Here is a 57,671-nt window from a genome sequence, read left to right on the forward strand (position 1 = left end):
CATAGCCGCGAATTCTCTACATTTATGTATTTCCAACCCGCAACATGCCCCATCCGTGGCTTGACTATTTCATTGTTGCGAAATTGGGCCACTTCGCCGAGCAATTTTGAGCCCATCTCAATGGCCCACTCAGGGTTGACTTGCCAATCGAGGAACTGCTCCCATCGCTCGACGAGAACCGGCTCCGAGCATAGCCTTTCTTGAAAGGTCGCCAGGCTCGGCGCGCGGTAAGAAATCCGAGGATGCGTCGCTATGCGCTCATCGTGCAAAGAAACAGTTTGCAGGAGTCCCGAGGCTCGAACTTCGCTCCCGTAGCTCCGCCACACTGCATTTTCGTAGTATCGGTTGAGCGAGGTGACGACACTCTCCAGCTCACAATATCGTTCCGTCAGGTGCGGTGAGCATTCCGGTAAGGTAAATCGGTCCTCTCGCATTGCGACCCTATTGAGCAAAGCCATCGAAAAAAGGGCGCCCGTAGACGCCCTTTTTCACTTAGTCGGCGTCGACGCCAACGTCATAGTCGGGACGAGGGAATGTGGGCTCCCAAGCTCCTCTGTCGCCGACTTATTTGCCTCGGACATGGATCTATTTGGGCACCAGCCGTCCATTTGGATGCGCAGCTTGCTCGACGATGTAGACCACCGGTTCATACCAAATTGCCCCGGTATCGGGGTCGACGCATTTTTCTAGGTGCCCGCCCCAAACATAGTTCTTCCCGTCGGCGTCGCTGCGTGGCGGCAAGCTCATTGTGCTCCGTCGCACCGGCATCTTCGCGCGCACTGGCACACCAAAGATGAGCGGCATGGGCTGGAAATAGATGCGGCCATTTCGAGTGGCGCTACGCGCAAGCGGTCGAATTACCTGCTCACCGGTCTTCGGATTAATGAGCCTCTCGAATATAGGTTCGAGAGGCACGGCGTCGGGCGGCGGATTGGCGTTAGCGTCCACTGTGAAATTTATACCGCCCGGCGCTTGTCTGGAAGCGCGCGGGCTCATCGCTGATAGTATTGATACTTTCGAGGATCAGCCTGATCCTGGAACGGTTTTCGCTCTTGCTCGGTCCGCGCCTTCTCCAAGGCGCGGAGGCGCTCCGCATTCTCAGGTTTCTTTAAAGCTTCCGCAATAGCCTTGAGTTTGGTCCTCTGGTGTTGATCAAGACGCCTGTAGGTATCTTGATCGAGCTTGATGCTCGCGGCGCGGGCCTCGGCCATCAGAATAAGCCTGCGTCCATCGGGTTCACTCAAAGCGCGTTCAAGTGCGTCTCGCCCTGCCGAGATCTGCGCGGCAAGACTATTCTGTCTTGCGCGGGCGGAATGCTGCCACCGCGGACCGGAGATGCCATGCTCGCTCATCGCCCGTTCCAGCGCGGCAGCTTCAAGAAGTGTGTCGTCTGCGCTAAGGCGGACCTCGAACATCTTCTTCTCGGTATATTGAATGCTTCGCAGTGAAGGCGCCACAGCCTCTAGGTCCGCCGGGGTAGGCGCAAGCGCGACCTCGCCAAATTGGGAGGGCCGTCTCAGGAGTTCGTTTTGCGCATGCCGAAGCCCCTTGTTGCGCGCCTGCTCGCGGAATGCCTGATAGGCACCATCTGCCTGGACAAAGCTGCGGCGGAACAACGCAAGGCTCTGTTCGGTGTGGTGTCCCCCGTCAGCACCTATGGCACAGATTGGCGGTTGTGATTTAAGGAGGATTTGGGCTTCGTCGTAGTGACGAAGGAACGAAGATGAAGCCCAAATCCTCAAGGTCCAAATCGCCTGCCGAGCAGGTGGTGAAGGACATCCGCCGCAAGACCCGTCGGCATTTCTCTGCAGAAGACAAGATCCGGATCGTGCTCGATGGCCTGCGCGGTGATGACTCCATCGCCGAGCTGTGTCGCCGCGAAGGGATCGCCCAGAGCTTGTATTACACCTGGTCCAAGGAGTTCATGGAAGCCGGCAAGCGTCGCCTGGCTGGCGATACTGCGCGTGCTGCGACCACGGACGAGGTGAAGGATTTGCGCCGTGAGGCACGCGATCTGAAGGAGTGTGTGGCCGATCTCACTTTGGAGAACCGGCTGCTCAAAAAAAGCATGATCGCGGATGGGGGTGACGACGAATGAGGTATCCCGCATCCGAGAAGCTCGAGATTATCAGGATCGTCGAGCAGTCGCATCTGCCTGCCAAGCGCACGCTGGATCAGCTCGGTGTGGCTAGGCGCACCTTCTACCGCTGGTACGATCGCTTCCTCGAGGGCGGGCCCGAGGCGCTTCAGGACCGCCCTTCAGCGCCGAGCCGGGTGTGGAACCGCATCGGAGACGATATCCAGCAGCAGATCGTCGAGATGGCACTGGAGCAGACCGAGCTGTCCCCGCGCGAGCTGGCCGTGCGCTTCACCGACGAGAAGCGCTACTTCGTGTCGGAAGCCACGGTCTATCGCCTCCTGAAGGCCCACGACCTCATCACCAGCCCGGCCTACACGGTGATCAAGGCGGCAGAGGCGTTCCACACCCAGACCACCCAGCCCAACGAGATGTGGCAGACGGACTTCACCTACTTCAAGATCATCGGGTGGGGCTGGGTCTACCTCTCGACTGTGCTCGACGACTACTCACGCTACATCATCGCCTGGAAGCTCTGCACGACGATGAAGGCTGAGGACGTCACCGAGACGCTCGACATGGCACTGACCGCCTCAGGCTGCGACCATGCCAATGTCCTGCACAGGCCGCGCCTGCTCAGTGACAACGGTCCCAGTTACATCGCCGGAGAACTGGCCAGCTATCTCGAAGGCAAGGCCATGGATCATATACGCGGTGCGCCCTTCCATCCGCAGACCCAGGGCAAGATCGAGCGGTGGCACCAGACGCTGAAGAACCGCGTCCTGCTGGAGAACTACTTCCTGCCTGGCGATCTCGAACAGCAGATCAAGGCCTTCGCCGAGCACTACAACCATCAGCGCTACCACGAGAGCCTGAAAAACGTGACGCCTGCCGATGCCTACTTCGGCAGGGCAACCGCCATCATCGAACGAAGAGAAAGGATCAAGCGACAGACACTCGAACATCGGCGCTTGCAACACCGCAGGCTCGCCGCCTAAACATCAAACCCAGACAAGGCCCACACTCCGTAAGCCTACGCCGCGAGTTGTGCCAAATGTTCTGACGACGGACAATCGCGGAATTCAAGCTGTTTGAGCTCGTCCGGCCTGAGCCCGGTATTGGCCGCGAAAAGTACAAAGTCGTGCAACTGCTCCGCATGCCACCGATAGTGCGGACGCTGCGGGTCCGCCGCGTTGGATCGCGTGGCCTGATACAATAGCTTATATTCGTTTGGCGTAAACCAGGGTCGATGTTCGACCTTGGTTTGGCGACGGTAAGGATCTGAAAGATCTGGGACGTGTTCGATCCATCCGTGACGGTAGGCGGTCTTCAGCACCATGCTCAGCGTTACGACTTCGTTGTGAAGTGTGTTGCGCGCAGGCGGCTTCCACTCCTTCTCGTCATCGTTCCAGCCTTCCGGCTTAGTCATCCGCTTCACACGGTATTCCTGAGCGGTGCCGGAGGTGATGCTCTTAACGGGCATCTTTTCGAAGTGAGGTAGTAAATGAAGCCTGATCCGGTCTTTGTGGCCCTGCACCCACTTGGGGCTGCGCCGGCCACGGGTGATCGCTTCGTACTCTTTTCAAATTGCTTTGCGGCCTGAGCAAAGGTTTTGCCGGACTCGAGCTCGCCAAATCTCTTTTTGGCGCAGAGCTCCAGATACCAATCTTCGGCAACGTCTTTGGCGCGACCGAGGCTGCGCAGCTTCGTGCTTTTGCGCCACTCCTTGCCGTCGAGGTATGTGGAGCAGTGCCAGTTACCGCCGTCCGCACGGCGGTAGAGGCGGACCTTGTCACCTAAGATTCGATGTATTTCCAAAGCGCCTCCCTTTGTGTGCGTTTGTGTGAGCGCTGTGCGACTCCATTTTAGTGTATCACGGGGGAGTTTTGAGCGTCAAATGCGTGCCGCAGACAAAGAAAAAACCCCTATGAAAAAAATGGTTTAATCATTTTGTCGGTTGGTTGCGGGGGCAGGATTTGAACCTGCGACCTTCAGGTTATGAGGCTTGCCCCGCGGCGAATACTTGACCGAGCTGCAAAGACCCCGTTCGCGAACGGCCGTCATGACGCGGGTGTATCGCCGTGTCCGCAGAAACTCGTCGAAGATAAACCGGACGATCTCAGCTTCTGGCTCGTCGACCTTTAACCCCTGAGGAGTGGCAACATAGCCGAATGGCGGCAAACCACCGTGCATTTTCCCGTGCCGCTTGCGCGTGCGGATGCTGTCGCGCACCCTTTCCGCGATAAGCTCGCGTTCGAACTGGGAGAAGGTAAGCAGCACATTGAGGATCATCAGGCCCATACTGTCGGAAGTATCAAAGGCCTGTGAGATGGAGACCAGAGCTATGTTAAGGCGATCGAAGATCTCGATCATCCTAACGAAATCGGCAAGGCTACCGGTCAGCCGGTCGATCTTGTACACCACGACAACGTCGATTTCTCCTGCTTCGATATGCTGCATGAGCTGCGAGAGCGCAGGGCGATCCATTCCGCTCCCCGAATGGCCGCCATCGTCGTATCGGTTGGGCAGCTCGACCCAACCCTTGTACTGCTGACTCTTGACATAGGCGCTACTGATTTCGCGCTGCGTAACCAGTGAATTGACATCATGTTCGAGGCGCTGGTTAGTGCTCTTGCGGGTGTAAATTGCGCACCGTTTCAACGGTGCGATAGCTTCGATATCCATGGGCAAACTCCGAAATTCCTTCGAAACATCGCCCCGTTGCGATCGGCGGAGAAGGTCTAAGCGCCGGATGTGGAGAATTATGCGGCTATATGAAGAGCAAGGGCATCTCGCGCCTGACCGCTCCCCTTGGAGCGATCAGCCATCGACCTTCAGCCTAAGTCGATTGCCAGCATTGCAAGGTCTGCTCTTGTCTTTTTACCCAAACGCGGACTGATAGTTTTCTGCCGAGTATCTGGCATGGAAAAGGCGGCCCGTCCCGATTGGGACGGACCGCCCGCCGAGTGACCTGGACCTGTCAGGAGGGGTCAGGCAGCCTGCTCGGCAATTTCGTCAGTTGCTTCGGCGTTCACCGCCTCGTCTCCTTCGTGGTCGGCCAATTCGACTTCTTCCGAACCGGCGAAACGCATGCTCGAAGGCACCCAGGCCTGCGCTCGTTCCTTGATATCTGCCTCGCCGATGAAGTTGCCCGAGAAAATGCGTTCGGCAGCGCTCGCGAGTTCTGCCTTCTTCGACGCAGCGTAGCGACTGACCATTTCGGGACCACCAGCGGCATCGAGCGCTTCGAGCGTGCGGGTCTTGGCAACACGGTCGAAGTAGTTGGCAGCCGTAGGACGCCACCAATGCGCGGTCTCGATTTCGAGCAGCGAGCCGAGCGCCTCGTGCATCGGCACCGAACGCTCGCCTTCGCAGGCAAGACTGGCAACGAGTGCACGCGAGACGACATGACCAAGCCAGGCCGAGCGCGCCTCGTCGGTAAGCGCCCGGAACCTGGCAAACCGCTCGACATCGCTCTCGCCAGCACGCCAGCTTTCATCGAGCGACCCCGCGAATTCGGCCAAAGCAGCACTCGCCGGCGCATCCTTGGCCTCAAACCCGGTGACCGGGCCGGACGCTACCGATCCGACAAGCGTCGACGCTTTCTTGGCGCGCCAGTCGTGCCCATCGGCATCGGCGAGCGTGAAGACCATGAAGTCGAGTGCCAGTGCCGGATCGTTTGCGAGATGGATCGCGAGGATGTCGCGGCGCTGCATCGCGAGCTCGTCGAGCAGGCGCTGGGACAGCGAGCTCCCTTTAGGCTTCGCCGCTCCGCTCTCCTCGACGGCCTCGACCACACATTCGTCAGCGATGACTTCGGTCTCGGTGTAGTATTGCTGGACCAATGTCGGCTCGCCATTTCGCGAGAGGACTAGGAAGGCGCCAGCTTCGGATTTCAGCTCGTCGGCGAGTACCGGCGGCCGATCATTGATCGCGCGCATGGCGCGGTCGATTACCACGAGTTCCTGTTCGGCCTTGGCGACCTCATCCTCGTCGCTGTCCTCGTCTTCGAGCACAGCGGCGACGCGGTCGTAGTCGGCCTCGAGCTCGCCAAGTTCCTTCGCTTCCTGTTCGGTCATCGGCGCAGGCTCGCAAGGCAGACGGCTCAGACCTTCAACAAGGTCGTGGCTGACGTAATTGCCAAGGGTCGGCCGAATCCAGGCAAGTCCATATTCGAGCGCGGTCTTTTCTGCGGCTTCGTCCATGGCCTTGTGCGCTAGGTCCTCGAGCAGCGCGACGTCGATCCAGCTCTCGCTGGCATCATCGTCGAACAGTTCGCGCTCGATCCGGCCACCTGCGGCGATATAGGCATCGCGTCCGACGAGAACAGCACGCGGATCGGAACCGCGCACCGTGGCATCGAGCACCATGCGGCGGATCGTGTCGGGCGTGATCTGGTACCAGGCGTCCTGCAGTTCGGCATAGACATGCGCCTGGCGCTCCACGTCGGAGATCGCGCCGTAGGCCTTGGCCATGTCGAGCGTGATCGTGCCTTCGGCGAGCGCTTCGAAGACGCAAGGCGCGAGACTTGCAAGGCGCAGACGTCCTTCGACGAACCGGACAGTGAGGCCGAAGCGGCGCGCCACGTTTTCCGTGGTAGCCCCTGCCTCGATGATGGAGGCGAAGGCCTGCGCCTCGTCGGCGGGGTTCATCGCGAGGCGCTGGAAGTTCTCGGCAAGACTTGCTTCGCGCACTTCGCTTTCCTCGCCTTCGATAACGAGGCAAGTGACTTCGTGCGTGTCAGGCAAGGTGCCCTCTTCGGCCAGCGCCTGCAGCGCGGTGAGACGGCGACCGCCGGCCTCGACCTCGAACTTGCCGCGCTTTCCTTTGCGCACGACGAGGTTCTGCAGCAGGCCGCGCGCAGCAATGTCTGCCCGCAACTGGAGGTCGGCCAGCACGTCGCTCGACTTGCGAACGTTGCGCGGACTCGGGACGAGCTTCTTCAAGGGAATTGACTGGATCATGGGTGTTCTCCTGATAGGATGCAGGCGCAGGTGAGGATCACGAGGCCCACAAGCCCAAAGGGCTCCCTCCACTCTCATTCTGAGATTGGGGTCTGCCCGAGGGATCAGGCGGCAAGCGCGGGGAGGACCGACGAGGCTGCGGAGACTGGCACGAACAGCCGCGTGCGGTATCGGATAATCTCGGTGAAGCAGCCCTTGTTCTTGTACCAGTCGAGCCGATCGGGCGAGAAGCCAGTCAGTTCGAGGCGCTGTTCGCCGCCGACCAACGAGCGCTTCACGGTAAGTGGATCATGGCTTGCGAGGCCCAGCGGTTTTCCGCTTGCGAGGACGAGGTCGCCGATCTGCTCTGCCGATGGTCCGGTAACCCCGGACAGGCCAAAGGTTTTGGAAATCGCAAAGAGATCAACATCGAGCACTTCACGTCCGATGATCGACTGGCCGTCCTCGGCAACGAGCCGGGTGACCCGGACATGATCGCCAGACAGGCGCTTCCAGACCGGGAGCAGCAGCCCGGTAGCGAGATGGACGCGCTCGGTCACCGGTGAAGCGCCAGCCTCTTCTTCCTCGGCACGCCAGGCGCTCGTGAACGCGGTGACGCCAGTTTCTTCCCAGTGGCTTTCACCCAGTGCCTCAAGCGTCCAGTTCGCGGACTTGAGCGGTCGCAGCAGGCGCCGACGTTCGATCACCTCCCCGTCGTCGGCGATGAGACGCCGGGCTGGTATCGACAGCGCGACCTTGCCCGAGCGCGCATTGCGCATCGGGATTGCGTGCGGGCTGCCAATCTCGTGCATCCGTAGCAGGCGCTGCAGGCGCAGAGGCCGCAGGTGCCTCGTCACTTCGAGCGAGACGAGGCGGGTTTCCGCTCCGGTCACGGGGTCGGTGCGCAGGAGTTCATCGGCGAGGACCGTGAAACGATCGACCTTCACGGTTTCCAGTCCCTGATCGAGCGTTCCGGCCTCGCGCGCGGCTTCGATCCGCGCTTCGACGAGGCCAAGATATTCATCGAAGATGGCGTTCTGGAGCGCGATCGGCAGCGCGAGGATGCGGTTGAGCCAGCGCTGGATCGTGGGGAGATTGTCGGTCAGTCCCCCATCTGGGTTTTCGAGACGGAGGCCCGTTCGCTCGACGAAGTGGCCGAAAGTGGTGGCTTCGAGCTTGCCGTCATAGAGCAGCTGGAACCAGCGGCTGAGCGCGTCGCGCGCATAATCGCTTTCGAGATTGTCGGCCGGGTCGAACAGGTTCTGTCCGCCGGTCTGGCGCTGGCCGCGCGTAAGCGCGCCCAAAGCGTCGAGCCTTCGCGCAATAGTCGAGATGAACCGGCGCTCGCCCTTCACATCTGTGGTGACCGGGCGGAACAGCGGGGCTGAGGCCTGATTGGTGCGGTTCGTGCGACCAAGGCCCTGGATGGCGTTGTCGGCGCGCCATCCCGGTTCAAGCAGGAAGTGAACCCGGCGCTGCTGGTTCCTGGCGCCCAAGTCGGCATGATAGGAACGCCCCGTGCCGCCCGCATCCGAGAAGACCAGGATGCGCTTGGTCCCTTCCATGAAGGTTTGCGCTTCGGCGACATTGGCGCTGGGGCTACGCCGTTCGAGGCGCTGCTCACCATCGCGGCCGAGGACAAGCCTGCGGGTCCGGCCCGTGACTTCGGCCACGGCGTCGGTTCCGAAATGTTCGATAATCGCATCGAGCGCAGTGGCGATGGGCGGCAGTGCGCAAAGCTGTTCGATCAGCGCATCGCGCGCAGCAATGGCGCGCGGGCAGAAAACGGGATTGCCCTCTCCGTCGCTCATCGCCTCGGAGCGAAGATTGCCGTCCTCGTCGGCGAAGACCTGCATCAATCGTATCGGGAAGCTCTTCGTAAGGTAGTCGATGACGTATTCACGCGGGGACAGATCGATATCGAGAGCTTCGCGTTCTTCCACGGTAAGGTCGGCAAGGCGCCGGTCGAGCATGGCCTCGGCGGTCGAGACCAGCTGCACGACAACCGAATGCTCTTCGCCAAGCGCTACTTCCATCGCGGGGATCAGGCTCGGCAATTTCATCGAAAGCAGGAGCTGGGCAAAGAAGCGCTGCTTGGTGCCTTCGAAGATCGATAGCGCCGCAGCCTTGGCATTGCGGTTGAGCGTGTCGCCGCTGTCCTCGTCGACCACGCGGGTTGCTTCGAGCGCAGCTTCGAGGTTGCGGTGAATGATCGCCCAGGCATCAGCATAGGCATCATAGATTTTTATCTGCGCTTCGGTCAGGCTGTGTTCGAGGATCTCGTACTCGACCCCGGCGAAGGACAGCGCACGGGCAAGATAGAGACCCTGGGCCTTGAGATCACGGGCGACGAGCTCCATCGCCGCGACGCCGCCAGCGCGGATCTCGGTCATGAATGCCTCGTGGGTCGGAAAGGCGGTCTCGGGTCCCCAAAGGCCGAGGCGGGAAGTGTAACCGAGGTTGGCGATATCCGAAGCGCCAGTGGCAGACGCGTAGAGCACGCGGGCGCGTGGGAGATGGTTTTGCAACCTGAGGCCCGCCATGCCCTGTTCGGAGCCCTTGACCTTGCCGCGGGTTGAAGAGCCCCCAAGCGCATTGGCCATCGCGTGGGCTTCGTCAAAGGCGATCACACCGTCGAAATCCTCGCCCGCCCAGGCAAGGATCTGGTCGAGCCGCGTATCCTCGGCGCGGCCCGAGCGCAGCGTTGGATAGGTGACGAAGAGAATGCCTTCGGACATCGTTACGGGCTGGCCGAGTTTCCAGCGCGAGAGCGGCTGGAGATCGAGCGGCAGCCCGCCAAGCGCCTCCCAGTCGCGGCGTGCATCTTCGAGCAGCGCCTCGTTCTTGGTGATCCAGACATGTCGGCGCTCGCCTGCGAGCCAGCGATCCATGATGACCGCGGCGATCTGCCGTCCTTTGCCCGCTCCGGTTCCGTCGCCGAGGAAGAAGCCTTGGCGGTAGGAGTGTCCGTCCTCGGAGAGTTCCAGCGAGGTGCCTTCCTGGCTCACCTTGAACTGACCCGGAAGATCGCGCGCAAATGCCTGGGCAGCGTAGACCAGTGTCTCGCATTGCGCTTCGGACAGCAGGCCATCGGCCTGCCAACATGCGGGAAGGCGCGGGCAAACATCGGGCTGCGGTGCCGCGACCGAACCCATGGCGACCGATTCCACGAGCGGGGTGGGATGGGCCGGAGCGCCTTCGAACGCGATGCGGCTGGGCCGGTAAGGCAGGTAGATGCCTGCCTGTTCGGGCACAGGCGCGGGGTCGGCGAGGACCGAATAGGCAAGGTCGATCGCATTCGCCGTGGCTGCTGGTGTCGCGGCGAACGGCGCCACCGGCCGAACCGGCGCGCTTTGGGCCGAAGTCTTGCCAACGAGGCGCACTGGCTTGCCGAGCGGCAGGCGGTGGATGTTGGCGGAGGTCTGTATGCGTGGCGGAAGCGCAGTGATAAGCTCGTGGAGCGAGATGAGGTCGGCAGTATCTCCGGTGATCGCAGGCGAGGACGCAGTCGGCGTCTTGTCGAACACAACCAGGCGAACAGCGATCCCCGTCCCTGTCCGGCGAAACATCTGCTGCAGGCGAACATCGAGGAGCAGCGATGCTTCGTCCTGTTCCTTGGCGAAGGCGGAGGCGTCGAAGCCTTCAGGCATAATGGCGACGATCCTCGCCCGATTAGCAGCGGCCCGGATTGCACCGCGTAGGTGACGCATAGCGGTCTCACCGTCCTTGCCGCGTTCCAGGCTGTGAGCGAACGGCGGGTTCATCAGCACGGCAGACGGAACAGGGCCGCGAAGCAAGTCGGCGATCAGTTCCCCGTCATGCGCAGTGATGGTGGCCGTGGGGAAGACGTGGGCCAGACCGTCTCGTCTTGCCGGATCGATCTCGTTGAGGAGCAGCGAAGCGTTCTGGACGCTGCCCCAAAGAGCAAGGGCACCATTGCCTGCGGACGGTTCGAGGAGCGTGTCTTGCGCGCAGCCAGCTGCGGCCTTCGCCATCAGCCAGGCCAGCATTGGCGGGGTCGAGAACTGCTGGAGCTCGACCTGTGCTTCGCTGCGCACATGCCGCGGCGGAAAGGCAGCTTGGAGCCAGTCGAACCGCGCTTCGGCTTCATGCACGTTCGTCGCCAGATCGATCCGTGAGGACTCTCGCAACCAGAGCAGTGCGCCGATCTCGACCGCGTTATTGTAGTCAGCGATGGTCCAGGCGCTTCCCCAGTCCAAAGATCCAGTCTCCTCGGCGAACAGCCCGGAAATGTCGGTACGGGTAAGATGACGTCCCGAAGCAAGAAGCGCGGCAACTCGGGTGCCGATGGCATAGGCCAAGGGCATGGACGGCAACTGCTCGCCGGCGGGAAACAGGTCTGATTGAAACATGGCAATTCGTCCTCCTGATGGGGGCATCGGGACACGCCCTCTGCCGGATCAGGAATTCGAGAAGCTCTCTCTCCTCTACCGCGCCGCTTTGCGGCGCAGCCATGCTGTAAGTTCATCGTTCCAGTCGGTGTCGCGTGAGGATGGTTTGCGAACGTGGATCGTCCGCCCATCGCGGGCATAAGCGGCCAGGCCACGCGACGCAGCCAGCTCGCCGCCAGCATCGTGATCGACGAAGAGGTGAAGCTCGGTCACGCTCTCAGGCACGCTGACGAGACCGAAGCGCTCATTGCCCAGGGTCGCCCAGACGGGGATGCCGGTAAGAGCATAAGCCGACATTGCGCTCTCGATCCCTTCAGCAAGGCCGAGCAGGCCGGAGGCCGGAGCGAAGAGACGAACAGCAGCTTCACCGAGCGCGCCAAGCGCGCGCTTCGGCTTGTCGAAATCAGCCTTGGCATCGCCCGAAAGGAAAGTGCGATGGATGGCGATCGGCCCCTCGTCGAGGTTGACCGCCGCAATCATCGCCGGCAAAAAGCGGGTTCGTCCTTTCGGACCAAGCGGCGTTCGTGAATGGAAGCGGAGCGCCGGAGATGCGGCAAGGATGCCGCGGCTCTCCAGATATGCCTTTGCCGGGCTGGCACGCAGTGGCTGTGCATCGCGCCAGATCCTCAGCGCTGCCGCCGAGGGTTTGCGCGTTCTGGTCTGCTCGGGACCTTCGGTAGTCGCAGAAGCTGAAAAGAGCGCCGGTGCCTCGAAACCTTCACGCGCCAATGCAGACAATACGCTCTGCTGATCACATCCCGCAAAGCAATGGAAAAGGATAGCCTGTCGACCGAGCGACACACCGAGTGACGGCGTGCGGTCATCATGCGCGGGGCAACAGGCCATGCCCTTTGTGCCGGACCATTTGCCCCCTCGCGATTCGCAAATGCGACGGGCGGTCTCGGCAAGCGACCGGTTGGGATGAGTTTGGACAGACAGGGACATGCGAGCTCCTCAGCATGCAAAGTAGCCCCCTCATCAGCGCTCCTCTCCTCTCCCAAAGGCAGGCGTTCGCCGCTTTCCTACAGGGATATGTTCTATCTATGTTCTCTTTCGATTCGAATCAATGGAGCACAAGTCGAGATGACCTCCCTCAATCGTCTGACTGCGATAGCGGTCGCCTGTCTGGGGATGATCGCGACCTCCTCACAGCAGGTCCGCGCCCAGGATTTCACTTTGTTCGAGCACGCGATCGTTCCACCAAAGACGGACCAGCAGCCGGCAAGGCAATATCTACCTGCAATCTACCAAACAGGGCCAGCAGACGTATCCTACCGGGAAGGCCTGTATATGGCGGCAATAGCCGAGGCCGAGCGCCGTTACGGGCTTCCGACCAATCTGCTTCGTGCTCTCATCTGGGCTGAGTCCCGCTTCAATCCGATGGCTGTGAGTCCAGCCGGTGCTGCCGGGCTTGCTCAGCTTATGCCAGCCACGGCGCGAGAACTGGGCGTCCGGAACCGTCATGACCCTCTTGCATCGATCGACGGTGGCGCCAGGTACCTTCGCGACATGTTGGACCGGTTCGACGCGGTCCACCTGGCCTTGGCTGCTTACAATGCGGGCCCAGGTGCCGTCTCCCGATCACGCGGCATTCCCAACAATGGTGAAACGCCGCAATATGTCCGGTCTGTGTTGGGACGTTGGCAAGCAATTGGTACGTACAATTGACGAAACTACCTGATTTCCGGCTATTGTCTGAAATCATGTGCCGGAATGAAGACGGACAACGCCAGTGAATGAGACCCCCGGTGAGCCGTTCGACTTTCGCAAGGCGTTGAAGGCACAGAAGCGCCGGAAGCTGAGAAAGGAGATCGCGTTGGGTTTGGGAGCATTCGCGATCGTATTTGCTGGAGGGATGCTGGCACTCAACTGGTCAGTCCATGATGCCAGCCTTGCTAACGACGATCAGCAGCCTCAGGCTTTATTCCAGCAAGCAAGCTCCCCACAATTCGACATCTGCGGATCCGTCCGGCGCACATGCGTCGTGGATGGAGATACTTTCTGGCTTGATGGCGTGAAAATCCGGATTGCCGACATCGACACTCCCGAGATCAGCGAGCCTCGTTGCGACTATGAATACCAGCTCGGCATGCGCGCGACGCACCGCCTTGTCGAATTGCTGAATGGCGGGCCCTTTGAACTGAGGACCATCGGTAGCAGAGACGAGGATCAGTACGGTCGCAAATTGCGGGTTGTAACGCGCGGCGGCCGCTCGCTTGGCGATCAGCTGGTCAGCGAAGGCCTGGCGCGAACCTGGACCGGGAGACGTGAACCATGGTGCTGAACCGCGATCAGGAATTGTGGGCCGTCGCGCTCTGGGTCGAAAAGAACCATGGCGGAGAGGGAACCGCGTATATCGCGCAGCAAATCCAGCGGCTATCCAACGAAGGGGACGAGGCTGGCATAGCAACGTGGAAGACTGTTGCTGAACGGTTCGATCAGCTTAGCTGCCAAAGCTCTACGAACTGAGGCTCGGCACGATGCGGAAGTGGCTTAAGGTCTGGGGCATCAGAATTGAGTTCGCCTTGCTCGCGTCAGTGTCCCTGATAGGGCTGGTCCTGAGCCTTCAATCCTGCACTGGCTGAGAAGAAATTCGATCTCCCGATCAACCCTTCGCAAACTTCCCCATGATGACCTTTCCTCCAGTCCGGAGCTCATCGAGGTAGTCGCTCCACCATTGAGCCATCCGCACGCGCTCGTCCCAATGCTTGCCGCGATGGTAGATGCCACGCACAACATTGCTGTCGCCATGTGCCAAGGCACGCTCGATCGCATCAGGATTCCAAAGGCCCGACTCGTTCAGGAATGTCGATGCTGTCGCCCGGAGTCCATGAGCGGTGACTTCTTCCTTCGAGTATCCCATGCGACGGAATGCGGCATTGAGCGTGTTTTCACTCATGGGACGCTTGGAGCTGCGCGCAGATGGGAAAACATATCCTTCGCGGCCGAGCATCTCGGCCAGATCAGTGAGATAGCCTCTAACCTGCTTGGAAAGTGGGACGGCATGCGCTCGGCGCGCTTTCATTTTACCGGCAGGGATCTTCCAGACCCCATCGACGAGGTCGATCTCATGCCATTCGGCGTGCCGGAGTTCGCCGGGGCGTACGAACACATGCGGCGCTATCTGCAAGGCCAACTTCGTCACCATGTAGCCAGTAAAGTCGTCGATTGCGCGCAGCAGCCCACCTAGCTCGGTGGGCTCGAGGATTGCTGCATAATGCGTGGCTCTCGGCGTTACGAGAGCGCCCTTCAGCATACTGGTCGGATCGGATTTGCAGCGGGTGGTAGCAACACCGTAGCGAAACACGCGGCCTGCGAACGACCGACATTTCTTCGCAGTCTCGTGCTTACCGGTGGCTTCCAGCCGTTTGAGGGGAGCCAGAACTTCGAACGGCTCGATCTCGTTGATGGGTCGGTTCCCGATGGCAGGCGCAAGCTTGTCGAGGAAATAGTTGGCCTTGACGATCGTGCCATCGGCGCGGCCGTTCTGGACCATCATCTGTTCAATATACTCACGTGCGACTGCCTCGAACGTCTGTGCAGAAAGGAACTCTGCGCGGATTTTCCGCTTCCGCTTCTCAAAAGCCGGGTCGCCCCCTGAAGCAACAGCTCGTCGCGCCTCGTAGGCCGCGTCTCGCGCTTGCTTGAGGCTGATGTCGGGATAGCTGCCGATGCAGAGCTTCTTTTGCGCGCCGCCGATCCGGTATCGGAATCGCCAAAGTTTGCCGCCGGTCGGCGTGACCTCAACATATAGGCCGCGCTCATCGGTTACCTTGTACGGCTTATCCTTGGGCTTGAGTGCGCGGAGGCGAGTATCTGTCAGCGGCATGTGGGGGCCTTTTCATCTGGGCCTTTGCGAAACGGCCTCAAAAGGCCCACAAAAGTGTCTGGAACCCCCGAGAACAGGCGGGACGATCCGGAACGATCCAAGGGCCAAATCCCTAGGATTTCTGCGGGTTTTATAGATTATTTGGGAGAACGTGAGAAGAACAAATGGTGCCCAGAAGAGGACTCACAGCGATTTTCACATAGTTGAACATATTAGGAATTTTTCTCGTTATTTCACAATGCTATGTGTGAACTGTCCCAACATAGCTGAACATTGATTTTCACAATTTCGCATGTCAAAAGGTGGGCCATCGGGTGGGCTCTCATGTTCGAGTCCCAAAATGCGAAAAGGTGGGCTGTGAAGTTAAACGCGCTTACTCAGATGCGGGCCAAGAACCTTGATGCAGGCAAACACGCTGATGGCCAAGGTCTATGGCTGATCAAGCGATCCAAAGAGGGAGGCAAGTGGATCGTCCGGCTCGTCATTCGTGGGAAACGGCGTGAGATGGGCTTGGGGCCCTGGCCCGACGTTTCGATCGCAGAGGCGCGTGAGCGGGCTGCTGAAGCCCGAAAAGCCGTTCGCGACGGCCTGGATCCGATCGTGGCGCGGGCGAGGCAGCGTCAGGCCCCAAAGGTCGTGACACTTACTGAGGCGGCGCAAGGCTGTTTCGAGGCCAAGAAGGCCGAGCTCAAGAACGCCAATGCGGTGAAGCGCTGGCTCGGCCTCCTGGAAAATCATGTCCTTCCAAAGATTGGTAACATCCCGGTCGAGGATATCGATCAGCACATGATCAAGAAGACCCTGGAGCCGATCTGGCACGACAAAGCCGAGACGGCTCGCAAGTCTCTTGGCCATATTGGGCAGACGCTCAAGTATGCCGCCGCGCTGGGGCTTGAGGTCGATTTGCAGGCCACGATGAAGGCGAGGGCACTGCTCGGTAAGCAGCGGCACAAGACCGAGCATATTCCAGCCATGCCTTATGCTGATGCGCCAAAGTTTTATCGTTGGCTCTGCGATCAGGAGCACACCGCTGCGTTGGCATTGCGCTTCCTGATCCTGACCGCCGCAAGAACAAGCGAAGTGCGGCTTGCGACGTTCGATGAGATTGAGGACGGTGTGTGGACACTTACACCTGAGCGCACAAAGACCGGGCGTGAGCATCGCGTTCCGCTCACCGAGGAAGCGCTTGCGGTTGTGGAAATTGCAAGGCAGCGATCGCCGAACGAGTTCCTGTTCCCCGCGCTGCGAGGCAAGCCGATTTCAGACATGGCTATGTCAGCATTTATGAAGCGCGAGGGCTACGAAGCTAGGCCGCACGGATTTCGCACCACATTCCGCACTTGGGCCGAGGAACAGACAGACGCGGCTTTTGAGGTCAAAGAGGCTGCTCTGGGCCACCAAGTCGACGCAGGTGTTGTAGGAGCCTATCAGCGTTCTGATCGGCTTGAGCGGCGGCAAAAACTAATGGGAACGTGGGCATTATTCTTACTCAAATGAACCGCACTCCCTGACGGCTGGTTGCACCGAGACAGAAAAGCGGACCTCCGGGACTTTTCGCCTAATATTTGCTAGAATATATCAATGAAGAGCAATGCTATTATCGCATTTTACATCTTGATAATGACACCAACCAGCCTGATTGTCACTCTTTTCAGTGCAATTCAAGAAACCTCCCAACCAACTATAATATTGTTTCTCATCGCACTTGGGCCGGTGCTGTTCCTAGGAACATCAATGTACTTGCTACGAAACCCTGACTCCTTTGAGACGATATATTTGATACCTATTCTCTACGGCATCGTCACGTTGATTCTTTTTCCAGGTCTATTTCAGATTTTCGTCCTTTAGTGTCTGATTGACGAGATCAACGGCTTCCATTGCCCTCAAGAGGTTCGCCATGCTGTGGTTGTAACCAATTTGACCAGTCGCAACGGCTTGAGCTGACGAGAGCTGTCCTGCGTTTCGCACTGTGATAATTTCTGCAAGGGACGCATCGCCAAGGAAATTTTCGCTCAGCGTCGTTAGAGGATCCCAACTGTTCCTAAATGCAGTGATGTTGGTAGTCTCGGTTGGCTCTGGGAGGTACGGAGCAGAAGCAAACGGGGCAGGATCGAACACAACCGCGTTTGCTCCGGTAGACGCCGACACCACTTCAGCCAGTCCTCCACCTAGCGAATGGCCTGTTAGCGTTGGGCTACAACCGCACTCATCAACCACCGAAGAATAGAGCGCGTAAGCCTGCCTTATTTGAAGCAATCCTAATGTTATATCGGCACCAAGTACATCAAGTATACTGTCAGTACCCCTGAATGAGATCACAACCTCACCGTTCGTATTGTTTCTAAAGACTGTGGCCTGAAAGCCTGTTAAATTAGCTGAATAATTGCCAATGTTCGTCCACCCCTCGACGAATGGATCATCACTGTAGGCAGCCAACGCCAATCTCGCATATGGCAACGCGTCGGAAATACTGTCGAAATCCTCATTACCTCCATAAATCGCCAAAATCTCCAAGATAATTGCACGCAATCCTGGGCGGATATCCGAATCCGCTACGGCCGCCAGCAGGGAATCGAAATCATCGGTGATCAAACCAGCATCCTCCTCATCACCTAGTGGTGAGGACCTGCCATCCTGACCCGGATCAACATTTGTCACCGGCTCTTCAACCTGCGCCCTTGCGTAGACCACGGTGAAGTTGCGCAGGACCACCTCGTCGCCATTGGTGATAGAGATGGTCCAGTTGTAGGTGCCGGGAACATCATTCGCGCCTAACAAGACAGGCATGAGCGTCGCCATGCTGTCTGAGGTGGCGTTGAAGCGGCTGTCGAGCAGGCCATTGGCTTCATTCCAGATTACCGTCCCGGTATTGCCTGCCGGATCGGTGAAGACGAAGGCGATCTCCGTCACGTTGCTGAAGCCACTGCCAACCAGTTGCAGCGTAGGTCGGAACGGGGCGCTGCCCACCGGATAGCTGCTCTGGATACCAGATGTCAGTGTGAGCGGATTGGGCTCTGGTGGAGGCGGTGGAGGCGGTGGAGGTGGAGGTGGAGGCGGCGGAGCGACCTCAACTGGCTGAGCCGAACGGAGGTAAGGAAGGCCATCGTTGATGTTCGGATCAATGGTCCAGACGTTGTCGAAATCCCAGCCAGCATCTATGAAGATGCTGCTGTCGCGCATCTGCTCGGAAGTCAGGGCACTAGCGGTGCATCCGCCCGCAAAATCCACGACACCGCATGCATTCGACTGGCCCGTAGTTTCCGTATTGAAAAACAAATTGTTGAGATCGGTATTTGCGCCAATTCGGCCAAAAAGCCCTCCGACCGCTTCGGTAGTCGCAGACACTCTGCCAACGGCATAGCTGTCTTCCACGACTTCATTGACTAAGTGACCCACCAAGCCTCCTATGTTCTGCCTGCCGTTCACGTCTCCTGTTGCGTATGTGTTCGTAATTCGACCGGTAAACTGGGATACAAAAACGATCCCGACAAGTCCTCCCACGTCCAATTCGCCTGAAACATCTCCTGTCGCATAAGACTGATCAATTCGTCCTCTGCCGAAGAACCCAACGAGCCCTCCAGCTCTCTCTGTTTGCCAGTTTTCGCGCTGAACAGCCGTGACATTACCAGTGGCGAAAGACGACGAAATTTCGCAATAAAAACATGCTCCAATTAGGCCCCCGATTTGGGATGCCCCCGTCACATCGGCGCTAGAACTTGACCTCCGCACCTCAGTAACAGTGGAATTTCCACCTCCACTTGTAAGCCCAATAAGCCCCCCGATATCGCCCAAGCCCGCCACTTCCCCGGATGTGTGTACGTTAGTAACATCGGCATCTGTCTGGCCTGCTAGAATTCCTACTCCCAAGTTGCCAGTTATATTGGCGTCCTCAATGATCAGATTTCTCATCTGGCCAGACCTGATAGGGTCTGGTGCGTTTCTGTCGCTGATTACGGTACTGAATAAACCGACACGGTCTTCATCCGGTCTGTTTATGAAGAGATTAGAGATACTGTGTCCAAGGCCATCCAAATACCCAGAAAAGAAACTGTTCGCGGTTCCATCATCGCCAATCGGGTCGAATCCTGCTCCACCGTTCCATGAGGAGGTGGCAGCAGCATCAATGTCCGCACCCAACACATAATTGCCCGTCAAATCTCCGGACATTCCCTGTAGATCTGTCCTTGTCGTCGAGCCCTCAGCTCCGAGTTCAGTGATAATCGTATAGTCGATCCGGTCGTCAGACCCGCGCTTGGTGGAAAAGCTGCCCGTAGAGGCAAGGTTTACCGGAGCGTTCACAAAATAGTCGCCGCCCGTATCGGTCTGAGCATATTCCAGCGCCAGCCCTGCGGTGCCACTACCAAACATCTCGGTGTTGATGAAGATGCTGCGATCAGCGTTGAGCGTTAGGACGTTGGCCGACCAGGTGACGGTGTCATTGACGAAGATGTCACCGTTGCCATTGGGTGTGCCCTGGCTGGCAGTTGTGATCGTCACATTCCCATTGGCCAGATTGTTGGAAAGCGTGGTGCCGGAGATGTTCCCGCCACTTGCGGCAATCGTGAAGTCGTTGGGGTCGATCAGCCAGGTGCCGCCATTGGTGATGACATTGAGGCTGTCATCGATGTTGACGCGGGCAGCGGAAGTTTCGACGAAATCAGCGGTGAGTGTGCCAGAGGCATTCACTTCGCCCTGATCCATATCGCCAAACAAGTAGATGCGACCATCGCGCTCACCGATGGAGCTAGCCTCAACCACGCCCGTATTGTTGACCACACCGCGCATGGCATCGCTGGCCCCACGCGCTGTCAGGATTGCCAGACCGCCGTCAGCCTGAATCAGACCGTTGTTTTCGACCAAGGTGGCGAGGTCTGATGCGCTGACTTCAATCGAGATCAGACCATCGCCATCGAAATCGAGCGTCACACCAGTACCAGCGGCGAGCGCGGTATCGCCGCTGATTGTCCCGTCATTCACAACGCTCGGTGCAATCAGCGCCACCACACCGCCAGCTAGATCACCCTGATTGAGGATGCTGCCGCCTGTGCCGGTGAACTGGTAACTTCCAGCGAGAAAATCTTCGCCCGCAATGCCGAGCGTCGTGCCGACGAAGCCACCAGTCTCCACACGGCCATTAAGACCAATCACAATCCCGTTCGGGTTGATGAGAAACACCTGCCCATTGGCAATGAGATCACCGAGAATCTGCGAGGGGGCTTGCCCAACTACACGGTTTAAGGCGACCGACTGGCCGTTTGGCTGGTTGAAAACCACGGTGTAGCCTTCGCCAATCGAGAAGCTCTGCCAGTTTGCGATCATTCGATCCGTCGATTGATCGACCCGCATGGTCGAACCGTCGCTGCTGATGGTCGCGTTGCCCGACACCACTCGTCCGCCCGTCGGCAGGTTACTTGGCGGAGAGGGAGGAAACTGCCGAATGGTAATCGGGGCCTCTGCCGGAATCGCAGGCGGCGCGACAGAGGCTCGATCCTGAGCGAGCGCGCCTGTTGCCAGCGTCGTGCTAGCCAGCAAAGCTGCGAGGCCGCTGGTCGCCTTTGCGATCTGGTTGGTTTTGATCATGCTACGCCTCCCTCAAAACCGGATCGAACCGGAAATCCAAAATTGCTGGCGGTCAGTCTCGCCATCTACATTAGTGCCGTCGACGCTGCTGCGCCCTGGATTGCTGCCCAATCCATGTGCCCAGCTGGCTGACAGACTGAACCGCTCGTACCGCCAATTGAGGCCCAATCCGGCGCTCGCCAGCGAGTAACTATTGCAGCCGCAGGCGTTGAAGTTGGGCACGCCTAAGCTGTCCTCATTGAGCTGCACTCGCCCGGCATCGATGAAAGTAGAGAATTGCAATTCGCCCAGATCGAAACCGAGTACGTCAAAACGGAGCTCTGCGGTCGCCAACACGCCCATATCGCCGCGCCCCTCGCCGACCGGCCAACCACGCACACCGTATGGTCCGCCAAGCGAGAAGCTCTCAGCTGAATCCAAATTCTTGCTGGCCCATTGGCCGGAAGCCGAAGTGAGGAGCGTTAGATTGTCGGTGAGGCTCTGGTAGCGAATGAGCGACACATTGACGCGGTGAAACCCGCCCTGTGTCTGCAAACCAAGCGCATCAACAAATTCAGCGGCAGGCGTGCGAGAAAGATCGAGGTCACCATAGGTCCATGAAACCGAAACCTGGGTGATGGCTCCGCCGAGAAGATCGTCACGCACATCGCCAACGAAGCCAAGGGTGCCAGAGTATATCCGCTTGTCATTGATCCGGCCCGCTATGGAGTCATCAACCAGCACTTTGCCATTGGCCGAGGCGAAGAAACTCACGTTTGATCGGCGGCTGCGGACTAGCTGCCAATCGAGGCCGAATGAGCCATAGTGAGCGTAGCCTTCGAGGCCTGCCGCCTGCCCAACCGGGTCGATATTTTCGTAGTCGAGATAGCCGTAGTCGAGCGCGAGGCTCAGGCCAGATGCGCCGAGCGGTGCTTCAAAGCCTCCGGAGACATATCGCTGGCCATCTGAGACCGATCCGCTGATCGAGGTACGGTCGCCGATGCCGATGGCACCAAGCAATGCGAACTGGGCATGTCCCTGCACCTCCCCTGTGCTGGGACTGCCGAAATTGTCGCCATAAACAGCCCCACGAAATACCGGCTCTTCATCGACTTGTATCACCAGAGCACTGGTGCCTGGCTGGCTGCCCGCAACCAGTCGCGAGCGAGCACGCACTGCGGGCAAATCGTTCATGCGCAGCAGGGCGCTTTCCAGCCCACGTTCGGTCACAGCATTGGGGTCAATGCCCCGATCAGCAATTGCTTGGATCAGTCCAGGTGAAATGCGAGCGCGGTCCGATCGCTCGAACCGCACCTCTTCCAATGCCCCCGCCTGTATGGTGATGGTAAGTTCGCCATCGGTGACGTCCTGAGGTTGGATGACGGCGCGGGCAAGCAGGTGGCCATTTTGTCGCAGCATGGCGGTTGCACTGTCGGCAAGCGACTGGATCGCAGCAAAGTCCAGCTCGCGCTGCTCCGCCCGCTGACGAAGATCGGCGCGCTGTTCCTCGGAAAGCAGGTCGCTCTGGCCATCAAACGTGAGCTGGCTGATCGCAATGGTTGGCCCGCTGACTTGTGCGCCTTCAGCATCCGCCACAACGTCTAGCTGCTCATCTTCAAGCGTCTCGCGAGGATCTGGTTCCTCTGCCCGCTCCCTGTCTCGCAATAGCGATCCCGCGTCCTGCGCTGCGACCTGACTGGTTGGAGCAAGTACCAAAACTGCGACCGCCCAAATCTTGCTATTCAATTTGCCCCACCTTTTCCAGTTCGAGGGCACGACTCCGCAAAGCAGTACCCCTGTGCCCCGCATTCATCCTTTTTAGCGTGGGACGGGAACTACAAATCTCACTTTTGGCGTAATTTGTGAGAACGCAGTCAATTAGAAGCTTCCAACAGACCGCTCCCTTCTTTGTCGGCTATCTCGAACAGCTTTGACAGTGTTCGCTCTGTGTCACTGGCTGGGGCACCACAGAGGACACCAACCGCACGATGGGTCTCCAAGACCCATTTTCGCGGCTCTAACATTACCTTTTGTCCTTCTATGAGCCTGTTCGCGGTGGCGATTTCGAGCAATTGACGCTCTTCCATTCGATTGGCCAATTCACGGCTAGTTTGAAGGCTTTTCAGGCGTTCGCACATTCTTCGGAAGCGTTCGGCTTTTTTGGCTGGCGTCACCTTATTTGCCATGCTGTCTCGGAGCTGCGCTTCTTCAAGCGCCAGACGGCGCATGCGCCGCTCGTATTCTGGCTTCTCGATGAGACGGTCCAACAATGCGTCGGTCAGGCGGTCCTTGCGCTCGACCAGCTTGACCAGTTCCAGCTGAGATGCCTTCTGACCATCCTGGTCGGGTTCGGATGCCGCCCATTTTCCAACGATCTCTCCCGCTCGCCTTATTTGCTCGTCGGAAAGCTCGAAGGGCTGGAGACATTTAAACAACGCACCTGAAAGGCCATCTTCACGAACGCATTTGGTGAGGCATTGCGGCGTTCGGCAGCGATAATAGCAGTGGCCCCGTTGCAGCTCAGGCACCATTGCCCCATTGCAGAATGCACAGCGAAACAGGCCGCGATAGAGATGGTTGTGTTTGGTCACCTTCGGGCGACAGCGGTTGGATTTGATTTCCTGCACCCGCTTGAACAGGGCGGGCGAGATGAGCTTCTCATGGCCGCCCTGGAATGTTTTGCCAGTTCGCTTGATATGAATGACGCCGCAGTAGAACGGATTAGCCAGCATCGTATCCAGCCCGGTCAGGGTGAGTGTTTTTCCATTGCGGCTTTGCAAGCCAAGGCGTTGCATCTCAGCAAGCAGGACGCGGAGTGAGAAATTCCCGCTGGCATAGAGTTCAAAAGCGTGGCGAACGAGCGGAGCGCGGACTGGATCAAATGTCTTGTACTGGCCCTTGCCGTTGTCGATGTAACCGATTGGAGCGCGGAAGGGATAAAACCCCTGCTTGAGCCGACCATTCAGCCCTTTGATGGTTTCCTCCCGCAGGTTGCGCACATAATCAGCAGCGATTACCGCCTGAATTTCCGCAGTGAGCCTGCCGCCGCGTGACTGCACATCGAGGCTGTCAATTGCGGTGTGAACGATCATGCCTTCGTCGATCAATTCGCCGATGCGAGCATATTCTGTAAGATTTCGCGTCAGGCGGTCGAGTTTGTGCACGATCAGGCCGTCAGCTTCGCGTTTCCGTAAGGCCTTGATCATCTGGTTGAAGATTGGTCGGCCCTGCTTGGCGGCAGTCTCCTTTTCCTCGAACCAATTGGTGATCGTGAGGTTATGGCGAGCAGCGAATGCTGTGATCGCCTCCTTCTGTGCTTCTAGGCTAACGCCCTCGCCTTGTTTGACGGTTGAGACACGAATGTACGCAAAGTAGTTTTTCATGATTTTTCAGGGTTATGCCCCGAATCTATCATATCTGAACAATCCGTCGAATCTTCAGGCCAGGGCCAGGTGCCTTCCCGAACATGCCGTTCGTAAATCCGACGGCACAACAACAGGTATTCCTCAAGATAATCTCGTTCATCCATCTCTGAATCTTATCGGGCTGGGCGTGGCACGCGCTAGTCCGCCCGCAGTCGCAAACTCACACATTCGTGGCAGGCGGTAGTGTTCGAAATGAGAATGGTTTGCGCTTGTGGCCATCGATCATGAGCTGCGCGAAGCCGCGATAATTCGGCAATTGTGCAAAGTAGTGTGGCTCGATGTCGCCAAACTGCCGTGCGATCAGTGGTGCATCTTGTGCCCCGATGCGCAGAGAGAGAATTGTGCCGGCGTTGCCGATAACTGCGTCCACAACCGCCCGATCAGCTTGAGACAGGTGCTGGTGGCTGGCGATGAAGCCAAGCCCATATTTGCGCGCTTCGGACAACAGGTCTGCGGCACTGGCGGTGGTGAAGGCATGAAACTCGTCGGCATAGAGAAAGAACGGTCTTCGCAGATCGGCAGGCGTGTCATGGCGGGTCATTGCCGCATTGAGCACGTTGGTCATAACCAGTCCGCCGACGACATTGGCGATGTCGGCACCAACCCGCCCTTTGGCGAGACTCACGAGAATAGTCTGCCCCTGATCCATCGCCTTTCGGAAACGGATAGGTCTAGCAGGCTCGCATAATGATGCGCGGACTTGGGGGTTCGCCAGGAAGGCGCCGACTTTGTTCGCGATCGGCGCGACGCCATCGATTGCGGTGAGGTAGTTCATGCGCGGAAATTCATGGCGCCAGAATGCTCGCAGCTGCGGATCGAAAAGCCTGGCAACGACGCCTTGCCGGTAGCTCTTGTCGATATAGAGACGCACGATGTCGGCCATGCTCGCCGATGGCTGATCGAGTAGGGCCAGGACCGCCTGCCTGAGGAGATGCTCCATGCGCGGGCCCCAGCTGTCCTGCCACTGCTTCTTCAAGGTCTCCACAAAGCCGGAGGCCACCAGCGGGCGCAGACTTTGCGGAACGCGGGAAATCGGATTGTAGCCATATGGGCAGTCGGGATCGCCGACGCGCCAATGGATCAGCGGCACCTTGATGATAGCAGCCAGCTCATCGGCAAGATCACCGTGCGGGTCAATCAGGCAGATGCCGTGGCCCAAATTAGCGTCCTGTATTGCCATATTGGCGAGTAGGGTCGATTTTCCGGTTCCAGTCTGGCCGATCACATATTGGTGATTGAGGCGATCGGTTAGGTTGATCCCGAAGCGGCACGGGCCGTGGCGGGTATCGGCCATGCCGAGTGTGATGGGTGAAGTCATACGGGCATTTTGCGGGAGGCTGGCACAAGTCGGCTAGTACGCCTGCACACTATGCCATGTGGTGTGGTAAGCAGGCGGACTAGACGACCCGTCTTGGAGCGCGGTAGCCTTCCTGTCAGGGCCGTGACGCTGGTATTACCTCCGACGCTGTGTGTGGCACCAATCGGAAAGGTGACAACCTTTCCGAAGGAGCGTGCGCGCCTCACACAGCGTCGGAAGTAGGCAGTGCCAGCAGAGCGGCTATTGCTTCCACGAATATGGGGATTGGGGCTTTGAGGCGTACTAGAGCGGCGAGCGCAAGCGCGCTACTCTGGGAAAGGACATTACAAGTTTAATCCAACCAATCATGTTCACACAATTTGCGCATGATCTGTGCGCAGCCCGCCGTAAGGCAGGTCTGTCACAGCAAGATCTTTGTATATTGCTGGAGCTTGGCAGCAAGGACGTCGCAGCCCTTGAAACCGGTGCGATGCCGCCAACCATCGAGCAGATGTGCAGGCTATCGATCATATACAATCGAAGCTTCACCCAAGTGTACCAAGGTATCATGCAATCAGCCCGCGAAGCGTTATTTCGCAATCTGCCGGATTTGCCGGAAACGGCGGAGAATGCAGGGTCAAATCTTAATCGAGATAGTACGCTGAAACGACTGGATAGGGAGCTGACCGCCGCCTTAACCCAGCACCATGCACGGTCTTAGCTATCTGGCGTTCGCCGCCGGATACCGCAGGGTCAGTTTCGTGTTTATCGAGGACGGGCAGATTGCCACCTGGCAAACATCGAAACGGGCCGCAACAAGTCCTGACGAAGTGGCAGACTTCGCGCGCGAGTTCATCGACCTGCTGGTTCCGAATTTCATCGTCATGGAAGACGTTGCAGCGGGAACGCGAAAAGGCGCGCAGGCTCAAGCCCTCTTGGCGGCAATCAAGAGTGAGTCTGAGAATTCCAAAGCGTTGCTTTTGTCTCTCAAGCGGGAAAAGCTCTTTCGCACCCGCTACGACGAGGCCGTCTATCTGGCGCGCCACCATCCGGAGTTTGCAGAGAAAATTCCGAAGCGTTCGTTCTGTGACCGCGAACCTTATCACATGGTATTGTTCGAAGCCTTGGCGCTCGGCCACCATGCCATGCAAGGAGGGGCCATGCTCCCAGCGAGCAAAATGTAGTTCCTTCTGTTCTTAATCCAAGCAGCGCAACGAGGCGCTGCTTTTTCCTGCCTCCGGCCAGTGCCGGAGGCAGGAAGCGGCATCATGCGCCGTGCAAGAGAGGCGGCAACCAACCGTTCTCAGATAGTCGCCGGGCTACTTCTTCGGCAAGTTCGGGCTTCGCCAGCTTGTGGCAATTCTGGGCAGCGGCTTCATCGCATTCTTCGCGCAAGAGGTCGAGCAAGGACGCCTTGGTCATGCGCGCAAAGAAAGCCTTGTCGGGCCGCCATTTGGCCGACATGTCGATGCCAAGACGCTGTAAGATATCGGCGGGCAGAGCGCTGCTGGGGTCGATCAAGACAGCAATCAAGCAAGCGAACAAATCCCGCTTCTTAGCCGCGTCCAACGATGCGAGTTGCTCGAGCACATTCTCGCGGTTCAACACTGCCAGACTCTTATCGGCCTCTTCCTCAACATCGATCATCGTGACTCCAGCGAGCAAGTTCTCATCCACCTGCACCGGTCTGACATTGGTGCGCAGCGCCAAAGGTGAATTGATGCCATAGGCGAGGCGATCCTCGATCAAAGCGGCAAGCATAAGATCGAAGGCAAATTCAGGACTGCTGGCCACGGCCTCTCGCACGACCAGCAATTTGATACGGTGCATGGCCTCGGCCAGCTTGCGGCTGAATCGCTCGGGTTTGCGATCGTCCGCCTTCTTGCTCCGCTTGGCCTTACGCAAACACATGGGCTGAATGGTGAGCGCACCATTGTATCCAAGGAACATGATGACCTTTGCATCGGCCTTCTGCTCGTCGGTGTAGTAGCGACGGGCTTTCTCAATTCCGCCAAGTTCGTCGTCGATGGCGCGTAGCTCGGCATTGTTCCAAACCTCTGCTTCGGAGTCCGCCTCGGTGATGGCTTCCGCCTTGCCCTCCAGTTCCGAAAGTCGCGCACCTTCTGCCTCGGTCAGATCGCGCAAGCCTTGGGGCCGAATGTGATTGAGCGAATAGAAGTTGTCGGGCTGACGCTCGACGATCTCAACCTCCGGCCATCCGTCCGCCAGCCATTCCTCGCGCACGGCTTCTAATCGCTGTTGCACCAGTGACCACACCAGATCAGCAGTGTCGGCAAAGCCGCCCTCGTCACCGCTGAACAGGTCGCGGGTGATCGTTCCACCTGCTTCGATGTATTGCGCCAAGGGCACAAGATCGAACAGCGCGCTGTCGGTGGCGATCTTGTCATCGGTGAGCGCGTTGCGCACCATGTGCGCACTGTTGCCGAATTCACCGAACAGGCGAAGCTGTCGTTCTTGATCGTCGGTCAGCGTGTAGGCCTTGGCCGCGTCCAGCCCGATGTCGTCCTTGGCCAGCGCAGCGCGAATATCAGGATGCAGGTCGGCCAGTGACAGGATGCGGTTCACATGGGCAGGAGTAACGCCAAAGCGCGCCGCGATGTCGTCACTGGCCAGCCCATCCGCTGCCAGCTTGCCATAGGCCTCGATGGCATCGGCAGGGTGCATGTCGTCGCGTGACTGGTTCTCGGCAAGCGAGAGTTCGACCGCTTCTTTCTTTGACCGGATCGAGACCGGCACCGCGAAATCATCCGGCAAACGGCCCTCCTTTTGGAGCAAGCGGATTGCCTCTAACCGCCGCCCACCCGCTACCACGGCAAAGCCCTTTCCGTGTTTGTAGGCGACGAGGTTATGGATCACGCCATGCGCGGCGATGTCGTCGGCCAAGGCTTTGATATGCTGGCGCTTCGACTTGCGAACATTGAGCGGTGACAGTTTCAAGTCTGCGGGGGCGATGGTGGTGATGGTCATGGGACAGGTCCTTTCCTTTATGCCCGGGGTGATGGCCAAAACGGCCATCGGCCCTGCCCTTCGGCGAGAACGGGATGGGGAAAGGAAAGCGTGAAATGCCTCGGGGTGGTGCGGACGCAGCCCGACGCAGTCGGGTGAGTCACGGCCCATGCATTTCATGCTTTGGAAAACGAAAGGGCAGCGCCCTTGGTGTTTTCCATCAAGCAAACAAAGGCGCGGCCATGGTATCATGGCCGCACAGCTCACCTGCACGGCTCCGGCCGCACTTCTTGTTGCCGGATTTTGCAGGAGAGCATTTCATGGACAAGGAGAAGACCGAACTCATCCGGCGCTTGAACGACCGCTTCCGTCGTTCTGGCCTCGGCGGCGACATTCTAATCACGCCTGGTATTCAATCACTGGGCGAAACGGCCATGCAAGCCATAGCCGCTAGGGTGTCGGACTTCGATCAGTTCGATCACGACAATGACCCGCATGGCGAACACGACTTCGGTGCGTTCGACCAAGACGGTGAGCGGATCTTCTGGAAGATCGACTACTATGGACCGGACATGATGTCCGGTAGCGAAGACCCGTCAGATCCGGACGCCACACGCCGCGTCCTCACCATCATGCTGGCTTCAGAATACTGATGCCCAGCCCTTCATGGCACCGCCTCGGCGGTGTCTTTTTTCGTCGATGAGGAAGTCTTTCGGGCTTCCAAGATTCTCAGTACCCGTTCGTATGTCGGACTGTCCAATCGGTAACCGCCGATAATGAGAAAGGCTACAAACACTAGTCCTGCGGGCAGCAGGGTCATTCCGAATTTTAATGCATCAAGCGTTGCCTGACCCTGCTGAGCGTTGGCTTGGTACCCTATCAGGTCGATGAAAACTCCCGCTAATGCCGCCGCGACACCATAGCTGGACTTCTGCACGAAGCTCATCACCCCGAAAGTGAGCGATTCATCGCGGCGTCTGCAGCGCATCTCACCGTATTCAACCGTATCGGGGATTGCGGACCAGAATGTGAGATAGGCTGCTGCCGAACCGACAGATGATAGAGCGGCGATGGCCACCACTACCGGGATGGTTTCGCGCTGGTTGGCATACAACAAGAGCGATGCTGTGATCGAAACAAGTGCGCCAGCGCGCCAAACGAAGCGCTTCGAGGTCTTGCTCGTCACATAAGCCCATAACGGAGCTGAAAAGAGGATGACAATCGAGTTTGCCGCAAATACAAGACCAACAGCGGTTTCGTCGCCAAGAGTGTACTTGAAGTAATAGACGAGCAGCTTGCTGACCAGAACACCGCCCAGCGTTGCGAATATCGTCGCTCCCAGAATGACCAGGAATGGCTTGTTGCGGCCAAGGCTCGAAAACGCTCCCCAAAAGTCGGGCCTCGAAGTGCCAATCGCTGGCATCTCCCCTTCACGCACGCTTGCGAAAAGGATGAGGAACACCGGAAGCGAGATTCCGGCAAAGAGGCTCATTGTAACAACAAATCCGAACGGTTCGTCACCATCGCCAAAGTGGCCAACCAGCTTGAGAGTTGAGTAGGCGACAAAAGACGTCCCGATGGTTGCAAGGGCAATGCGCCACGCGGCGAGCTCATTCCTAATCTCGGTGGATCGAGTAATCCTGGCAGACAGGGCACTGTATGGGATGTTCACGACGGTGTAGGCGGTCCGGAAGACCATGTGGGATGCGAGCGCGAAGACGACCAACGCAGCACCCTCCAGTCCGGGGTCGAGGAAAACGAGCACGAGCGACAATGCAAGAGGGACGGCTCCGAACAGGATGTATGGCCGATAGCTTCCCCAACGCGACCGTGTGCGCTGTGCCAAGATACCAATCACAGGATCGGTGACGGCGTCCCACAGCATGGCAACAAGGAAAATCAGACCCGCGACCTTGCCAGAAAGTCCCAGAACATCCGTATAGAAATAGAGGATATAGAAGCTAACGGTCGACCAGTAGAGATTGAACCCGAGGTCACCCAGACCGTAGGCTGCCCGTCGCCAGCGTGTTGGCTCTGCGGGGTCGGTCGGTCGGCTCATCCAGCAAACTGGAGTGTGACGTTGGGGTCGTCGTAAAGGTCGAGCGTAGCCTCGAAGGGATGCAACGACGCCACGCGGAATTCGGCAGGACTGGGGCCGAAGAATGTCTTGAAGTCGATGCGATGCCCGGACCCGAACCCTAATGCTGCGTTCCCGATGGCACCGTTCTCATGCACCAGGATCGCCTCTGAATTTCGAGTCAGGATTGTTCCAAATGGTCGCCACAATCCGTCAGCATTTGTGAGCCGACGATAGGCAACGTGGAATGCGCGCGGCCACTCCCTTGGCTGTTCCGGATCGCCCTGAATACGGATCGTCACATCCAGGTTCTTTACATGCTCGGCCTCATGGAGAAAATCCTGCGTAGCCCACCGCCTGCGGAAATACTTGCCCGTTAAAGTTTCATCTGGCCACTGCGGACTGGGTCTCAAAAGATACATTAGCGGTCTGAAACCACCGATATTGATGCCCCCCAAGAGTATCGCTTGTCGCAGTCGTCCAAAATGCTTGCGGAATTGGCTTTTCTCCAGATCAATGAGGGAGATCGGGTCGGCGTCGAGCGCACCAAAGAAGCTGAGAAAGGTATCTTCTGCCTTGGGCATGCCGTTGGCGATCCATTTGTATATTGTCTTCGAGCTGCGAGAAGGATTGGCGGTGCCCTCATGTCTGAGAGCGTGGATCGACCATTCCTCAGCGAAATTCTCGATGCCCCCGAACTTCTGTTCGAACAGCTCGAATGTGAGCTTTGAGTCCAAGAAAAACCGCACACCCCCTCCTACATGCGACTGTCGGCCTGGAATGCGCCCGACGGAAACCCGTTCTCATTTTTTCGCATAAAACTGAGAACGGTCAAGCCGCAGCTGGGCGATAGATGTCAGTGAGCGAGGCAGAGAATAGTCTCGCAATCATTGGCTGCAATCTACCGTTGGGGGATAATATGCGCGCGTTTCTAGTTGCGATTTTGGCTTTGATGCTTGGCGCTTGCGCCACATTCGCTGGTGCTGGAGGCCAGTTCCAAACAGAAGACACGATCGTACTCGACAGGCAGGTGACGAGCTTTGCTAGCTTCAAGCAGGGCATGATCAATATTGGGGAGCAGAACGGTTATCAGTGGACTGGAGGGAGTGATCGCAACCGGACCGTGAATCTGTCTGACCAGCCCAATTTTGGGCAGACGATGATCGGTAGGGCATTCAGCGTCCAGATGGCATTCACCTTGCGGCAGGACATGCGGACCGTCGACATCATGTTCACTTCATTTGGTGACAGCTCATCTGGGGCATCCAATTCGTTGCGGCGCCTGCAGGAAATCAAGGGCTTGATGCAGAATCATTTCAACTAGCCCGCTGCTTCCTGAAGCTCGCCAGGGCGAAATGTTCCGGTGGCCGTTCGCCAATCCGCTGTGAGCAGGGCTGGATTGGGATCAGGTGGTGTCCAGACTACCCCAAACGCATCCCAGGCCGTGAAGAGCTGATAGTTGTTGCCATCTGGAAAGAACTTACGTGTATACGATAACAATCGCTCGACCCGTTCCCTACTGGTTGTCACATTCAGCACCAACATCGGCGCGGTTAAATTGAGGTGTTGCCGATATCCGCCGCCCTCAAGATAAGCGGTGTACTGGAGCAGATGCCGCTCAAAGCTCTTGCGTTGGAAATTGCTTGAGGTAGCCGGTTCGGTCGCCCTGTCAGCCTCGACGGCGAAAAAACGATAGCGTGTTCCCTGATCGGTTAGGTACTCCAGACCAAAAACGGCATCTGGCAGCAAATCCTTGGTGAAGGTCGCGCCGGTGCTGGGATCGGCGATGTTCGTCGTCCAGCGCAGCTCAGCATTCGCCCGTGAGAGAATTGTACTTTGCGGAATGTATCTAATGTTGGGGAGCGTAAGGCAGGCCAACTCGATGCTGGCCGTGACGCAAGCCACCATGTGATTATGGAGCCAAGGGCCTGACCGTTGCCGGTGGTTAGCCATGCCAGCTTCCATTAGGGCGACAGTTGAGGCGGGCGTGAGGTCATAGACAAGCTGGTTGTATCGGCTGTCGATGGTGCGGAACTGCTGCGCTGGCCGCGCGAGATACGTTCCGGCATGCGGCGTATTGTCTTCATGGAAAAGGTCGGTCAGGCGCTCGCGGGCGCGCTTCTCGCTGCGGTGTCTGTCACCGCCAAATGCGAGGAGGAACGAACTGGGCAGCGGCCCATGCTCGGCCAGGGCAGCAAACCAGCGCAGGTCGCGCTCTGTCGGCGAAACTCGCTTGCCGGTTGGACTAGGCGATAGCCGTGTTCTGCGTCCCAAGGTATCGGTTCTGTCAGACATGAATGACCCTCCAGTTGCGAGGGTCATCGATCTATGCAGAGATATGCCGCCTGTCTCCGTGCGCTATGTCGCGGATTGGCGAGCTTTAGTCAGCCATGCCCTGCCATGTGCACGGTAACTTCTTCACCATTTGTCCCCGGCATCGGTGTCGATGTGACCAGGCTGCTCCTTTGGTGGAGTGCTGCCCTCGTTGTTCTTGCTGGAATTGCTCTTTGACGAGGCTTCCGGCGAAGTGGTTGATCCATCTGCCTCAGGTTCGTCACAGGCCTGCGCTTCGGTATCACCCAAGGCAGAGCAGTGGTTGGCATACAGGTCGCGCATTCGCTGTCGCAGCGCATTGCGCTCGGCCTTCTTCATCTTAGGCAGGGCTTCCATATGTCCGAATGGGAATGATAACGGCACCGCTCCCTTGGTCTGCCCACGCACATGGGCGGCAAAGCTGCCCTTGGGTTGCGCCTCGATCAGTTCAGGGCCGCAATACATCATCGGCGCGAGAGCGCGGGCATCCTTGGCGGATACACCACCGGCAAACTTAATTGCCGTATTGGCGGAAAAGGCCTCCTGCAATTTCGGTTCAAGCTGGCCGAGATACTGGTGTGCTAGCACCATCCCCACATTGTATTTGCGGGCCTGCGACAGGATCAGACCGATGTTCCGGTCGAAGTAGTCTTGGGCCTCATCGACGTAGACGATGGTCGGGGTGCGCTTGTGCTCTGGCAGAGTGGCGCGCTCCTGAGCCGCCTGCGCTATCATGGCGATGAAGAACCGCCCGAAGATTTCGGTGCCTTGCTCCTTGAGCAAATCCTTCGCCGTGTTGATGAGGATCACCTTACCCGCGTTCATTTCGGTGAAGAGGTCGAGCTTCGACCGCGGATGCGAAAACATCCGCTCGAAGGTCTGGTTTTCGAGAATACCCCATAGGCGACGCAGCACCTGTTTCTTGGTCTGGTCAAACTCGCGGGAGGTGAATTCGGTATCGAAGAAATGACGGGCCGTGCCGGAGAGTTTGCGGATGTGCGGTGCGAACTTCTTCTCGCTGCCCGGTTCCATCAATTGACGAAGCGTGTGGATGGTCGCGTCGGGTATGTGGAGCATCAACCGCGTGACGTAGCGAAAGATCACATTCTGCTTCTGCGTCATCTGCGCGTCGAGCAATGTGCCGAGCACGAAGTCATACAGTTCGAGAATGGAGTTGGTCAGCCGCTCACGCTCCAGCGGCGCATAGCCGGACAGGCGCTCCATCCCGACATCGAAGAGATTGAGGGACACCGGCCATTCCACGTCGCTGGGGTCGATGATGACCACACGCTCATCGAGTGGCTCGCCGGGTGCAAACTCTTTCAGACTGGCGATGGTGCGGATCAGGTCGCCCTGGCTATCGAGCACAACGACTGTGCGCTCGCCTTTGGCCACGGCCTCGAGATCATTCGCAATCAGGTATTGCAGGGTCTGGGTTTTGCCGTGCCCGGAACCGGCCACGATATGGTGATGCTCAAAGCGGGCTTTGGTCGGGATGGTGAAGTCGAGCGTCTGATCGAACAACGGTAACAACGGTGTGCCGCCAAGATAGGTGGAAACAAGCTGCACCGGCGACTTGGCATCGAATTGCTCGGGCAGCTTCGGGGTGCGATTGAACCCTCGCGGGTCGTCGGGATTGCCGCCAGACGCTACGATCAGGTTGCGCTCAAGGCGCTGCGATAGACGCGCCAGCAATCCTCGTTCGGACAGCTCTTCAGAGAAGGCAACGCCAAGCATCAATTGCGTCACGGTACCAATATCGTCGACATTGCGGAGCAGACTGGTTGGGACGGTGATGCCGTCACGGTGCTCGGACTGTTTCAGCAAGGCCGGACAGGCTTCATAGAGCGGCCCAAGAATTGATGTGAAGGCCAGCTCCAGGAGTTCACAGTTCGCCTCAAAGTCAGCCACGAAGCCGCGCTGGCGGGTCAGTTCCTCCCTGATGTCCCACAGCTCGGCAATCGTGCGCTCCGCCGCCCAATCCACTTCGGGCAGGACGAACAGGCCTTCGTATGAAAACACCTCGGCCACCAAAGCCTGGATCAGGAGGACCTGATCGTGGGTGGGCGGAATGCCGAGGCGGTCGGCCACCGCATTCCCAATCGCTCCCATCAGTCGAGATCGTCCCGCCTGATCGGCGACACCCGCTTGCTGGAACAGGCTTTCGACCTCGTTCCGCTCTCGGTGCACCAATTCCGCTTCACTTGGCTTGAACAGACCACGTACCAAGGAATGAACCAACGCTCCAACGCGCCAGACCATATCAGAACGCCCGCAGGATCATTTCTCGCGCGAGCTCCTTCGGCAGTGGCTCGATCGTATGGCGTTCAACGCCGTCCCAATGCTTGGCGCTTTCCATGACCTGGCGAAACATCTCGCAGGCGCCTTCAAGCCAGGCTTCCTTCTTGGCGAGCTCGATGACGCTTTCGCATGTGAAGTGGCGACCATGGAGAAGATCTTTCACGAAGATCGTCTCGCGCTTCTCGTTCATATGCCAATAACCAGCGCCTGCGCCGACGGCGAGGCCGCCAACCAACCCCGTGATGCCGCTTGAGGAGAGATAGGTCAGGAGAAGCGCGGCGATTACGAACACAATTGCGCCGAGCCTGACCGCACCGCGCAACAGGTGACGATCATCCGCGCCGATGAGGATGGATTCATCGAATCGATATCGTCTGATGAGCGCCTGTTCGTCTTGAGTGACTTCAAGCTTGCCCCACAGTTTGAAGTTAACCCGCCCTACGCTTCCAGTCGTCTGTTCTCTCTTGAAAAGCAGCTCCATCACATTCCCCCAACACCCGTGTTCACGTCCCGCAGAAAAAATTGCGTAGATCATTTCCAACGGTCAAGCGATTTCACAATATTCGCTCGTGCTTCTAGGAATATCCTCGCCCGAGAATTCAATAATGAGTGAGAGGATATTCTGAAGTCGCGGACGATCCCCATCGCGAAGAGATTTGCAGTGTTGAGCTATGAGAAACTATGTGTGGGGATCGAGAACCGGAGCTAGTGGGGATACAGGAAATCTGTTTCGCGCGCATCCTGGTCTTTCAGCCTTGATCGGCACGATCTCAGAATCTGCCACGCCGTTGATGGCGGCAGTAGGAGGGCGAGATCGCTGCCGAACGTGCAGAGAGTCATTCCGCGTTGGAGACGAGGATCGGTACGGTTGGATTAACTAGGGGAAGCGACCAAATGCCCATCCAGCGCCAAACTTGGCAACGACTTACACCGAGGAATGATCTTCCTGGGCTGCCCTGTCCGCACTGCGCTAATGGCAAGATTAAGCTAGTGAAGAACGGCCTGGTGTCGTTGGAACCAAAGCACGTCTCAGACTGGCGTGAGAAGAATCCCGATGAGTGGGATTTCGTCTTCGCAACGGAACGTTGGTCGGCGAGCATGAGGTGCGACGAAGCCACTTGCGGGGAAGTCATCCATATGATCGGCGACATTGAAGTTGTCGAGGCCGACGTAGATTTGCCCGGTGGCACCTCCACAGGGGCGTATGAGGAAGTTTTGCGCATCCAAGCGGTATTTCCGGCTCCGCCGCTTTTTCGAGTTTCTGACAGCGTCCCTAAAAGAGTGAAGGAGCAACTTGAGCTCGCCTTCCGCATGTACTGGACGGACGTCTCTGCGTGTGTCTCTAGACTTCGCACCGCTGTCGAACGTCTTCTCGATGACCAAGGTGTTCCCAAAGAACGGTTGCTGACCAAAGGTAAGAAAGCGGGCAAAATGCACCGTATGAGTCTTCATGAGCGGATCGATTCTTTCGCCAGCGGCTCAGCCCACAAGGATCAGCTGCAGGGCCTACGCAACATCGGAAATCTTGGCACCCACGGTATTGAGGACGTCGAGGACGCCGACCTCTTTGACGCGGTGGACGTACTCGAATTTGTACTGACGGGTATCTACGACTCGAAGACAATCAATGCGAAGGCGGGGAAATTAAAATCGAAGAAGCCCAAGTCGTAAGTCACTCAAGCCACACGCAGTGAGGCGAGAAAGTCTGTAAACGTATCGGCCCATGGCGCGTCTAAGTTGCGCCCTAATCTCAGCGATTAAGCCGCTTAGGAAATAATCTCGAAAGTGGACCTTCGAAATAGCTCCACGCGACGGCTCGAGAAGAAGAATTCATTAGGTCTCAATCTGCGAAGCAATGAGCTGCGCGATCGGGGTGTAAAGGTCGATCTCTTGGTTTTGGGTAGTGACAGAAACGATCAATGAATAGCGAGCGTTAGCTTCGACCCTGCCGAGATGCGGACGCTCCTTCCACCAACCTGATCGGGGAAATATCCCGAGCAAATTGCACTCCCGCGCCTCAATTGCAGGCATAGTCACCCAGTCGCGGTGGATTGAACCGTGAGAGCGGCCCTTTTGCGACCCGATTGCCCAGCTGACACTTGATCCGCCGTAATCGCCGTCATCGGCCCGCGCTGCACTATTGAGGCGGGTGACGAAATCGTGGTCACTCTCGGTTGGTTTCTTTATATTGAAATCAAGTCCGTGTGAGCGATATTTGTATTTATCTCGCCAGCCCTTCTCACCAGGTGCTGGTTCGACGAAATATGAAAGCGTCACGTCAATACGTACAGGTGCGTCTGCGGGCAAATCATCGAGAGCGCCAACGGGCCAGGGTAGGCGGTAGAGATGCATATCCTTGGCCCGATTGGATGACACGGCCTTTTCGAAGGGCTGGATTTCCTGTTCCGCGATGAGTGTCAACGAGCTGGCGGCAGATTGCAGTGCACGGGCGAAATCCGGGACACCGTAGCCAGCCATTCGCAGTAGATTGACCATGTTGGCGGTGGCGCTGGCGTCCGGCGATGTAAGCTGGGCTATCATCGCTTCGGGCCACGCCGCCGAATGTACGAGCAATCCGCGAATGGTCTCTGGCCAAGCACTGGGGTAGGCATCCCAAAGTCGGCCGCACATCTGAGCTGCAAGCCCTGCTGCGCCGCTAGTTGCGAAATTTGCACCGAGCAGGGCGTCCTGCGGTCGGTGCCCGATGGTCAAAAGCGACAAGTCGTCGAACTGTGACCCGAAACCCGATGCGTCGACCGCGACATTGCCGCCTTCAAGCACGATATCGGGCTTGTTGGGCCAGCGCTGTTCGGCCGCCCAGGTTCGTGACGAAGTCGAATATGGAGAGATCTGGCCTGCTGAAGCTAGTGGGGTGTAGTTGGCAGATAGTTCGGGATCTTCAATAAAATCGAGAAACGTTGATGCCCCGACGGTCAGGGCGTTCCAGGCTTGTCCGGGGTCATGTATCGAGATGGTGAAATTGGCGTCGGGATAAGCCTGCCATTCACTCGGATCGCGGACGTTTCCACCCGCAACCACGCAGAGTTTGGGTTGGTCGTCGTTGGTTCCAAAAATGGCGTTGTCGATCGCACCAGACCATGAAGAAGGGCGCCCTCGATCGCGCCCATCCTCACTAGTTACGGCCAGACAGAACACGCGTCTGGCGTCAGGATCGATCAGCGTACCGCGCGCCATGGCTTGAAGCGTTCGCTCGCCGTGGAGGCGTGGGTCCGCTTGCTCCCCAGGCTGGCGGATAAGCTTCACAGATTCGACGCGATGCGAAAGCGTAACAGGTGTATCGGCATGCAGATGAAAGGCTAGATCCTGACCGAAAGCCACTGTGCCGACCATCCCTGTTCCGTGGCCGTGATCGTCAGCGGTACCCCATGCTGCATCCACGCTGTCGCATTGGCCATCGGCCATGATCGGTGCGAGAAGGGGGTGACCATTGTTGACCCCCGTGTCGATAACGCAGACGGAGACCTGCGTTTCTGGTGAAACAGACAGCCGCGGAACAAGTGTATCGACCCAAGCGGCCTGATCAGCATTCGGCAAATCGGTCCAGAAAGCCGCGGTTTCCTTACCTCTGCGAAATTCGGCGATGTGAGGCGACGCGGCGAGCAGTTCCTCAAGCTCATCGGATGTCGCATGCGCGAGGACAACCGTGCGTTCGACAAAATGAATCGCGCCATCTTGGATGGGTACGTCGAGAATGGCGGCCGTGTCACGAAGCGCCGCCTCGACTTCCTCGCGTGTCGCGTCGGTCGCGATTAGCCAGACTTCACACCATGCGCGCGCTTCGCTCGTGGGTAGAAAGTCAATCGGATCGTACCAGAAAGATTGCAGTACCGCGCGTCTGATTGCCTCGATGCTTTCGACCAACTTCTGGTTTTTTGGCTTGTCGCTGGCGGTATTCTCATCACGATAGCGTTGAATTTTGTTGATCAACCGGACATGCTTCCCGCTGGGTATGTAGATCGTCGCTCGCGTGATCGGGTCGCCGTTTTCGTTGTGAGAGTCGCGAACATTAAGAAGCTCAATACCCGCGCCGCGATCCTCTAGGCTTGTCGTTCTTAGATCGAAACCTGGCGCGCTCTCAAGTTCGAGATAGGCGCCGTCCTTGGTGGGAAGGGCGACCCCCTGTCTCTCGCCGCGTTCAGTTGCCGCTTCGGACCAGGCGCCATCGAATGCCGCGCGAAGTCGGTCAGCGTGGGTTTGCCGTTGTCGGCCGCCCGGCAAATCAAACTCGCCGCCACCGCCCGCAGGATTGCGATACTCTATCGCATCCGGTCCGGTTGGCAAGAAAAGGTGCGGGAAATCAAGGTCTGCCATCTCGGGTTATTCAGGGTCGCCGTAGACCCCCTTGCGATCACGCAGCGCGATAATGAGCGCCTTCTGCGTAACTGACCTTCGATCAGCCAGGATCGCATCCTTGATCGCGTCGTTGCAAGCTTCCGTTATTTCGGCGTGGCTCAGACCCTTGGCCACTGCCAGAACAGGGCCGAGTTTGAACCGCCCTATAAATGTCGCCAGCCGGTTGCGTAATACTGCTTCGATCGCGTTGCGATCGGGATGCCCATACTGGAGGATATCGTCGAATCGCCGGAAGAGAGCGGGATCGAGCGATCCGACATTGTTCGTTGCCGCCACGATCAACCCTTCAGACCGATCCTCTTCAATGAACTGCAGGAGTGCGTTAAGCACACGGCGCATTTCGCCTACGTCATTTTCGCTGCCGCGGGCTGTGCCAAGCGTGTCGAATTCATCGAAGAGATAGACTGCTGGACGCTCTCGAATAACAGCGAAAACCTGCCTCAGCTTTGCGTTTGTCTCTCCAAGGTAGCGAGTGAAGAGGCGATCAACCTGGACAACAAAGAATGGCAGCCCCGTGCGCCGAGCAAGAACTGAGGCGGTCATTGTTTTGCCGGTTCCCGGAGGACCTGCGAGCAGGATCTTGCGACGGTTTCGCATTCCAAAGTTCGCGAGCTTCGGCGCTTGCCGATGCTCGGCAACGATCCGCGACAGTTTTTCCTCAATGCGGTCGGCGACGACCAGCGAGGCATGGTTGGCAGCTGGCTCTTGCTCGATCAAAAGGTCGGACAATTCGGGACTGACCGAAACCAGCTTCAGCGATCGTTGCGCTGTCGAATCGACTAGTTTTCGAATGTCCTCGGCCAGGCTGGTATGTCCGCGCCGCGCCTCGGTTGCGGCGAGCTGTAACGCGATCGTGCGGAACCGTTCCTCGTCCTTCTTAAGGTGCGAGGAGATCAATGCCTTGATCTGATCAGCTTTCGCCATGTTTGCCCGTTAGCACCATCCGCCGCCAGAAAATTTCTGACGAACAAACGTGTTGATTGTCGCGCACAACGACGCTTTTGCAGGGAGTGAATCATCCTCGTTGCAATAGCAAGAGCAAAGGTAATCCTGTCCAGAGTTTCAGGCCGACGACAAGCCAGTCTTCCTTGAGGGATGCCGAAGGTAGTGCGGCCTAGTTTAGTTTGCCGTAGCGTCCGCTTTCGCGCTGCTTGTTGCCAAACCAGACATTCTGCAATCGGCCCGAACCAGCCATTGGGTGATCGGGCTTGCAAGCCCGATCACCCGCTCCTTCAAGAGGAGTGTCGGCTAGGCGCATCTCGGCGGTCCAGTCGTTGCTGGAGCCAGTCGAGCACTTCCTCCTCAACCCACCCCACTCTGCAAGGACCTAGGTTTACCCGCTTGGGGAATTGCCCGGCCTTTTCCAGTCGTGCGATGTGCTGCGGGGAGTACAGAACAAGCTCCTTGAGCTGACGCTTCGATAGTATCCTCATCACGATGTTCCCATGAAGAGAGCATCGCGATGCCCTGGTTTACGACAATACCCAGGCGAGCATGACGCTATCAGGATCGGGGGATGTCGCCAAATGAGTCGCGCATGCAAGAACATCGCTGCGCGACACTTCGCGTTCATTGGGGTGGACCGAAAGGTGGGCCTGAAAACAGGCCACCTCACAACTGTCTGAATTATTGCTATTTTTGTAGAGAAATGGTGCCCAGAAGAGGACTCGAACCTCCACGCCCTTGCGGGCGCCGCCACCTGAAGACGGTGCGTCTACCAATTCCGCCATCTGGGCACACTTGTCGCTGGCCGGTCGTCGAAGGCCGGCCACGGGTAGGGGCGCGCCACTAGCGAAGCACTGCGAGTCCTGTCAACGCCTTTCGCATCTGCCGGAACGCTTGCGGGCAGGCAAGGGTTGAGGCAAGGGGCGCAGCGACGATCTCACCTTCGAGGATACAGGCAATTACCATGGCGAAAAGCGGTGCGTTGGACGGCAAGCTCGTAGTACTGATGGGCGGCAGCGGCTTCATCGGCAATTACGTGGCGCAGGCCCTGCTCGAACGCGGCGCGCGTGTGCGTATCGCCAGCCGCAATCCCGAACGCGCCTTCACTCTCAAACCGCTGGCCAATCTCGGCCAGATACAATTCGCGCGCTGCGATGCCAGCGATCGCCAGTCGGTCGAGCGCTGTATCGCCGGTGCCGATGCCGTGGTGAATCTGGTCGGCGCGTTCGATGGCGACCTCTACCGCCTGATGGGCGAAGCGCCGGGCTGGATGGCCGAGGCCGCCGCCAGCGAAGGCGCCGAAGCCTTCGTCCACGTCAGCGCGATCGCTGCAGAACCCGACGAAGATACCGAAATCGAGTATGCCGGCGCCAAGAAGATGGGTGAAGAGCGAGTGCTGGCCGCTTTCCCCAAGGCGACGATCCTGCGCCCCAGCATCCTGTTCGGCAAGGATGACAATTTCATCAACATGTTCGCCGGGCTGATTTCGACGCTGCCCGTGCTGCCGGTCTTCGCACCCGATTCGAAGCTACAGATTGTCTATGTCGACGATGTCGCCGAAGCCTCCGTGCGCGCGCTGGAGGACCCGGGTACCTTCGGAGGCAAGACTTACGAACTCGGCGGACCGGAAAAGCTGTCGATGATGGAAATCAATCGAGCGATCGCTGCGGCACAGAACCGCAAGCGCACCTTCCTGCCGATGCCCGATGGGCTATCTGCAACCTTCGCCGCGCTTCCCGGCACGCCGATGGGCAGCGACCAGTGGAAGCTGCTGAAACAGGGCAATGTGGTTTCGGGCGAATTCCCCGGTTTCCCCAAGTTCGGGATCGAGCCGAAACCCCTGAGCCTGTTCCTCGACAAATGGATGGTGCGTTATCGCAAGCACGGCCGCTTCAGCGAACGGCTGCGCTCCTGAGCTAATCCTCCTCGGTGCTGCCGCCCTCTGCGAGTAGTACGACGGGCTCGACCAGCAATTCCGCGCCCCGGCTGCCGGTGATGCGCACCCGCGTCCCGGCATCGGCATCGGCACCGCGCGCGATCCACTCGCTGTCGCCGACTTTCACCCGGCCTTCGCCATCGGCAATCGCCTGCGTGACCAGCGCGGTTTCTCCCACCAGCCGGCCCGCGCGGTTGTTGAGCAGCGGGTCGGAGGAGATGATCGGGCGATCGCGCAGCCAGCGCTTGGCCGAAAAGGCGAAGATCATCGACAGCGAAACCCAGGCGATGATCTGCAAGGCCAGAGGCGGCGCGGATACGAAGGCAAGCACGGCAATCGCCAGCGCCGCCATCGCCAGCCAGATCAGATAGACGCCCGGCACGACCATTTCGAGCATGGCCAGCGAAAGGCCGACTATGAGCCAGATCCAGTAGGTGTCGACGCCATCCATATTCGCTGTGCCTAGCTGTCGCGCGAACGGGGAACGGTTGGTCGCCGCACGCGCGACGGATCGCGGGTCGGAGGAATCGGGGTTCCGGTATCGACCGTGCCCTCGACATTGTCGAAGGTGCCCTTGACCAGCTCGCCGATCCCGCCGAGCGAGCCGATGAGTTGCGTCGCCTCGACCGGGAAGAGGATGGTCTTTGCGTTGGGGCTATCGGCAAATTTCCCGACTGCCTTGGTGTATTCCTGCGCGACGAAATAGTTGATCGCCTGATTGCCCGAGGAGGCGATGGCGTTGGAGACCATCTCGGTCGCCTTGGCCTCCGCCTCGGCCGCACGTTCGCGCGCTTCGGCGTCGCGGAATTGCGCCTCGCGCTTGCCCTCTGCCTCGAGAATGGCGGATTGCTTGCGTCCCTCGGCACGCAGGATCGAACTGGTCTTATCGCCCTCCGCCTCGAGTATCTCGGCGCGCTTCAAACGTTCGGCCTTCATCTGCCGCGCCATGGCTTCGGAGATGTCGACCGGCGGGCGGATGTCCTTAATCTCGACGCGGGTGATCTTGATGCCCCAGGGCGAGGTCGCGTGATCGACCACGCTCAGCAGCCGGGCATTGATCTCGTCGCGCTTCGAGAGGGTCTCGTCGAGATCCATCGAACCCATGACCGTGCGCAGATTGGTGGTGGTCAGCGCGAGGATCGCATTGTGCAGTCCCGACACCTCATAGGCCGCCTTGCCCGCATCGAGCACCTGGAAGAACACCACCGCGTCGACCCCGACCATGGCGTTATCCTTGGTGATGATTTCCTGGCCCGGAATATCGAGCACCTGCTCCATCATGTTGATCTTGTGCCCGACCCGATCGATGAAGGGGATGATCAGGTGGAGCCCCGGCTCGGCCGCCATGGTGAACTTGCCCAGCCGTTCGATCGTGTAGACGAAGCCCTGCTTCACCACGCGCACGCCCATCATCAGGAACAGCACGGCCAGCAGGACCAGCAAGATCAGAACTAGCGAACCACCGAGCATTTCGACCCTCCTATGATCTAGGGCATGGTAGCGCGCATGGCGTTGGCGGCAAGCGAAAGCGGATTACAGCGCCTCGGCATAGGTCGCCAGCAGCCGCGCCCAGGCACGGTCCGCCTCCGCCTGGTCGTAAGCCGGCGCATCCGGCACGCACCAGCCATGGTCGGCGTCATAGACCTCGATCTCCGCCTCCGCTCCGTTCGCATTCGCAGCTTCGCGGAATTCGGTCTTGGCTTCGGGCTCCTTGGCATCGTCGTCCTGCGCGATGGCGATGAGGTAGTGCGCATCCTCGCGCAGCATGCGGTGCGGGCTGGTGTCGCTCTCGCGCACAAGGCCGCCGCCGTGGAAGCTCGCCGCGGCCTTCATCCGCGGTACCGCGGCCACGCTCCACACGGTGAAAGGGCCGCCCATGCAATAGCCCTGCGTACCGATCCCGCGGGCGCGATCGACGCCGGGCTGCGTATCGAGCCAGGCGGTGGCCGCGCGCGCATCGGCCTGGATCGCTTCGGCATCGAGCCTACGGCGCCACGGGCTCGCCTTCTCCCAGCCCCCGCTGCTGGCGAAATCGGCGAAATCCTCGAATTGCTGGCCGGCAACGTCGCGATAATAGGGATTGGCGACGAAGACCGCATAGCCATCGCCTGCCAGCCGCCGCGCCATCTGCCGCTTCGCCTCGCGAATGCCGCCGATATCGGGCCAGAACAGAACCAGCGGGCTGCGGGTCCCTGCGGGATGGACGAAGAAGCCGTCCATCGTACCGCCCGGCGCGTCGAAGCCGACCGTCCGCTCGGTCAGCCCGCCGAAAGTCTCGTTCGCTTCCGCTTCGACCCCGACCGGGGCGCAGGCAGCCACGCCCGCCGCCATTGCGCCGCCGCCGAAGGCCCTGCGCGTCAGTTTCGCCTTGGCCCAGCGAGCCAGATCCTGTTCGTCGCACATCGCTCGTCTCTCCACTCACCCTGTCGGCTACGATCCTTGCAGCACGCAGCCATATGGACAAGCCCAAGCAGGCGCGTCAGGGTAGGTTGCGAAGAGCGACGCAAATGTCGCCGGGGAGAGGATGATGCGAGGGATCGGTTGGGCGGCGCTGGCCGCGCTTGGGTTTTCCGGGACGCTGGCCGGATGCAACATGGCGACGGGCGAAAATACCGAAGGCGGGATCGACAATGTCCGGCTGGTCAATGCGGGCGAGGATCCGGCCAATTGGATCACGCACGGCAAGACCTATTCGGAACAGCGCTATTCCCTGCTCGACCAGGTCAGCCGCGACACGGTCGGCGAGCTCGGACTCGCCTGGTTCGCCGACATGGACACGGCCCGCGGGCAGGAAGCGACGCCGCTGGTGATGGACGGCAAGCTCTATGTCACCAGTGCGTGGAGCAAGGTCTTCGCCTTCGATGCCGCGACCGGCGAGCCGCTGTGGAGCTACGACCCGCAGGTGCCCGGAGAAACCGGCGTGAAGGTGTGCTGCGACGTCGTCAATCGCGGCCTTGCCGCCTGGGGGAACCGCCTGTTCCTCGGCACGCTCGACGGCAGGCTCGTGGCGCTGGATCGGGATAGCGGCGAAGTGATCTGGGAGAAGGTCACGGTCGACCAATCGCAGAGCTATTCGATCACCGGCGCGCCGCGCGTGATCGACGGCAAGGTGTTGATCGGCAATGGCGGCGCGGAATTCGGCGTGCGCGGCTACATCGCCGCCTATGATGCCGGGGACGGCAAGGAGCTGTGGCGGTTCTACACCGTGCCGGGCGATGAGGGCGAGGACGCGCCCGACTATCTGAAAGCGGCCGCCGAGACCTGGAGCGGCGATGTGCTGACCGGCGATAGCGGGATCGGGGGCGGCGGGACCGTGTGGGATTCGATGGCCTACGATCCCGAGCTCGACCTGCTCTATTTCGGCGTCGGCAACGGTAGCCCGTGGAACCGCGCCTATCGCAGCCCCGGCCCCGACGGGACGGGCGAAGGCGACAATCTCTACCTTTCCAGCATCGTCGCGATCCGCCCCAATACCGGCGAATATGTCTGGCACTACCAGACCACGCCGGGCGAAACCTGGGATTATACCGCGACGCAGCACATCGTCCTTGCCGACATGGAAATCGACGGGCGGACACGGCAGGTGCTGATGCAGGCGCCCAAGAACGGGTTCTTCTACGTTCTCGACCGCGCGACCGGCGAATTCATCAGTGCCGAGCCCTATATTCCGCTCAACTGGGCGACGGGAATGGACGAGAACGGCCGCCCGATCGAAAATCCCGAAACGCGCGTGGATGTGACCGGAGAGCCGGCACTTGTGATGCCCGGCCCTCTGGGCGGTCACAACTGGCACCCCATGGCTTATCACCCGGGCGAAAACCTCGTCTATATCCCGGCTTTCGAAGCGGCGATGCTCTATGCCCCGCAATCGGATTGGAAGCCCGATCGCCAGCGCGGCTTCAACATCGGCTTCGACATGGGTGCCGGCGACTTGCCGCCCGACATGGGTTTCCGCCGCGAAGTTCAGGGCACGATCAAGGGCAAGCTGCTGGCCTGGGACCCGGTCAACCAGGAGGCCAAATGGACGGTTGAGCATCCCGGACCGTGGAACGGCGGCGTGCTGGCGACCGGCGGCGGCCTGGTGTTCCAGGGCAATTCGGGCAGCGAATTCTCCGCTTACGACAGCTCGACCGGCGAGAAACTGTGGACCTTCGCTGCGCAGACCGGCGTCGTCGCACCGCCGATCACCTACACCGTGAACGGCGAGCAATATGTCGCCGTTCTGGCCGGCTGGGGCGGCGCCTTCGCAATCACTGCCGACGGTACGCTGATCGACCAGATGCATCCGGTGCGCAACATCAGTCGCCTGCTCGTATTCAAGCTCGGCGGCGAGGCCGAGCTTCCGGCCGAGCCCGCACTGGCGGCTGCCCCGCTCGATCCACCGCCCAGCCGTGCGAGCGCCGCCACGGTCGAATTGGGGCGCGAGAAATACGCGCGCTACTGCTCGGTCTGCCATGCACCAGGCGCGGTGGGTTCGACCGTGCTACCCGACCTGCGCCGCTCGGGTGCGCTCGACAACCGGCAGGCCTGGCAGCAAATCGTCCACGACGGCGCGCTGCAGGACAATGGGATGGCCAGCTTCAAGGGCTCTTTGACGCCCGTGGAGATTGAGGCCATCCGCGCTTACGTGATCAAGCGCGCGAACGAAGACAGGGACATGGAGAACGCCCGCGCGGCGAACCGGGTGGCGCGGCGCTGATCAGCCGCTGAAGACCACAGTGCGCTGGCCGTTGAGGAGCACGCGCTCCTCGAGGTGAAGGCGAACCGCTTCGGCCAGCACGCGGCTTTCGATATCGCGGCCCTTGCGCACCAGCTCGTCGGGCGTGTCGGCGTGGCCGATACTTTCCGCATCCTGGTGGATGATCGGGCCCTCGTCGAGATCGGCGGTGACGTAATGCGCGCTTGCTCCAATCATCTTGACCCCGCGCTCATAGGCCTGGTGGTAGGGCTTGGCACCCTTGAATCCGGGCAGGAAGCTGTGATGGATGTTGATGCACCGCCCGGCGAAGTGGGCGGCCTGCTCGTCCGACAGGATCTGCATATAACGCGCCAGCACGACCAGCTCGGCATCGGTCTCTTCGGCTATAGCCCTCACCTGCGCTTCCTGCTGCGCCTTGGTCTCGCGCGTGATCGGCAGATGGTGGAAAGGGATATCGCCCAGATGCGTGTGTTCGATCGCCTCGCGCGGGTGGTTGGAGACGATCGCGACCGGCTCCATCGGCAGCTCGCCGATACGCCAGCGATAGAGCAGGTCGGCGAGGCAATGGTCGAATTTGCTGACCATTATCAGCACGCGGCGCGGCTGGTCCCGCAGGGCGAGCTTCCACTGCATGCCGTATTCTTCCGCAACCACGGCGAAATCGGCCCGGATGGCGTCTCGCGGCGTGGCGCCGGGATCGAATTCGACGCGCATGAAGAAGGCGTCGCTCTCCCGGTCGTTGAACTGCTGCGCTTCGAGGATATTGCCGCCACGCTCGAAGAGGAAGGTCGTTACCCGCGCGGTTATGCCCGGGCGATCGGTACAGGACAGCGTCAGGACCAGCGGTTTTGCCATGGTCGCCTCATGTCTCTCGCGCCCCCGCCTGCGCAAGTGCAAACGAGCTTGGGTTGCCGCAATACCGGCTTGGTCAGTCGATCTCGAACACCACCTTGCGCATGCCCGCTTCGCCCAGCGCGGCTTCGACGACCGCTTTCTCGGCCGGATCGAGCTTCGTCTCGCAGCTCACAACACGCGCCACGGGGGCGAGCATCTCGAAGCCGCCTCGCCGCAATATCTTGCCGATCGCACGGACGATAGCGTCCTCAAGGTAGCGCGGATGCGCGACGATCGAATCTACGGAGGAGAAGCCGAATTCGGCGGGCTGGTCGGCGAAATTTCGCGTCGTACGATGGGTTACCTGGATGCGATCCCGGTAGATGGCGACATCGAGGTCCAGCCGATGGATCACCATTTCAGCGGCGCGCGAGCGCCTCCTCGCTTTGTCCGAGCAGCTTCTCGATGATCGCCGCGACCGGCTCTTCTTCCTTGAGCATACCGACCGACTGGCCGGCCATCAGGCTGCCGTTCTCGACATCGCCATCGATCACCGCGCGGCGTAGCGCGCCTGCCCAGTAATGTTCGATCTGCAATTGCGCCTCGTTCATCGCGATCTCCTCGCGGTCCAGAACGCCGGCGACCTCGATCTGTTTCCGGGTGAATTCCTCGGTGCCCTTGTTCTTGAGGGCGCGCACCGGGATCACCGGAAGGCGCGGGTCGACCTGGACGCTGGCGATCGCATCGCGCGCCGATGCGCGGAAGAAGGCCTTCTTGAAAGCGGGGTGAGCGATGCTCTCCTGCGCGCAGGCGAAACGCGTGCCGAGCTGGACACCCGCGGCGCCCATTTCGAGATAGCCGGCGATCGCCTGACCGCGCCCGATCCCGCCGGCAACGAAGATCAGGTGATCCTCGGCCAGTTCGGGGAGCATTTCCTGTGCCAGCACGCTGGTCGAAACGGGGCCGATATGGCCGCCCGCTTCCATGCCCTCGATCACCAACGCATCGGCGCCCGAGCGCAGCAGCTTCTTGGCGAGCGCGAGCGTGGGCGCAAAGCAGATGACCTTCGCCGGATTCTCGCCGCCTTTGATCGCCTCGACACTGCCCTTGGGCGGGATGCCGCCGGCAAGCACGGCATGGCCGACGCCGTGCTTCTCGCACACTGCAATCAGCTCGAACAGATCGGGATGCATGGTGATGAGGTTCACGCCGAAGGGCTTGTCGGTCAGCTTCTTCGTCTCGGCGATCTCTGTGTCGAGCAGGTCCGGGGTCATCGCCCCACAGGCGATCACGCCGAAGCCGCCTGCGTTGGAGATGGCCGAGACGAGATTGCGTTCCGAAACCCAGCTCATCGCGCCGCACAGGATCGCGGTGCGGGTGCCGAGGAAATCTGCGCCGCGCTGCATCAGGCGGGCGGTCTTGGGATAGTCGCTCATCCGCAGGGCGCTTAAGCCCGGCTCGCCCTCTCGGCAAGCGGCGATAGATCAATCGCCATAGACGATCCGTACCTTGTGCGCGGCATCGCGGGCCTTTCGCCGGGCCTCGTCGGTATCGCCTGCGGTCGCCAGCGCCACGCCCATGCGGCGGTAAGGGCGGCTGGTCGGCTTGGCGAAGATGCGCAAATCGGCGCCTTCGGCCATGGCTTCGGCGAGGCATTCGTAGGACAGGCTAGCGCTGTCGCGTTCGGCAAGGATCACCGCGCTGGCAGCCGGGCGTGCGCGTAGCTCGGCAGGGATCGGCAGGCCCATGACTGCGCGGGCGTGGAGGTCGAATTCGGTGAGATTCTGGCTCACCAGCGTGACCATGCCGGTATCGTGCGGGCGCGGCGAAAGCTCGGAGAAGATCACCTCCTCGCCCTTTACGAAGAATTCGACCCCGAACAGGCCGTAGCCACCGAGGTCGTCGACCACGGTCTTCGCCATGTCCTGCGCCTTCGCGACCGCGGCATCGGTCATCGGCGTCGGCTGCCAGCTTTCCTGGTAATCGCCGCGCTCCTGCCGGTGGCCGATCGGCGGGCAGAAGCTGATGCCATCCTTGTGGCGCACGGTCAGCAGCGTGATCTCGTAGTCGAAATCGACGAATTGCTCGACGATCACCCGCTGCCGGTCGCCGCGCATATTGGCACAGGCGTAATCCCAGGCCTCTTCGAGCCCGGCTTCGTCGCGCACGGTCGACTGCCCCTTTCCCGAGGACGACATGACCGGCTTGATCACGCAGGGCAGCCCGGTGTGCTGCGCGGCGGCCTTCACCTCTTCGAGGTTCTTGGCATAGCGATATTTCGAAGTGACGAGGCCCAGCTCGTTAGCCGCGAGGTCCCTGATCGCATCGCGGTTCATGGTCAGCTGCGCCGCGCGCGCGGAAGGGACGACGCTGAAGCCCTCGTCCTCCAGCTCGGCCAACACCGAAGTGCGGATTGCCTCGATCTCGGGGACGATATAGTCGGGCCGGTGCTTCTCCGCCGCTTCGCGCAGCTTCTCGCCATCGAGCATCGAGAACACCTCGCGCGCATCGGCCAGCTGCATCGCGGGCGCATCGTCATAGGCATCGCAAGCCACGACATAGGCCCCCAGCCGTTTGGCCGAAATAACGAATTCGCGCCCCAGCTCGCCCGAGCCGAGCAGGAGAATCTTCGCAGTGTGGCTCATGCAGCCTCGTCGGCCGCATCCAGGCCATAGGCCGTGTGCAGCACGCGCACAGCGAGTTCGGTCTCGTCCTCGTCGATCAGCACGCTGACCTTGATCTCGCTCGTGGTGATCGCCTGAATGTTGATGCCGCGGTCGGCCAGCGCCTGGAACATCGTGCTGGCGACACCTGCGTGGCTCTTCATGCCAACGCCGACCACAGATATCTTGGCGATCTGACTGTCGGTGATCAGCCGGTTGAAGCCGATGTCCTCGCGCTTGTCCTCGAGCAGTGCCTGCGCGCGGGCGAGGTCGGCCTGCGGGACGGTGAAGGTCACGTCGGTCTCGCCTTTGTCGCGGCCGACGTTCTGAATGATCATGTCGACATTGATGCCGGCCTTGGCCAGCGGGTCGAAGATATGCGCCACCGCGCCGGGCTTGTCGGGCACGCGGGTGAGGATCACCTTGGCCTCGTTCTTGTCGTGCGCGATGCCGGTCACGTGCTGGCGTTCCATGTCGCCCTTCTCCACAAGTTCGTTCATTTCTTCCTCCGACACGATCATCGTGCCGGGGTGATCGTCAGCAGGGATCGCATCCTCGCCGACGAAGCTGGAGAGGACCTGCACGCGCACGCCCTCTTTCATCGCCAGGCCCACCGAGCGCGTTTGGAGCACCTTGGCCCCCACGCTCGCGAGCTCGAGCATTTCCTCGTAGGTCACCGCCCTCTGCTTCTTCGCCTTGGCGACGATACGCGGGTCGGTGGTGTAGACGCCGTCGACATCGGTGTAGATGTCGCAACGATCCGCCTTGACCGCTGCGGCCACGGCAACCGCAGAGGTGTCCGAGCCGCCCCGGCCCAGCGTGGTCACGCGCCCGTCGGATGCGCGCCCCTGGAAGCCCGGAATCACCGCGATCTCGCCGCGTTGCATGCTGGCGACCAGCTCGTCGGCATCGATGCTCTCGATGCGTGCCTTGGCATGGGATTCGATCGTGTTGACGGGCAGCTGCCAACCGAGCCAGCTGCGCGCCTTGCAGCCCAGCGATTGCAGCGTGAGCGCCAGCAGGCCGCTGGTCACCTGCTCGCCGCTGGCGACAACCACGTCGTATTCCGCCGGGTCGTAGAGCGCGTTGGCCTCGCGGCAGAAATTGACCAGCCGATCGGTCTCGCCGGCCATGGCCGACACTACTACCGCGACCTCGTGCCCGCGTGCGGCCTGCTTGCGCACGATGTTTGCGACGCGCCGGATACGCTCGGTCCCCGCCATGGAGGTGCCGCCGAATTTCATCACGATGCGGGCCAAGCGCGTTTGTCTCCGTGCTGGAATGCTCAGGGTTTGGCTGCTAGCCACGCGGCATGAGCGATGCAACCACGAGCGCACGTAGCAATACTTCAGGCGGCCAAACGATCCGGCCCGACGAGGCGGCGCATTTCGGCAGGCTGGCCAAGGACTGGTGGGACCCGAAGGGCTCCTCCGCCATGCTGCACCGCCTCAACCCGGTCCGTCTGCAGTTCCTGCGCGAGGCGATCGACCTGCACTGGGCGGGCGATATCGAGGCGCGTCGCCCGCTGGCCGGCAAGAGCGCGCTCGACGTCGGCTGCGGCGCCGGTCTGCTGTGCGAACCGCTGGCGCGCCTGGGCGCCGAAGTCACCGGCGTCGATGCCGCGCCCGAAAATGTCGCGGCCGCCGCCCTCCATGCCGAGGGCGCGGGGCTCGACATCCGCTATATCGCTGGCGAGATCGGGAGCCTCGACATCGGCACGTTCGACCTCGTCAGTGCGATGGAAGTGATCGAGCATGTCGCGGACAAGCGCGCCTTCGTCGCCGCGCTTACCGCCAGGCTTGCGCCCGGCGGCCTGATGGTCCTCTCCACCCCCAACCGCACGCCGCAATCGCGGCTGCTGATGATCGGCGCAGCCGAAGGCATCGGGCTGATCCCCAAGGGCACGCACCACTGGGACGATTTCATTACCCCCGAGGAACTGGGCGACCTGCTCGACGAGGCCGGGCTCGAGATGGGCTATCCGAAGGGGATCGGCTTGTCGCCCGCCAAGGGCCTGTACCTGACCGACGACCTGTCGCTGAACTACATAGTCACCGCCCGAGCGCGCTGAGCACCAGTGCCGGATCGTCGGTAAATACACCGTCCGCACCCGCGGCGTGCACCATCTGCGCGAGTGTGCCGAGATCGCCGGTTGCACTCTCCTCCTCGCCACGGCGCAGCGCGGGCGGCAGGAAGGCATTCTCCTTGCGCAGCGTCCAGGCATGGACCTCGAGCCCGGCTGCCTGCGCATCGGCGACAAGCCGTGTCGGCGCGCCATCGGGCGACAGGACATGGCCGAGATACGGTCCGATACCGTCTGCATAGCTTGCCACTTCGGCGAGGCCCGAGGGGGTCATGATCTCGGACCAGCTCATCGCGGGCTCATCATAGGGGCCACCCTGCGGTCCGATCAGCAGCACCAGCGGTGTTTCGACCAGGCGGTCGAGACGTTTCAATGGCCCGACTTCGAATACCTGCACGTATACGTGGTCGTCGGCGTCGTCGAGATCGGCCTTGCGCAGCGCTGTGGCGAGCAGATCCACCGTATCGATCCCCTCCTCCTGCAGCAGCCAGGTCGGATGCTTGAGCTCGGGATAGATCCCGATCGGGCGCCCGGTTTCGGCTTCCTTCGCCTGCACCAACGCGACTATCTCCTCGAAGGTGGGAATCTGGTAAAGCCCGTCGAAACGCGCATTGGCGGGGCGCAAGCCGGGCAGCCGCTCGCGGGCGCGCAGGCTGCGCAGTTCGGCAAGAGTGAAGTCCTCGGCGAACCAGCCGCTGACCAGCCGCCCCTCGATCGTCTTCGAACGCCTGCGGTCGGCGAACTCTTCGCGGCTGGCAACATCGGTGGTTCCGCCGAGCTCGGTCTCGTGGCGCGCGACGAGGTGCATGTCCTTCGTCACCACAAGGTCGGGTTCGATATAGTCCGCGCCCTGGTCGATCGCGCGTTCATAGGCTGCCAGCGTGTGCTCGGGCCGCTCGCCGCTGGCGCCGCGATGCGCAATGACTATGAAGTCGTCGGCCGGCGCAGCCGCGACGGGCGCTGCCGCCAGCGCCGCGAGGATCAGGAGAAGTGCGCGGACCATTCGTCTTCCTTGAAACCGACCAGCAGGGCGCCGTCATGCTCGACGACGGGGCGCTTGATCATGGAAGGGTTGTCTTGCAGCAATTTGACGGCCTTGGCCGCGTCGACATCGGCCTTGTCCTCCTCGGGCAGCTTGCGCCAGGTCGTGCCGCGGCGGTTGAGCACGGTATCGACGCCCTCGGACTCGATCCATGAAGCGAGTTTCGCCGGATCGGCGCCGTGCCTCTTGTAATCATGGAAGGTGTATTCGACCCCCTGCGCGTGGAGCCACTTGCGCGCCTTCTTGACCGTGTCGCAATTGGGAATGCCGTAAACAATCGTATTCGTCACCGGTCCATGACCCCTTTTCTTGCTTCTGCCGCACGGCTACCGGTCGATGGGCCGTTTGAACAGAGCTTGCGTCGTCTCCTTGGTCAGGGCCGCCGGAGCGGGAACTCCGACGGCCCTTGTGCTGGCTGGAACAGATCGGCCGGTCAGTCGCCGAAGCGGGCCGTCAGTTGGACACCGAAGAACCGCGGCTCGGCCGAGATAAAGGTCGGGATACCGAAGGCACCGCCCGTATTGCCGGCATCGAGCAGATAGTCTTCGTCCAAGGCGTTGCGGATGAAGCCTGCGATTTCATAGCGGTCATCGGCGAAGGAAAAGCCCGCCCGCGCATTGACCAGCGTCACCGGTCCTTGCGAGATCAGCGGATTGTTGGGCACTTCGAAGAAAATGCGGCTGCGATGCGTGATGCTCGGCGTGGCGAAGAACCTGACGCCGCCGCCCAGTGGGTAATCCACGGTGAAACCACCCGACGCCTGCCACTCTGGCTGCAAGCGGAAACGCGCACCCGAAAATGCCGGCGAAAATGCGCCGTCTTCGTCGATCCCCCCGTCGATGAAGCCGACATTGCCGAACAGCTGCAGCCAGTCGGTCGCGTCGAGCGCGATCTCCGCCTCGACACCCAGATTGCTCGCGCTGCCGGCGCTCGCGGTTTCGAAGGCGCCGGTAGGGTTGCCGTTAGCGTCGAGCTGGGCGATCGAGACCTGGAAGTCGTCATAGACCTGGTAGTAGATGCCGAGCGAGGCCGAGACCGTACCGGTGGCGATCTTCACGCCGCCTTCGTAGTTCCACACGGTCTCCTCAGCGATGATATCGAGGTCGGGGACGGGATTTCCCGCACCATCGCGGGTTGCTCCAAGCTGCACCACCGGGGCGCGGCGGCCCTTCGAGACCGTCGCAAAGACATTCACATCGTCGGTAATGCGATAGAGCGCGTTGAAACGCGGCAGTACCGCATCGAAATCCTCTTCTGCGGTAAAGGTCCGTCCACCCGTATCCACCTGACCCGGGATCAGCGGCGCACCGCTGAGTACCGCGTTCGGGATCGACGCGATGAAGCCGGACTCGCGGTTCTCGAACAGGACGCGCACGCCCGCGGTCAGCTCGAGCCGGTCGGTTGCGATCCAGGTCGCGTCGGCAAAAACCGAATAGGCTTCGTTGCGGCCCTGGTTCTCGAACACCGAAGCATAGGGGATCGCGGTTGCCGCACCTGCCGTGGCCAGTGCGGTGACCTGCGAGGCTGGAACACTGCCGTCCGGCGCGACGCAAGGAATGCCCGGGATCAGCGGCGCGCCGAACAGCGTGGTGAGGCACTGGAGATAAGTGCCCTCCTCGGTCGCGAAGGGCACGTTCTGGATGCCATCCTCGACGAAAGCGTTCCAGCCGAAGCTGGCGCGTAACTGCGAGCCGCTATAGGTGAAGCGTCCTTCGTGGCTGAATTGATCGCCCTCGGCGATTTCGGTGAATTCGAGGAAAGGGGCCGCAGTCCCATCGGCATCGAACACCTCGGCGCTGTCGAACTTGCGATATCCATTGACCGTGGTGAAGGTCCAGTCGTCGGCGAACTGCCATTCGGCCGTCAGGTTGAGGTCGTAGACCTCGCGGTCAAGGCCGAGCTGGTCATCGCCCAGTGCCGCCGCGCCTGCCGGGTTGCCGCCCAGATTGGCATCCTCGAAGGCATTGGCCGCGCCACCGGGAGCCCCCGCGAATGCCGGGAAGGTGCCGGAAATGAAGGGTGTGCCGCCATTGCGCTGCTGGTCGTAAGTGCCGATCAGGTCGATCGTGAGATCGGGCGTCGGTGTGTAACGCAGCGATGCGCGGATACCGAACTGGTCCTGCGAATAGAGCTCTTCTTCCTGCGCCGGGTTGAGGTTTTCGACATAGCCGTCGCGCGTGCGCCATTCGAAGGCGACACGGCCGGCGATGACGTCATTGCCCACATTGAGATGGCCGCCCAGCAGGGCCTGGTCGAAATTGCCGTAACCGCCGGTCAGCTCGGCCGAGAAGCCATCGCGGGGACGCGCGGAGACGAGGCTGATCGCGCCGACCGCCGAAGCGGTGCCGAAGAGGGTCGCTTGCGGCCCCTTGATGACCTCGACACGGTCGAGATCGTAGATCGCCTGGTACGAACCGCGCGAGCGCGAGATGTCGACACCATTGTAATAGAGCGTGACACGCGGACCCTGCTGCGAGGAGCCGCTGTCCGAGGTGATCCCACGGATCACGATGCCGGGATTGTTGGCGCTCTGTTCCTGGATATTGAGGCCGGGCACATAGTTCGACAGCTCGTCCAGGTCCGATACGCCCAAGTCTTCGATCCGTTCGTCGGTCACGGCAGAAATGGTGATCGGCACGTCTAGCGCTCGCTGTTCGATCTTCTGCGCGGTGACGATGATCGTATTGCCGGAAACCGTCTCCTCGGCTCCCGGTCCTTCCTGCGCCAGCAGGGGCACGGGCATTGCGGCGACGGAAGCGAGGAGAGCGCTGCGGAGGACGGTGCTTTTCATGGGAGCCTCTGGATGACGGGAGGGGACGGAACGTCCCGCCCTCTACGGTCGGCCCATGACAGGGTGGCGGCAGTGATCTTACAGTCCGGAGTAACGGGCAATCGGCAACGCCGCGCCTGACCGCAATGTCAGAAAGGCCGATCCCACCAGTTGGGAAAATTTCCCAACCCTGCGGAATTCCCATCCTGCGCAGCATGCGCCCACGGCGGCAAAAGCCCTGTTTTCTGCGCTTTCCCGGTTTTGGCACAGCTCCTGCAATCCTTCCGGCAACCGGCAAGACGGACTTGCCGAGAGATACAACGGAAGGAAATGCACCATGATCACCACGACCAACCAGAGCCTGTTCGCCGCCGCTTTCTCGATCGCCATTTCGGCTGCGCTGTTCGCCTCGGCCATCATCCCGGCCAGCCCCGCCGTCTTCGCCTGATCGCCAAAACCAGCCTGGGCGCCGCATTACGGGTCGCCCACCAGACAAGGACCATCACGATGTTCGCCACCGACAACCAGCCCCTCTTCGCCGCAGCCTTCTCGATCGCCGTCTCAGCAGTGCTCTTCGCCACGGCCATCGTTCCCGCCAGCCCGGCGGTGTTCGCCTGATCTCGAAGAAGAATGAAAACTGTCCCGCCAGGACCAATCCAGCGTCGCCTGATCCTGCGCGCTAGGCCCTAGGCACAAGATGCGCATCGGCGATCGCCACGGCTAGCGCATCGGCCGCATCGGTCCCGGCAATCTTCGCCCCCGGCAGCAGGACCTTGAGCATGGCCTGTACCTGTTGCTTGTCCGCTCCGCCCGTACCGACAACCGCCTTCTTGACCAGCCGCGCTGCATGCTCGTTAACGCCAAGGCCCGCCGCGCCGCATGCCGCCAGCACCGCACCCCGCGCCTGCGCCAGCTTGAGCGTCGATTGCGGGTTCTTGTTGACGAAGACCTCCTCGGCGGCCGCGCGGGTCGGCCGGTGGGTCTCAATCACCTCCGCCAGCGCCATCTGCAGCGCCGCCAGCCGCTGGGCAATCGGTGCCTTCGTTTCGGTCGGCACCTGCCCGTTGGCGACATGCGTCAGGCGCGCGCCCTCTGCCCGGATCACGCCCCAGCCGGTGCAGCTGA

General features: G+C 60.0%; 48 protein-coding genes, 1 tRNA gene and 1 pseudogene (2 of these 50 running past the window's edge). 15 read left to right on the forward strand and 35 right to left on the reverse strand.

Annotated features, from left to right (window positions below; translation table 11 throughout):
* From ASS64_RS16490 to ASS64_RS14320, 3 genes are all read right to left on the reverse strand, one after another.
* Positions 1-458, reverse strand: partial view of a Fic family protein gene (locus ASS64_RS16490; RefSeq protein WP_083508390.1) — the 5' portion only. 340 nt of this gene lie to the left of the window's left edge; 458 of the gene's 798 nt are visible here — the first part of the coding sequence; its start codon is at positions 456-458; its stop codon lies off the left edge, out of view.
* A gap of 127 nt (positions 459-585) precedes the next feature.
* Positions 586-948: a hypothetical protein gene (locus tag ASS64_RS16745; RefSeq protein ID WP_157075206.1), complete on the reverse strand. Its 363-nt coding sequence runs from the start codon at positions 946-948 to the stop codon at positions 586-588.
* A 44-nt stretch (positions 949-992) separates the two neighbouring features.
* Positions 993-1,616: a hypothetical protein gene (locus ASS64_RS14320; RefSeq protein WP_067695897.1), complete on the reverse strand. Its 624-nt coding sequence runs from the start codon at positions 1,614-1,616 to the stop codon at positions 993-995.
* A 107-nt stretch (positions 1,617-1,723) separates the two neighbouring features.
* On the opposite strand from ASS64_RS14320, the pseudogene ASS64_RS14330 reads away from it, so the two are divergent.
* Positions 1,724-3,075 (forward strand): annotated as a pseudogene (locus tag ASS64_RS14330) (IS3 family transposase).
* Positions 3,076-3,110: 35 nt separating this feature from the next.
* Here the strand turns inward: ASS64_RS14330 and ASS64_RS14335 are convergent.
* From ASS64_RS14335 to ASS64_RS16495, 5 genes are all read right to left on the reverse strand, one after another.
* Complete coding sequence (locus ASS64_RS14335; RefSeq protein ID WP_067695907.1) at positions 3,111-3,560, reverse strand: hypothetical protein; 450 nt, start codon at positions 3,558-3,560, stop codon at positions 3,111-3,113.
* Positions 3,561-4,018: 458 nt separating this feature from the next.
* Complete coding sequence (locus tag ASS64_RS14345) at positions 4,019-4,762, reverse strand: recombinase family protein (protein ID WP_067695913.1); 744 nt, start codon at positions 4,760-4,762, stop codon at positions 4,019-4,021.
* A gap of 305 nt (positions 4,763-5,067) precedes the next feature.
* The gene (locus tag ASS64_RS14350) at positions 5,068-7,041 is read right to left on the reverse strand and encodes a ParB/RepB/Spo0J family partition protein (RefSeq protein WP_067695916.1); all 1,974 of its coding nucleotides are present in this window, start codon (positions 7,039-7,041) and stop codon (positions 5,068-5,070) included.
* A gap of 104 nt (positions 7,042-7,145) precedes the next feature.
* Positions 7,146-11,393: a strawberry notch family protein gene (locus ASS64_RS14355; RefSeq protein ID WP_067695919.1), complete on the reverse strand. Its 4,248-nt coding sequence runs from the start codon at positions 11,391-11,393 to the stop codon at positions 7,146-7,148.
* Between the two features lie 75 nt (positions 11,394-11,468).
* Entirely contained in the window at positions 11,469-12,377 is a 909-nt protein-coding gene (locus tag ASS64_RS16495) for a toprim domain-containing protein (protein WP_153038146.1), read from the reverse strand.
* Positions 12,378-12,515: 138 nt separating this feature from the next.
* On the opposite strand from ASS64_RS16495, the gene ASS64_RS14365 reads away from it, so the two are divergent.
* The 3 genes from ASS64_RS14365 to ASS64_RS14375 all read left to right on the forward strand — a co-directional run bounded on the left by ASS64_RS14365 (position 12,516) and on the right by ASS64_RS14375 (position 13,901).
* The gene (locus ASS64_RS14365; protein ID WP_063506971.1) at positions 12,516-13,100 is read left to right on the forward strand and encodes a lytic transglycosylase domain-containing protein; all 585 of its coding nucleotides are present in this window, start codon (positions 12,516-12,518) and stop codon (positions 13,098-13,100) included.
* A gap of 64 nt (positions 13,101-13,164) precedes the next feature.
* Complete coding sequence (locus ASS64_RS16875; protein ID WP_197458270.1) at positions 13,165-13,716, forward strand: thermonuclease family protein; 552 nt, start codon at positions 13,165-13,167, stop codon at positions 13,714-13,716.
* Positions 13,707-13,901 (forward strand): hypothetical protein, encoded by a 195-nt coding sequence (locus ASS64_RS14375; protein WP_067695924.1) that lies wholly within the window; start codon positions 13,707-13,709, stop codon positions 13,899-13,901. The genes ASS64_RS16875 and ASS64_RS14375 overlap by 10 nt, the downstream gene beginning before the upstream one ends.
* A 136-nt stretch (positions 13,902-14,037) precedes the next feature.
* On the opposite strand, the gene ASS64_RS14380 is transcribed toward ASS64_RS14375, so the two are convergent.
* A complete protein-coding gene (locus tag ASS64_RS14380) occupies positions 14,038-15,261 on the reverse strand; it encodes an integrase arm-type DNA-binding domain-containing protein (protein ID WP_063506960.1) in 1,224 nt (407 codons plus the stop codon).
* Positions 15,262-15,585: 324 nt separating this feature from the next.
* On the opposite strand from ASS64_RS14380, the gene ASS64_RS14385 reads away from it, so the two are divergent.
* The gene (locus ASS64_RS14385; RefSeq protein ID WP_067695927.1) at positions 15,586-16,758 is read left to right on the forward strand and encodes a site-specific integrase; all 1,173 of its coding nucleotides are present in this window, start codon (positions 15,586-15,588) and stop codon (positions 16,756-16,758) included.
* A 327-nt stretch (positions 16,759-17,085) separates the two neighbouring features.
* On the opposite strand, the gene ASS64_RS14390 is transcribed toward ASS64_RS14385, so the two are convergent.
* From ASS64_RS14390 to ASS64_RS14405, 4 genes are all read right to left on the reverse strand, one after another.
* Entirely contained in the window at positions 17,086-20,841 is a 3,756-nt protein-coding gene (locus tag ASS64_RS14390; RefSeq protein WP_067695930.1) for a filamentous hemagglutinin N-terminal domain-containing protein, read from the reverse strand.
* A gap of 12 nt (positions 20,842-20,853) precedes the next feature.
* Positions 20,854-22,566, reverse strand: coding sequence for a ShlB/FhaC/HecB family hemolysin secretion/activation protein (locus ASS64_RS14395; RefSeq protein ID WP_198147726.1), 1,713 nt, complete (start codon positions 22,564-22,566; stop codon positions 20,854-20,856).
* A 128-nt stretch (positions 22,567-22,694) separates the two neighbouring features.
* On the reverse strand, positions 22,695-24,203 hold the full coding sequence (locus tag ASS64_RS14400) for a recombinase family protein (protein ID WP_067695936.1): 1,509 nt from the start codon (positions 24,201-24,203) through the stop codon (positions 22,695-22,697).
* Between the two features lie 202 nt (positions 24,204-24,405).
* Entirely contained in the window at positions 24,406-25,563 is a 1,158-nt protein-coding gene (locus tag ASS64_RS14405; protein ID WP_067695939.1) for a type IV secretory system conjugative DNA transfer family protein, read from the reverse strand.
* 346 nt (positions 25,564-25,909) lie between these two features.
* Here ASS64_RS14405 and ASS64_RS14410 point away from each other — a divergent pair, with 346 nt between their 5' ends.
* Both ASS64_RS14410 and ASS64_RS14415 read left to right on the forward strand, forming a co-directional pair.
* On the forward strand, positions 25,910-26,263 hold the full coding sequence (locus ASS64_RS14410) for a helix-turn-helix transcriptional regulator (RefSeq protein ID WP_067695941.1): 354 nt from the start codon (positions 25,910-25,912) through the stop codon (positions 26,261-26,263).
* Positions 26,250-26,726 (forward strand): hypothetical protein, encoded by a 477-nt coding sequence (locus ASS64_RS14415; RefSeq protein WP_067695944.1) that lies wholly within the window; start codon positions 26,250-26,252, stop codon positions 26,724-26,726. The genes ASS64_RS14410 and ASS64_RS14415 overlap by 14 nt, the downstream gene beginning before the upstream one ends.
* An 82-nt stretch (positions 26,727-26,808) precedes the next feature.
* On the opposite strand, the gene ASS64_RS14420 is transcribed toward ASS64_RS14415, so the two are convergent.
* Positions 26,809-28,530, reverse strand: coding sequence for a ParB/RepB/Spo0J family partition protein (locus ASS64_RS14420; RefSeq protein ID WP_067696234.1), 1,722 nt, complete (start codon positions 28,528-28,530; stop codon positions 26,809-26,811).
* 299 nt (positions 28,531-28,829) lie between these two features.
* Here ASS64_RS14420 and ASS64_RS14425 point away from each other — a divergent pair, with 299 nt between their 5' ends.
* Positions 28,830-29,162, forward strand: a complete 333-nt coding sequence (locus tag ASS64_RS14425) for a DUF3768 domain-containing protein (RefSeq protein WP_067695947.1) — start codon at positions 28,830-28,832, stop codon at positions 29,160-29,162.
* 11 nt (positions 29,163-29,173) lie between these two features.
* Here the strand turns inward: ASS64_RS14425 and ASS64_RS14430 are convergent, their stop codons facing one another.
* Together ASS64_RS14430 and ASS64_RS14435 are read right to left on the reverse strand one after the other, a co-directional pair.
* A complete protein-coding gene (locus ASS64_RS14430; RefSeq protein ID WP_067695950.1) occupies positions 29,174-30,568 on the reverse strand; it encodes an MFS transporter in 1,395 nt (464 codons plus the stop codon).
* Entirely contained in the window at positions 30,565-31,323 is a 759-nt protein-coding gene (locus ASS64_RS14435; protein ID WP_157075209.1) for a hypothetical protein, read from the reverse strand. The genes ASS64_RS14430 and ASS64_RS14435 overlap by 4 nt, the downstream gene beginning before the upstream one ends.
* A gap of 122 nt (positions 31,324-31,445) precedes the next feature.
* On the opposite strand from ASS64_RS14435, the gene ASS64_RS14440 reads away from it, so the two are divergent.
* Positions 31,446-31,910, forward strand: coding sequence for a hypothetical protein (locus ASS64_RS14440; RefSeq protein WP_157075210.1), 465 nt, complete (start codon positions 31,446-31,448; stop codon positions 31,908-31,910).
* On the opposite strand, the gene ASS64_RS14445 is transcribed toward ASS64_RS14440, so the two are convergent.
* The 3 genes from ASS64_RS14445 to ASS64_RS14455 form a co-directional block, all read right to left on the reverse strand.
* Positions 31,907-32,881, reverse strand: a complete 975-nt coding sequence (locus ASS64_RS14445; protein WP_198147727.1) for a replication-relaxation family protein — start codon at positions 32,879-32,881, stop codon at positions 31,907-31,909. The genes ASS64_RS14440 and ASS64_RS14445 overlap by 4 nt on opposite strands.
* Before the next feature lie 123 nt (positions 32,882-33,004).
* Entirely contained in the window at positions 33,005-35,161 is a 2,157-nt protein-coding gene (locus tag ASS64_RS16880) for a type IV secretory system conjugative DNA transfer family protein (protein ID WP_067695960.1), read from the reverse strand.
* A gap of 1 nt (position 35,162) precedes the next feature.
* Complete coding sequence (locus ASS64_RS14455; RefSeq protein WP_067695963.1) at positions 35,163-35,681, reverse strand: hypothetical protein; 519 nt, start codon at positions 35,679-35,681, stop codon at positions 35,163-35,165.
* 413 nt (positions 35,682-36,094) lie between these two features.
* Here ASS64_RS14455 and ASS64_RS14460 point away from each other — a divergent pair, with 413 nt between their 5' ends.
* The gene (locus tag ASS64_RS14460) at positions 36,095-36,871 is read left to right on the forward strand and encodes a DUF4145 domain-containing protein (RefSeq protein WP_083508394.1); all 777 of its coding nucleotides are present in this window, start codon (positions 36,095-36,097) and stop codon (positions 36,869-36,871) included.
* A 162-nt stretch (positions 36,872-37,033) separates the two neighbouring features.
* Here the strand turns inward: ASS64_RS14460 and ASS64_RS14465 are convergent, their stop codons facing one another.
* From ASS64_RS14465 to ASS64_RS14475, 4 genes are all read right to left on the reverse strand, one after another.
* Entirely contained in the window at positions 37,034-39,532 is a 2,499-nt protein-coding gene (locus tag ASS64_RS14465) for a S8 family peptidase (RefSeq protein WP_083508395.1), read from the reverse strand.
* A 6-nt stretch (positions 39,533-39,538) separates the two neighbouring features.
* Entirely contained in the window at positions 39,539-40,498 is a 960-nt protein-coding gene (locus ASS64_RS14470; RefSeq protein ID WP_067695973.1) for an AAA family ATPase, read from the reverse strand.
* 308 nt (positions 40,499-40,806) lie between these two features.
* Complete coding sequence (locus ASS64_RS17130) at positions 40,807-41,007, reverse strand: AlpA family phage regulatory protein (protein WP_083508396.1); 201 nt, start codon at positions 41,005-41,007, stop codon at positions 40,807-40,809.
* Positions 41,008-41,223: 216 nt separating this feature from the next.
* A tRNA-Leu gene (locus ASS64_RS14475) sits at positions 41,224-41,310 on the reverse strand.
* Positions 41,311-41,483: 173 nt separating this feature from the next.
* Here ASS64_RS14475 and ASS64_RS14480 point away from each other — a divergent pair.
* Positions 41,484-42,434 (forward strand): complex I NDUFA9 subunit family protein, encoded by a 951-nt coding sequence (locus tag ASS64_RS14480; RefSeq protein WP_067695976.1) that lies wholly within the window; start codon positions 41,484-41,486, stop codon positions 42,432-42,434.
* A 1-nt stretch (position 42,435) separates the two neighbouring features.
* Here the strand turns inward: ASS64_RS14480 and ASS64_RS14485 are convergent, their stop codons facing one another.
* From ASS64_RS14485 to ASS64_RS14495, 3 genes are all read right to left on the reverse strand, one after another.
* Positions 42,436-42,906 carry an NfeD family protein gene (locus ASS64_RS14485; protein WP_067695979.1) on the reverse strand — a complete coding sequence of 157 codons (471 nt, stop codon included), beginning with the start codon at positions 42,904-42,906 and terminating at the stop codon, positions 42,436-42,438.
* Between the two features lie 11 nt (positions 42,907-42,917).
* Entirely contained in the window at positions 42,918-43,925 is a 1,008-nt protein-coding gene (locus tag ASS64_RS14490) for an SPFH domain-containing protein (RefSeq protein ID WP_067695982.1), read from the reverse strand.
* A gap of 63 nt (positions 43,926-43,988) precedes the next feature.
* Positions 43,989-44,858 (reverse strand): dienelactone hydrolase family protein, encoded by an 870-nt coding sequence (locus ASS64_RS14495; protein WP_067695983.1) that lies wholly within the window; start codon positions 44,856-44,858, stop codon positions 43,989-43,991.
* A gap of 121 nt (positions 44,859-44,979) precedes the next feature.
* Here ASS64_RS14495 and ASS64_RS14500 point away from each other — a divergent pair, with 121 nt between their 5' ends.
* Positions 44,980-47,154: a PQQ-dependent dehydrogenase, methanol/ethanol family gene (locus ASS64_RS14500; protein WP_067695986.1), complete on the forward strand. Its 2,175-nt coding sequence runs from the start codon at positions 44,980-44,982 to the stop codon at positions 47,152-47,154.
* Here the strand turns inward: ASS64_RS14500 and purU are convergent, their stop codons facing one another.
* The 5 genes from purU to ASS64_RS14525 form a co-directional block, all read right to left on the reverse strand.
* Positions 47,155-48,009 carry a formyltetrahydrofolate deformylase gene (gene purU / locus ASS64_RS14505; protein WP_067695989.1) on the reverse strand — a complete coding sequence of 285 codons (855 nt, stop codon included), beginning with the start codon at positions 48,007-48,009 and terminating at the stop codon, positions 47,155-47,157.
* 73 nt (positions 48,010-48,082) lie between these two features.
* Entirely contained in the window at positions 48,083-48,406 is a 324-nt protein-coding gene (locus tag ASS64_RS14510; RefSeq protein ID WP_067695992.1) for a hypothetical protein, read from the reverse strand.
* 1 nt (position 48,407) lies between these two features.
* Positions 48,408-49,424, reverse strand: coding sequence for a nitronate monooxygenase family protein (locus tag ASS64_RS14515; protein WP_067695995.1), 1,017 nt, complete (start codon positions 49,422-49,424; stop codon positions 48,408-48,410).
* A 48-nt stretch (positions 49,425-49,472) separates the two neighbouring features.
* A complete protein-coding gene (gene purT / locus ASS64_RS14520) occupies positions 49,473-50,633 on the reverse strand; it encodes a formate-dependent phosphoribosylglycinamide formyltransferase (protein WP_067695998.1) in 1,161 nt (386 codons plus the stop codon).
* A complete protein-coding gene (locus ASS64_RS14525) occupies positions 50,630-51,910 on the reverse strand; it encodes an aspartate kinase (RefSeq protein WP_067696001.1) in 1,281 nt (426 codons plus the stop codon). The genes purT and ASS64_RS14525 overlap by 4 nt, the downstream gene beginning before the upstream one ends.
* A gap of 53 nt (positions 51,911-51,963) precedes the next feature.
* On the opposite strand from ASS64_RS14525, the gene ubiG reads away from it, so the two are divergent.
* Positions 51,964-52,722, forward strand: a complete 759-nt coding sequence (ubiG, locus tag ASS64_RS14530) for a bifunctional 2-polyprenyl-6-hydroxyphenol methylase/3-demethylubiquinol 3-O-methyltransferase UbiG (RefSeq protein WP_067696004.1) — start codon at positions 51,964-51,966, stop codon at positions 52,720-52,722.
* On the opposite strand, the gene ASS64_RS14535 is transcribed toward ubiG, so the two are convergent.
* The 3 genes from ASS64_RS14535 to ASS64_RS14545 form a co-directional block, all read right to left on the reverse strand.
* Positions 52,703-53,737: a glycerophosphodiester phosphodiesterase family protein gene (locus tag ASS64_RS14535; RefSeq protein WP_067696007.1), complete on the reverse strand. Its 1,035-nt coding sequence runs from the start codon at positions 53,735-53,737 to the stop codon at positions 52,703-52,705. The two genes, ubiG and ASS64_RS14535, sit on opposite strands and share 20 nt — an antisense overlap.
* Positions 53,716-54,066 (reverse strand): ArsC family reductase, encoded by a 351-nt coding sequence (locus ASS64_RS14540; protein WP_067696010.1) that lies wholly within the window; start codon positions 54,064-54,066, stop codon positions 53,716-53,718. The genes ASS64_RS14535 and ASS64_RS14540 overlap by 22 nt, the downstream gene beginning before the upstream one ends.
* Before the next feature lie 143 nt (positions 54,067-54,209).
* The gene (locus ASS64_RS14545; RefSeq protein ID WP_067696013.1) at positions 54,210-56,567 is read right to left on the reverse strand and encodes a TonB-dependent receptor; all 2,358 of its coding nucleotides are present in this window, start codon (positions 56,565-56,567) and stop codon (positions 54,210-54,212) included.
* 316 nt (positions 56,568-56,883) lie between these two features.
* On the opposite strand from ASS64_RS14545, the gene ASS64_RS16885 reads away from it, so the two are divergent.
* Positions 56,884-56,994, forward strand: coding sequence for an enoyl-CoA hydratase (locus ASS64_RS16885; RefSeq protein ID WP_198147728.1), 111 nt, complete (start codon positions 56,884-56,886; stop codon positions 56,992-56,994).
* Between the two features lie 59 nt (positions 56,995-57,053).
* A complete protein-coding gene (locus tag ASS64_RS16510) occupies positions 57,054-57,164 on the forward strand; it encodes an enoyl-CoA hydratase (protein WP_083508397.1) in 111 nt (36 codons plus the stop codon).
* Positions 57,165-57,225: 61 nt separating this feature from the next.
* Here the strand turns inward: ASS64_RS16510 and ruvC are convergent, their stop codons facing one another.
* Positions 57,226-57,671, reverse strand: partial view of a crossover junction endodeoxyribonuclease RuvC gene (ruvC, locus tag ASS64_RS14550; RefSeq protein ID WP_067696016.1) — the 3' portion only. It continues 31 nt past the right edge of the window; the window shows 446 of its 477 coding nt (coding positions 32-477); the start codon falls outside the window, past its right edge; the stop codon is at positions 57,226-57,228.

The sequence above is a fragment of the Erythrobacter sp. AP23 genome (assembly GCF_001542855.1).
Classification (GTDB): Bacteria; Pseudomonadota; Alphaproteobacteria; order Sphingomonadales; family Sphingomonadaceae; genus Qipengyuania.

Bases quoted from the DNA above. Each gene is read 5' to 3' on its own strand.
- ASS64_RS14335 (WP_067695907.1), bottom strand. From the start codon at position 3,560: ATGCCCGTTAAGAGCATCACCTCCGGCACCGCTCAGGAATACCGTGTG.
- ASS64_RS14345 (WP_067695913.1), bottom strand. From the start codon at position 4,762: ATGGATATCGAAGCTATCGCACCGTTGAAACGGTGCGCAATTTACACC.
- ASS64_RS14350 (WP_067695916.1), bottom strand. From the start codon at position 7,041: ATGATCCAGTCAATTCCCTTGAAGAAGCTCGTCCCGAGTCCGCGCAAC.
- ASS64_RS14355 (WP_067695919.1), bottom strand. From the start codon at position 11,393: ATGTTTCAATCAGACCTGTTTCCCGCCGGCGAGCAGTTGCCGTCCATG.
- ASS64_RS16495 (WP_153038146.1), bottom strand. From the start codon at position 12,377: ATGTCCCTGTCTGTCCAAACTCATCCCAACCGGTCGCTTGCCGAGACC.
- ASS64_RS14365 (WP_063506971.1), top strand. From the start codon at position 12,516: ATGACCTCCCTCAATCGTCTGACTGCGATAGCGGTCGCCTGTCTGGGG.
- ASS64_RS14375 (WP_067695924.1), top strand. From the start codon at position 13,707: ATGGTGCTGAACCGCGATCAGGAATTGTGGGCCGTCGCGCTCTGGGTC.
- ASS64_RS14380 (WP_063506960.1), bottom strand. From the start codon at position 15,261: ATGCCGCTGACAGATACTCGCCTCCGCGCACTCAAGCCCAAGGATAAG.
- ASS64_RS14385 (WP_067695927.1), top strand. From the start codon at position 15,586: ATGTTCGAGTCCCAAAATGCGAAAAGGTGGGCTGTGAAGTTAAACGCG.
- ASS64_RS14390 (WP_067695930.1), bottom strand. From the start codon at position 20,841: ATGATCAAAACCAACCAGATCGCAAAGGCGACCAGCGGCCTCGCAGCT.
- ASS64_RS14400 (WP_067695936.1), bottom strand. From the start codon at position 24,203: ATGAAAAACTACTTTGCGTACATTCGTGTCTCAACCGTCAAACAAGGC.
- ASS64_RS14405 (WP_067695939.1), bottom strand. From the start codon at position 25,563: ATGACTTCACCCATCACACTCGGCATGGCCGATACCCGCCACGGCCCG.
- ASS64_RS14410 (WP_067695941.1), top strand. From the start codon at position 25,910: ATGTTCACACAATTTGCGCATGATCTGTGCGCAGCCCGCCGTAAGGCA.
- ASS64_RS14415 (WP_067695944.1), top strand. From the start codon at position 26,250: ATGCACGGTCTTAGCTATCTGGCGTTCGCCGCCGGATACCGCAGGGTC.
- ASS64_RS14420 (WP_067696234.1), bottom strand. From the start codon at position 28,530: ATGACCATCACCACCATCGCCCCCGCAGACTTGAAACTGTCACCGCTC.
- ASS64_RS14425 (WP_067695947.1), top strand. From the start codon at position 28,830: ATGGACAAGGAGAAGACCGAACTCATCCGGCGCTTGAACGACCGCTTC.
- ASS64_RS14430 (WP_067695950.1), bottom strand. From the start codon at position 30,568: ATGAGCCGACCGACCGACCCCGCAGAGCCAACACGCTGGCGACGGGCA.
- ASS64_RS14445 (WP_198147727.1), bottom strand. From the start codon at position 32,881: ATGTCTGACAGAACCGATACCTTGGGACGCAGAACACGGCTATCGCCT.
- ASS64_RS16880 (WP_067695960.1), bottom strand. From the start codon at position 35,161: ATGGTCTGGCGCGTTGGAGCGTTGGTTCATTCCTTGGTACGTGGTCTG.
- ASS64_RS14455 (WP_067695963.1), bottom strand. From the start codon at position 35,681: ATGGAGCTGCTTTTCAAGAGAGAACAGACGACTGGAAGCGTAGGGCGG.
- ASS64_RS14460 (WP_083508394.1), top strand. From the start codon at position 36,095: ATGCCCATCCAGCGCCAAACTTGGCAACGACTTACACCGAGGAATGAT.
- ASS64_RS14465 (WP_083508395.1), bottom strand. From the start codon at position 39,532: ATGGCAGACCTTGATTTCCCGCACCTTTTCTTGCCAACCGGACCGGAT.
- ASS64_RS14470 (WP_067695973.1), bottom strand. From the start codon at position 40,498: ATGGCGAAAGCTGATCAGATCAAGGCATTGATCTCCTCGCACCTTAAG.
- ASS64_RS17130 (WP_083508396.1), bottom strand. From the start codon at position 41,007: ATGAGGATACTATCGAAGCGTCAGCTCAAGGAGCTTGTTCTGTACTCC.
- ASS64_RS14480 (WP_067695976.1), top strand. From the start codon at position 41,484: ATGGCGAAAAGCGGTGCGTTGGACGGCAAGCTCGTAGTACTGATGGGC.
- ASS64_RS14485 (WP_067695979.1), bottom strand. From the start codon at position 42,906: ATGGATGGCGTCGACACCTACTGGATCTGGCTCATAGTCGGCCTTTCG.
- ASS64_RS14490 (WP_067695982.1), bottom strand. From the start codon at position 43,925: ATGCTCGGTGGTTCGCTAGTTCTGATCTTGCTGGTCCTGCTGGCCGTG.
- ASS64_RS14495 (WP_067695983.1), bottom strand. From the start codon at position 44,858: ATGTGCGACGAACAGGATCTGGCTCGCTGGGCCAAGGCGAAACTGACG.
- ASS64_RS14500 (WP_067695986.1), top strand. From the start codon at position 44,980: ATGATGCGAGGGATCGGTTGGGCGGCGCTGGCCGCGCTTGGGTTTTCC.
- purU (WP_067695989.1), bottom strand. From the start codon at position 48,009: ATGGCAAAACCGCTGGTCCTGACGCTGTCCTGTACCGATCGCCCGGGC.
- ASS64_RS14510 (WP_067695992.1), bottom strand. From the start codon at position 48,406: ATGGTGATCCATCGGCTGGACCTCGATGTCGCCATCTACCGGGATCGC.
- ASS64_RS14515 (WP_067695995.1), bottom strand. From the start codon at position 49,424: ATGAGCGACTATCCCAAGACCGCCCGCCTGATGCAGCGCGGCGCAGAT.
- purT (WP_067695998.1), bottom strand. From the start codon at position 50,633: ATGAGCCACACTGCGAAGATTCTCCTGCTCGGCTCGGGCGAGCTGGGG.
- ubiG (WP_067696004.1), top strand. From the start codon at position 51,964: ATGAGCGATGCAACCACGAGCGCACGTAGCAATACTTCAGGCGGCCAA.
- ASS64_RS14535 (WP_067696007.1), bottom strand. From the start codon at position 53,737: ATGGTCCGCGCACTTCTCCTGATCCTCGCGGCGCTGGCGGCAGCGCCC.
- ASS64_RS14545 (WP_067696013.1), bottom strand. From the start codon at position 56,567: ATGAAAAGCACCGTCCTCCGCAGCGCTCTCCTCGCTTCCGTCGCCGCA.
- ASS64_RS16885 (WP_198147728.1), top strand. From the start codon at position 56,884: ATGATCACCACGACCAACCAGAGCCTGTTCGCCGCCGCTTTCTCGATC.
- ASS64_RS16510 (WP_083508397.1), top strand. From the start codon at position 57,054: ATGTTCGCCACCGACAACCAGCCCCTCTTCGCCGCAGCCTTCTCGATC.